The 56140-nt window shown below is 70.4% G+C and carries 57 protein-coding genes (1 of these 57 cut by a window edge); 15 read left to right on the forward strand and 42 right to left on the reverse strand.

The window, feature by feature from the left end; genetic code table 11:
- From FXF51_RS48640 to FXF51_RS48685, 10 genes are all read right to left on the reverse strand, one after another.
- Positions 1–357, reverse strand: a 357-nt coding sequence (locus FXF51_RS48640) for an NADH-quinone oxidoreductase subunit H (protein ID WP_187414991.1), incomplete at its 3' end; no start/stop codon positions are given.
- Positions 354–2732, reverse strand: a complete 2379-nt coding sequence (locus FXF51_RS48645; RefSeq protein ID WP_148441640.1) for an NADH-quinone oxidoreductase subunit G — start codon at positions 2730–2732, stop codon at positions 354–356. The genes FXF51_RS48645 and FXF51_RS48640, both read right to left, overlap by 4 nt.
- A complete protein-coding gene (gene nuoF, locus FXF51_RS48650) occupies positions 2729–4018 on the reverse strand; it encodes an NADH-quinone oxidoreductase subunit NuoF (protein WP_148441641.1) in 1290 nt (429 codons plus the stop codon). Before nuoF ends, FXF51_RS48645 begins: the two co-directional genes overlap by 4 nt.
- Positions 4015–4749, reverse strand: coding sequence for an NADH-quinone oxidoreductase subunit NuoE (gene nuoE / locus FXF51_RS48655; protein WP_262380353.1), 735 nt, complete (start codon positions 4747–4749; stop codon positions 4015–4017). The genes nuoF and nuoE overlap by 4 nt, the downstream gene beginning before the upstream one ends.
- Positions 4736–6061, reverse strand: coding sequence for an NADH-quinone oxidoreductase subunit D (locus tag FXF51_RS48660; protein WP_148441643.1), 1326 nt, complete (start codon positions 6059–6061; stop codon positions 4736–4738). Before FXF51_RS48660 ends, nuoE begins: the two co-directional genes overlap by 14 nt.
- Positions 6058–6753, reverse strand: coding sequence for an NADH-quinone oxidoreductase subunit C (locus FXF51_RS48665; protein WP_148441644.1), 696 nt, complete (start codon positions 6751–6753; stop codon positions 6058–6060). The genes FXF51_RS48660 and FXF51_RS48665 overlap by 4 nt, the downstream gene beginning before the upstream one ends.
- Positions 6750–7301 (reverse strand): NuoB/complex I 20 kDa subunit family protein, encoded by a 552-nt coding sequence (locus FXF51_RS48670; RefSeq protein WP_148441645.1) that lies wholly within the window; start codon positions 7299–7301, stop codon positions 6750–6752. The genes FXF51_RS48665 and FXF51_RS48670 overlap by 4 nt, the downstream gene beginning before the upstream one ends.
- 2 nt (positions 7302–7303) lie before the next feature.
- Entirely contained in the window at positions 7304–7699 is a 396-nt protein-coding gene (locus FXF51_RS48675) for an NADH-quinone oxidoreductase subunit A (protein ID WP_080043646.1), read from the reverse strand.
- Positions 7700–7763: 64 nt separating this feature from the next.
- Positions 7764–9017 carry a geranylgeranyl reductase family protein gene (locus tag FXF51_RS48680; protein ID WP_148441646.1) on the reverse strand — a complete coding sequence of 418 codons (1254 nt, stop codon included), beginning with the start codon at positions 9015–9017 and terminating at the stop codon, positions 7764–7766.
- A gap of 210 nt (positions 9018–9227) precedes the next feature.
- Positions 9228–10100: a helix-turn-helix domain-containing protein gene (locus FXF51_RS48685; protein ID WP_148441647.1), complete on the reverse strand. Its 873-nt coding sequence runs from the start codon at positions 10098–10100 to the stop codon at positions 9228–9230.
- 283 nt (positions 10101–10383) lie between these two features.
- On the opposite strand from FXF51_RS48685, the gene FXF51_RS48690 reads away from it, so the two are divergent.
- Positions 10384–11118 (forward strand): hypothetical protein, encoded by a 735-nt coding sequence (locus tag FXF51_RS48690; protein ID WP_148441648.1) that lies wholly within the window; start codon positions 10384–10386, stop codon positions 11116–11118.
- Here the strand turns inward: FXF51_RS48690 and FXF51_RS48695 are convergent.
- The gene (locus FXF51_RS48695; protein WP_148441649.1) at positions 11105–11821 is read right to left on the reverse strand and encodes a demethylmenaquinone methyltransferase; all 717 of its coding nucleotides are present in this window, start codon (positions 11819–11821) and stop codon (positions 11105–11107) included. The genes FXF51_RS48690 and FXF51_RS48695 overlap by 14 nt on opposite strands.
- A gap of 106 nt (positions 11822–11927) precedes the next feature.
- On the opposite strand from FXF51_RS48695, the gene FXF51_RS48700 reads away from it, so the two are divergent.
- Positions 11928–13133 carry a hypothetical protein gene (locus tag FXF51_RS48700; RefSeq protein ID WP_148441650.1) on the forward strand — a complete coding sequence of 402 codons (1206 nt, stop codon included), beginning with the start codon at positions 11928–11930 and terminating at the stop codon, positions 13131–13133.
- Here FXF51_RS48700 and FXF51_RS48705 read toward each other — a convergent pair.
- Entirely contained in the window at positions 13130–13348 is a 219-nt protein-coding gene (locus FXF51_RS48705) for a DUF4229 domain-containing protein (RefSeq protein WP_148441651.1), read from the reverse strand. The two genes, FXF51_RS48700 and FXF51_RS48705, sit on opposite strands and share 4 nt — an antisense overlap.
- Before the next feature lie 257 nt (positions 13349–13605).
- Between FXF51_RS48705 and FXF51_RS48710 the strand changes: the two genes are divergently transcribed.
- Entirely contained in the window at positions 13606–13827 is a 222-nt protein-coding gene (locus FXF51_RS48710) for a BldC family transcriptional regulator (protein WP_026214226.1), read from the forward strand.
- Between the two features lie 373 nt (positions 13828–14200).
- Here FXF51_RS48710 and FXF51_RS48715 read toward each other — a convergent pair whose 3' ends face one another.
- Positions 14201–14443, reverse strand: coding sequence for a hypothetical protein (locus FXF51_RS48715; RefSeq protein ID WP_148441652.1), 243 nt, complete (start codon positions 14441–14443; stop codon positions 14201–14203).
- Between the two features lie 10 nt (positions 14444–14453).
- Positions 14454–15401, reverse strand: coding sequence for a hypothetical protein (locus FXF51_RS48720; RefSeq protein WP_262380354.1), 948 nt, complete (start codon positions 15399–15401; stop codon positions 14454–14456).
- Positions 15402–15789: 388 nt separating this feature from the next.
- On the opposite strand from FXF51_RS48720, the gene FXF51_RS48725 reads away from it, so the two are divergent.
- Positions 15790–16083: a PLDc N-terminal domain-containing protein gene (locus tag FXF51_RS48725; protein WP_148441653.1), complete on the forward strand. Its 294-nt coding sequence runs from the start codon at positions 15790–15792 to the stop codon at positions 16081–16083.
- A gap of 6 nt (positions 16084–16089) precedes the next feature.
- Here FXF51_RS48725 and ccsA read toward each other — a convergent pair whose 3' ends face one another.
- From ccsA to FXF51_RS48790, 13 genes are all read right to left on the reverse strand, one after another.
- Positions 16090–17082 (reverse strand): cytochrome c biogenesis protein CcsA, encoded by a 993-nt coding sequence (gene ccsA / locus FXF51_RS48730; protein WP_148441654.1) that lies wholly within the window; start codon positions 17080–17082, stop codon positions 16090–16092.
- Positions 17072–18631: a cytochrome c biogenesis protein ResB gene (locus FXF51_RS48735; RefSeq protein WP_148441655.1), complete on the reverse strand. Its 1560-nt coding sequence runs from the start codon at positions 18629–18631 to the stop codon at positions 17072–17074. The genes ccsA and FXF51_RS48735 overlap by 11 nt, the downstream gene beginning before the upstream one ends.
- The gene (locus FXF51_RS48740; RefSeq protein WP_148441656.1) at positions 18631–19353 is read right to left on the reverse strand and encodes a cytochrome c biogenesis CcdA family protein; all 723 of its coding nucleotides are present in this window, start codon (positions 19351–19353) and stop codon (positions 18631–18633) included. The genes FXF51_RS48735 and FXF51_RS48740 overlap by 1 nt, the downstream gene beginning before the upstream one ends.
- Positions 19346–19915 (reverse strand): TlpA family protein disulfide reductase, encoded by a 570-nt coding sequence (locus tag FXF51_RS48745; RefSeq protein WP_148441657.1) that lies wholly within the window; start codon positions 19913–19915, stop codon positions 19346–19348. The genes FXF51_RS48740 and FXF51_RS48745 overlap by 8 nt, the downstream gene beginning before the upstream one ends.
- 71 nt (positions 19916–19986) lie before the next feature.
- The gene (locus FXF51_RS48750; protein ID WP_148441658.1) at positions 19987–20625 is read right to left on the reverse strand and encodes a histidine phosphatase family protein; all 639 of its coding nucleotides are present in this window, start codon (positions 20623–20625) and stop codon (positions 19987–19989) included.
- A 55-nt stretch (positions 20626–20680) separates the two neighbouring features.
- Positions 20681–21601, reverse strand: coding sequence for a LysR family transcriptional regulator (locus tag FXF51_RS48755; protein ID WP_148441659.1), 921 nt, complete (start codon positions 21599–21601; stop codon positions 20681–20683).
- Positions 21602–21807: 206 nt separating this feature from the next.
- Positions 21808–23097 carry a glutamate-1-semialdehyde 2,1-aminomutase gene (gene hemL, locus FXF51_RS48760; protein WP_148441660.1) on the reverse strand — a complete coding sequence of 430 codons (1290 nt, stop codon included), beginning with the start codon at positions 23095–23097 and terminating at the stop codon, positions 21808–21810.
- A gap of 63 nt (positions 23098–23160) precedes the next feature.
- On the reverse strand, positions 23161–23802 hold the full coding sequence (locus tag FXF51_RS48765; RefSeq protein WP_148441661.1) for a bifunctional DNA primase/polymerase: 642 nt from the start codon (positions 23800–23802) through the stop codon (positions 23161–23163).
- A gap of 165 nt (positions 23803–23967) precedes the next feature.
- Entirely contained in the window at positions 23968–24951 is a 984-nt protein-coding gene (hemB, locus tag FXF51_RS48770) for a porphobilinogen synthase (protein ID WP_148441662.1), read from the reverse strand.
- Positions 24948–26453 (reverse strand): uroporphyrinogen-III synthase, encoded by a 1506-nt coding sequence (locus FXF51_RS48775; protein ID WP_148441663.1) that lies wholly within the window; start codon positions 26451–26453, stop codon positions 24948–24950. The genes hemB and FXF51_RS48775 overlap by 4 nt, the downstream gene beginning before the upstream one ends.
- Positions 26454–26488: 35 nt before the next feature.
- Positions 26489–27409, reverse strand: a complete 921-nt coding sequence (hemC, locus tag FXF51_RS48780; RefSeq protein WP_148441664.1) for a hydroxymethylbilane synthase — start codon at positions 27407–27409, stop codon at positions 26489–26491.
- Positions 27406–28662 carry a glutamyl-tRNA reductase gene (locus FXF51_RS48785; RefSeq protein WP_148441665.1) on the reverse strand — a complete coding sequence of 419 codons (1257 nt, stop codon included), beginning with the start codon at positions 28660–28662 and terminating at the stop codon, positions 27406–27408. Before FXF51_RS48785 ends, hemC begins: the two co-directional genes overlap by 4 nt.
- Positions 28659–29336, reverse strand: coding sequence for a redox-sensing transcriptional repressor Rex (locus FXF51_RS48790; protein WP_148441666.1), 678 nt, complete (start codon positions 29334–29336; stop codon positions 28659–28661). The genes FXF51_RS48785 and FXF51_RS48790 overlap by 4 nt, the downstream gene beginning before the upstream one ends.
- A 115-nt stretch (positions 29337–29451) precedes the next feature.
- On the opposite strand from FXF51_RS48790, the gene FXF51_RS48795 reads away from it, so the two are divergent.
- Positions 29452–29688: a glutaredoxin family protein gene (locus tag FXF51_RS48795; protein WP_148441667.1), complete on the forward strand. Its 237-nt coding sequence runs from the start codon at positions 29452–29454 to the stop codon at positions 29686–29688.
- Here FXF51_RS48795 and FXF51_RS48800 read toward each other — a convergent pair.
- Positions 29678–31204: a putative quinol monooxygenase gene (locus tag FXF51_RS48800; RefSeq protein WP_148441668.1), complete on the reverse strand. Its 1527-nt coding sequence runs from the start codon at positions 31202–31204 to the stop codon at positions 29678–29680. The genes FXF51_RS48795 and FXF51_RS48800 overlap by 11 nt on opposite strands.
- A 179-nt stretch (positions 31205–31383) precedes the next feature.
- Between FXF51_RS48800 and FXF51_RS48805 the strand changes: the two genes are divergently transcribed.
- Genes FXF51_RS48805 through FXF51_RS48815 form a run of 3 tightly spaced genes read left to right on the forward strand, consistent with a single transcriptional unit; the run spans position 31384 to position 33629 of the window.
- Positions 31384–32046: a sigma-70 family RNA polymerase sigma factor gene (locus FXF51_RS48805; protein ID WP_148441669.1), complete on the forward strand. Its 663-nt coding sequence runs from the start codon at positions 31384–31386 to the stop codon at positions 32044–32046.
- 59 nt (positions 32047–32105) lie between these two features.
- Positions 32106–32741 (forward strand): DUF5667 domain-containing protein, encoded by a 636-nt coding sequence (locus tag FXF51_RS48810; protein WP_148441670.1) that lies wholly within the window; start codon positions 32106–32108, stop codon positions 32739–32741.
- A gap of 18 nt (positions 32742–32759) precedes the next feature.
- On the forward strand, positions 32760–33629 hold the full coding sequence (locus FXF51_RS48815) for an HAD family hydrolase (protein ID WP_148441671.1): 870 nt from the start codon (positions 32760–32762) through the stop codon (positions 33627–33629).
- Between the two features lie 7 nt (positions 33630–33636).
- Here FXF51_RS48815 and FXF51_RS48820 read toward each other — a convergent pair whose 3' ends face one another.
- The 9 genes from FXF51_RS48820 to FXF51_RS48860 form a co-directional block, all read right to left on the reverse strand.
- Positions 33637–34650, reverse strand: a complete 1014-nt coding sequence (locus FXF51_RS48820) for an LCP family protein (RefSeq protein WP_148441672.1) — start codon at positions 34648–34650, stop codon at positions 33637–33639.
- A gap of 2 nt (positions 34651–34652) precedes the next feature.
- Positions 34653–35231 (reverse strand): RNA polymerase sigma factor, encoded by a 579-nt coding sequence (locus FXF51_RS48825; protein WP_148441673.1) that lies wholly within the window; start codon positions 35229–35231, stop codon positions 34653–34655.
- 58 nt (positions 35232–35289) lie between these two features.
- Complete coding sequence (locus tag FXF51_RS48830; RefSeq protein WP_148441674.1) at positions 35290–36075, reverse strand: SDR family NAD(P)-dependent oxidoreductase; 786 nt, start codon at positions 36073–36075, stop codon at positions 35290–35292.
- Between the two features lie 67 nt (positions 36076–36142).
- Positions 36143–37063 carry a lysophospholipid acyltransferase family protein gene (locus tag FXF51_RS48835; protein WP_262380358.1) on the reverse strand — a complete coding sequence of 307 codons (921 nt, stop codon included), beginning with the start codon at positions 37061–37063 and terminating at the stop codon, positions 36143–36145.
- The gene (locus FXF51_RS48840) at positions 37060–38055 is read right to left on the reverse strand and encodes an NAD-dependent epimerase/dehydratase family protein (protein WP_148441675.1); all 996 of its coding nucleotides are present in this window, start codon (positions 38053–38055) and stop codon (positions 37060–37062) included. Before FXF51_RS48840 ends, FXF51_RS48835 begins: the two co-directional genes overlap by 4 nt.
- A gap of 22 nt (positions 38056–38077) precedes the next feature.
- Positions 38078–38176, reverse strand: a complete 99-nt coding sequence (locus tag FXF51_RS48845) for a 30S ribosomal protein bS22 (RefSeq protein ID WP_018654693.1) — start codon at positions 38174–38176, stop codon at positions 38078–38080.
- Positions 38177–38350: 174 nt separating this feature from the next.
- Positions 38351–38554 carry a helix-turn-helix domain-containing protein gene (locus FXF51_RS48850; RefSeq protein WP_026214222.1) on the reverse strand — a complete coding sequence of 68 codons (204 nt, stop codon included), beginning with the start codon at positions 38552–38554 and terminating at the stop codon, positions 38351–38353.
- A 312-nt stretch (positions 38555–38866) separates the two neighbouring features.
- Positions 38867–39649, reverse strand: coding sequence for a phosphatase (locus tag FXF51_RS48855; RefSeq protein ID WP_148441676.1), 783 nt, complete (start codon positions 39647–39649; stop codon positions 38867–38869).
- Between the two features lie 46 nt (positions 39650–39695).
- The gene (locus tag FXF51_RS48860) at positions 39696–40859 is read right to left on the reverse strand and encodes an acetoin utilization protein AcuC (RefSeq protein WP_187414992.1); all 1164 of its coding nucleotides are present in this window, start codon (positions 40857–40859) and stop codon (positions 39696–39698) included.
- A gap of 137 nt (positions 40860–40996) precedes the next feature.
- Between FXF51_RS48860 and FXF51_RS48865 the strand changes: the two genes are divergently transcribed.
- The 4 genes from FXF51_RS48865 to FXF51_RS48880 all read left to right on the forward strand — a co-directional run bounded on the left by FXF51_RS48865 (position 40997) and on the right by FXF51_RS48880 (position 44461).
- Complete coding sequence (locus FXF51_RS48865; protein ID WP_148441677.1) at positions 40997–42103, forward strand: sensor histidine kinase; 1107 nt, start codon at positions 40997–40999, stop codon at positions 42101–42103.
- Positions 42100–42753, forward strand: coding sequence for a response regulator (locus tag FXF51_RS48870; protein WP_148441678.1), 654 nt, complete (start codon positions 42100–42102; stop codon positions 42751–42753). Before FXF51_RS48865 ends, FXF51_RS48870 begins: the two co-directional genes overlap by 4 nt.
- A gap of 80 nt (positions 42754–42833) precedes the next feature.
- Entirely contained in the window at positions 42834–43724 is an 891-nt protein-coding gene (locus FXF51_RS48875; RefSeq protein WP_148441679.1) for an ABC transporter ATP-binding protein, read from the forward strand.
- A complete protein-coding gene (locus tag FXF51_RS48880; protein ID WP_148441680.1) occupies positions 43721–44461 on the forward strand; it encodes an ABC transporter permease in 741 nt (246 codons plus the stop codon). The genes FXF51_RS48875 and FXF51_RS48880 overlap by 4 nt, the downstream gene beginning before the upstream one ends.
- A 57-nt stretch (positions 44462–44518) precedes the next feature.
- On the opposite strand, the gene FXF51_RS48885 is transcribed toward FXF51_RS48880, so the two are convergent.
- From FXF51_RS48885 to FXF51_RS48905, 5 genes are all read right to left on the reverse strand, one after another.
- Positions 44519–45703, reverse strand: coding sequence for an ABC transporter permease (locus FXF51_RS48885; RefSeq protein WP_148441681.1), 1185 nt, complete (start codon positions 45701–45703; stop codon positions 44519–44521).
- Entirely contained in the window at positions 45700–46497 is a 798-nt protein-coding gene (locus FXF51_RS48890) for an ABC transporter ATP-binding protein (RefSeq protein ID WP_148441682.1), read from the reverse strand. Before FXF51_RS48890 ends, FXF51_RS48885 begins: the two co-directional genes overlap by 4 nt.
- The gene (locus FXF51_RS48895) at positions 46494–47846 is read right to left on the reverse strand and encodes an efflux RND transporter periplasmic adaptor subunit (RefSeq protein WP_187414993.1); all 1353 of its coding nucleotides are present in this window, start codon (positions 47844–47846) and stop codon (positions 46494–46496) included. The genes FXF51_RS48890 and FXF51_RS48895 overlap by 4 nt, the downstream gene beginning before the upstream one ends.
- Positions 47847–48042: 196 nt before the next feature.
- Positions 48043–48837, reverse strand: coding sequence for a pyrroline-5-carboxylate reductase (gene proC, locus FXF51_RS48900; RefSeq protein WP_148441684.1), 795 nt, complete (start codon positions 48835–48837; stop codon positions 48043–48045).
- A gap of 66 nt (positions 48838–48903) precedes the next feature.
- Entirely contained in the window at positions 48904–49785 is an 882-nt protein-coding gene (locus FXF51_RS48905) for a proline dehydrogenase family protein (protein ID WP_187414994.1), read from the reverse strand.
- Positions 49786–49847: 62 nt separating this feature from the next.
- On the opposite strand from FXF51_RS48905, the gene FXF51_RS48910 reads away from it, so the two are divergent.
- The 3 genes from FXF51_RS48910 to dnaK form a co-directional block, all read left to right on the forward strand.
- Positions 49848–50309: a hypothetical protein gene (locus FXF51_RS48910; protein ID WP_262380360.1), complete on the forward strand. Its 462-nt coding sequence runs from the start codon at positions 49848–49850 to the stop codon at positions 50307–50309.
- A 116-nt stretch (positions 50310–50425) separates the two neighbouring features.
- The gene (locus FXF51_RS48915) at positions 50426–54208 is read left to right on the forward strand and encodes a LamG-like jellyroll fold domain-containing protein (protein ID WP_187414995.1); all 3783 of its coding nucleotides are present in this window, start codon (positions 50426–50428) and stop codon (positions 54206–54208) included.
- Between the two features lie 254 nt (positions 54209–54462).
- Positions 54463–56140, forward strand: partial view of a molecular chaperone DnaK gene (gene dnaK / locus FXF51_RS48920; RefSeq protein ID WP_148441686.1) — the 5' portion only. The gene runs 197 nt beyond the window's last position; the window shows 1678 of its 1875 coding nt (coding positions 1–1678); the start codon lies at positions 54463–54465; its stop codon lies off the right edge, out of view.

Below are 56140 nucleotides of genomic sequence, written 5' to 3' on the forward strand. Positions count from 1 at the left end.
TTGCAGCGGCGTCTCGACGCCGAACAGGTTGACCACCGGCCCGAACGGCACGATGGAGAAGGCCAGGAACGCCGGCACCACCATGATCACGGGCGCGAGCAGGTAGAGCACCTTGTCCACGGTCCGCGGGAAGAGGTCCTCCTTCAGCCCCATCTTCAGCCCGTCGGCCACGGACTGCAGCAGGCCGAACTTTCCGGCCCGGTTGGGGCCGTAGCGGTGCTGCATCCGCGAGATCAGCTTGCGCTCGAACCAGACACCGAACAGGACGCCCAGCATCAGGAAGACGAACAGCATCACGGCCTTGATGATGGTGATCCACAGCGGATCGTGGCCGAAGTTCTCCAGGGTGGGACTCATGAGGCGCTCCCGATGGTGACGATGTCGCCGGCCACCGCGCGCAGGTCACGCGTGACCGAGCAGCCGCCGGAGTTCGCCGGCACCCAGACCACGCGGTCGGGCAGGTCGGCGACGCGCACCGGCAGGGTGACGTTCGCACCGACGACGAGCTTGTCGCCGTCCGTGACGCCCAGCTCGGCGGCGGTGCTCTCGGAGACCAGGGCTTCGGCGGGGCGGGCGGTGCCCGCCAGGTACGGCTCGCCGTCCTGCAGCCTGCCCTCGTCGAGCAGCAGGTGCCAGGTGGCCAGCAGCGCCTGGCCCTGCTCCGGCATGTCCAGGGCGCGGGCCAGGGCGACCGGCGCGCTGATGCGGCTGCCGCGCCAGGAGCCGAGGCTGGACAGCTCGCGCCGGGCGGACTTGGCGTCCGGCAGACCCAGGTGCACGTCCATGCGGTCGGCCAGGTTGCCGATCACGGCGAGGTCGGACTGCAGGCCGGGCACCTTGAGCGGCGCCTCGAACGAGCGGCCCCTGCCCTCCCAGTTGACGAACGTGCCGCCCTTCTCCTGCACCGCCGCGACGGGCAGGACCACGTCGGCGCGGTCGGTGACGGCGCTGGCGCGGATCTCCAGGCTGACGATGAACGGCGTGTGCTCCAGAGCGTCGAGCGCCGCCGCCGGGTCGGGCAGGTCGTAGGGGTCGACGCCCGCGACGACCAGCGCTTCCAGCTCGCCGTCGCGGGCGGCGGCGAGGATGCCTGAGGTGTCGCGGCCGGGCGTGGCGGGCAGCGAGGCCACGTTCCACGCCCTGGCGACCTCGGCCCTGGCGCTCTCGTCGTCCACGGGGCGGCCGATCGGCAGCAGGTTGGGCAGCGCGCCCGCCTCGACGGCGCCGCGCTCACCGGCCCTGCGCGGGATCCAGGCGATCCGGACGCCGGAGGAAGCGGCGGCGAGCCTGACCAGGGCGGACAGCGCGCCCGGCACGGTGGCCAGGCGCTCGCCGGCCAGCACTATCGTGCCCTCGGCCAGCGTGCCGACCAGGTCGCCGATCGCGTCGGCCTCCCCGCCGGGGGCGGTGCGGATGAGCGTGCCGCCCATCTTCGTCAGGCCCAGGGACGCGAACGGCGCGATGGCGGAGACCTTCAGGCCCTTCTTCCGCCACGCCTTGCGCAGGCGCAGGAAGACGCTCGGCGACTCGTCCTCGGGCTCGAACCCGACGAGCAGCACGTGCGGGGCGTTCTCGAGGTCGGTGTAGCTGATCTCGATGCCCTTGCCGGCCACCGCGTGGGCCAGGAACTGCGCCTCCTCGGCGGAGTGCGGCCTGGAGCGGAAGTCGACGTCGTTGGTGCCGAGCGCGAGCCTGGCGAACTTGGCGTAGGCGTAGGAGTCCTCGACCGTGACCCGGCCGCCGACCAGCACGCCGGCCTTGCCGCGCGCCCTGGCCAGGCCCTCGGCGGCCACCGTCAGAGCCTCCGGCCACGAGGCCGGCACGAGCACGCCCTCCTCGTTGCGGACCAGCGGCTGCTTGAGGCGGTCGGGCTGCTGCGCGTAGGTGAACGCCCAGCGGCCCTTGTCGCAGTTCCACTCCTCGTTCACCTGCGGGTCGTTGCCCGCCAGGCGGCGGGTGACCCGGCCGCGCCGGTGATCGGTGCGCAGGGCGCAGCCGCCGGCGCAGTGCTCGCACGAGCTGGGCGTGGAGACCAGGTCGAACGGGCGGGCGCGGAAGCGGTAGGCGGCGCCGGTGAGCGCGCCGACCGGGCAGATCTGCACCGTGTTGCCGGAGAAGTAGGAGTTGAACGGCTTGCCTTCGGCCGTCCGCACCTGCTCCTTGGCGCCGCGCTCGAAGAACTCGATGAGCGGGTCACCGGCGATCTGGTCGGAGAAGCGGATGCAGCGGGCGCACTGGACGCAGCGCTCGCGGTCGAGCAGCACCTGCGTCGACAGCGGCAGCGGCTTGGGGAAGGTGCGCTTCTGCTCCTGGAAGCGGGACTCGCCCTGGCCGTTGGACATGGCCTGGTTCTGCAGGGGGCACTCGCCGCCCTTGTCGCAGACCGGGCAGTCCAGCGGGTGGTTCATGAGCAGCAGCTCCATGGCCCCGCGCTGCGCCTTCTCGGCGACCGGCGAGGTGAGCTGGGTCTGCACCACCATGCCCTCGGCGACCTCGATCGCGCACGACGGCTGCGGCTTGGGGAAGCCGCGGCCGTTGCCCGCGTCGGGGATGTCGACCAGGCACTGCCGGCAGTTGGCGGCCGGGTCGAGCAGCGGGTGGTCGCAGAACCTGGGGATCTGGATGCCCAGCAGCTCGGCGGCCCTGATGATCAACGTGCCCTTGGGGACACTGACCTGGAACCCGTCGATGGTCAGGGTCACCAGGTTCACTTCTGTCTCTACGACGGTCACTGCTCACCCCAGAGAGTGGACTTCTTCGGGTCGAACGGACAACCGCCGATCTCGAAGTGCTTGAGGTACTCCTCGCGGAAGTACTTCACCGAGGAGTGGATCGGGCTCGTCGCGCCGTCACCCAGCGCGCAGAACGAGCGGCCCAGGATGTTGTCCGCGATGTCGGTGATCGTGGCCAGGTCCTCCTCGGTGCCCTGGCCCTTGTCCAGGCGCTTGAGCACCTGCTTGAGCCAGTACGTGCCCTCGCGGCAGGGCGTGCACTTGCCGCAGGACTCGTGGGCGTAGAACTCGGTCCAGCGCAGCACCGTGCGGACCACGCAGGTGGTCTCGTCGAAGATCTGCAGCGCGCGGGTGCCGAGCATGGAGCCCTTGGCGCCGACCGCCTCGAAGTCGAGCGGCACGTCGAGGTGCTCGTCGGTGAAGATCGGCGTGGAGGAGCCGCCCGGGGTCCAGAACTTGAGCTGGTGCCCCTCGCGGATGCCGCCGGCCATGTCGAGCAACTCGCGCAGCGTGATGCCGAGCGGGGCCTCGTACTGGCCGGGCCTGGTGACGTGGCCGCTGAGGGAGAAGATGCCGAAGCCCTTGGACTTCTCGGTGCCCATCCCGGCGAACCACTCGGCGCCGTTGGCGATGATCGAGGGAACAGACGCGATCGACTCGACGTTGTTCACGACAGTAGGCGAGGCGTACAGGCCCGCCACGGCCGGGAACGGGGGCTTGAGCCGCGGTTGACCTCTGAAGCCTTCGAGCGAGTCGAGCAGTGCCGTCTCCTCGCCGCAGATGTAGGCGCCCGCGCCGCTGTGCACGACGAGCTCCAGGTCGTACCCGGAGCCGAAGACGTCGGTGCCCAGGTAACCCTTCTCGTACGCCTCGCGCACGGCCGCGTGCAGCCGCCGGATGACGTGCAGCACCTCACCGCGCACGTAGATGAAGGCGTGGTTGGCCCGGATCGCGTACGAGGTGATGATGATGCCCTCGACCAGCGCGTGCGGGTTGGCCATCATGAGCGGGATGTCCTTGCAGGTGCCCGGCTCCGACTCGTCGGCGTTGACGACGAGGTAGTGCGGCTTGCCGTCGCCCTGGGGGATGAAGCCCCACTTCATGCCGGTGGGGAAGCCCGCGCCGCCGCGGCCGCGCAGACCGGAGTCCTTGACGGCCTGGATGACCGCGTCGGGGTCCATGCCCAGCGCCTTCTTGGCCGCCTCGTACTCGCCGTAGGAGTCGAGGGTGAAGGAGTTGGGCTGGTCCCAGTTGGCGGTCAGGACCGGTGTCAAAGTGGTGCTCATGCCTCCGGCGCCTTCCATCCCTTGGCCTTGGCGACCTTCAGGCCCTCCAGCGAGGCGCCGGCGGCCGACGGGCCCTCGCCCGCGAGCTCGTCGGGCAGGCCGGAGAGCACGCGCGAGGCCTGCTTGAACGTGCACAGCTTCTTCGGGCCGCGCGTGGGGGCCACGTCCTTGCCGTCACGCAGGTCGTCCACGAGCTGCTTGGCCGACGCGGGCGTCTGGTTGTCGAAGAACTCCCAGTTGACCATCATGACGGGGGCGAAGTCGCAGGCCGCGTTGCACTCCAGGCGCTCCAGCGAGATCTTGCCGTCGGCGGTCGCCTCTTCGTGACCGACGCCGACGTGCTCGGAGAGCTCCTCCCAGATCTGGTCGCCGCCCATGACCGCGCACAGCGCGTTGATGCACACGCCGACGTGGTACTCGCCGGCGGGCTTGCGCTTGTACATGGTGTAGAAGGTCGCGACGCCCGTGACCTCGGCCTTGCTGACGCCGAGCATCTCCGCGCAGAACTCCTGGCCGTCGTCCGAGACGTAGCCGTCCTCGGACTGCACGAGGTGGAGCAGCGGCAGGAGAGCCGAGCGGGTCTTCGGGTAACGCCCGATGATCTCCTTGGCGTCCCGCTCAAGACGCTCACGGATCTCCGGTGAATAAGTCATGACTGCGCCTCCGGCGCACTCATGACTTGCGTGCTGTGTCCAATTGTGCGCTCGACAAGCTCGCTCACCTGTCCACACCTCCCATGACGGGGTCGATAGAAGCCACCGCGGCGATCACGTCGGCGATCTGGCCGCCCTCCGCCATCGCGGGGAAGCTCTGCAGGTTGCAGAAGGACGGCTCGCGGAAGTGCACGCGGTACGGCCTCGTGCCGCCGTCGCTGACCACGTGCGCGCCGAGCTCGCCCTTGGGCGACTCGATGCTGGCGTACGCCTGGCCGGCCGGCACCCTGAAGCCCTCGGTCACCAGCTTGAAGTGGTGGATGAGGGCCTCCATGGAGGTGCCCATGATGTGGGCGATGTGGTCGGGCGAGTTGCCGAACCCGTCGGGGCCGAGCGCGAGCTGCGCGGGCCAGCCGATCTTCTTGTCCTCGATCATGACAGGGTCGCCCTTGAGCGGACCGGCGATGCGGTCCAGCGCCTGCTCGATGATCTTGAGGGACTCCTCCATCTCCCTCATGCGGACGAGGTAGCGCGAGAACACGTCGCAGCCGCGCTCGGTGGCGACGTCGAACTCGTAGGTCTCGTAACCGCAGTAGGGCTGCGACTTGCGCAGGTCCCACGGGAGGCCGGCGGCGCGCAGGATCGGCCCGGTGACGCCGAGCGCCATGCAGCCGGTCAGGTCGAGGTAGGCCACGTCCTTGGTGCGGCGGGTGTAGACGGGGTTCTCGTCGAGAAGCTTGCGGATGTCCTTGATCCGCTTGGGCATCTCCTTGAGGAACTCGCCGACCTTGTCCACCGCGCCGGCGGGCAGGTCCACGCTGACGCCGCCGGGGCGGATGTAGGCGTGGTTCATGCGCAGGCCGGTGATGTACTCGAACAGGTCCATGATCATTTCACGATCGCGGTACCCGAACAGGAACGGCGTGGTCGCGCCCAGCTCCATGCCGAACGTGCCCATCGCCACCAGGTGCGAGGCGATGCGGTTGAGCTCCATCATCATCACGCGGATGGCCTGCGCCCGCTCGGGCACGCGGTCGGTGATGCCGAGCAGCTTCTCCACGCCGAGGCAGTACGCGGTCTCGTTGAAGATCGGCGAGAGGTAGTCCATGCGGGTCACGAACGTGGTCCCCTGGGTCCACGTCCGGTACTCCATGTTCTTCTCGATGCCGGTGTGCAGGTAGCCGATGACGCCGCGCGCCTCGGTCACCGTCTCGCCGTCGAGCGTCAGCACCAGCCGGAGCACGCCGTGCGTGGACGGGTGCTGCGGGCCCATGTTGACGACGAGGCGCTCCTCCTCGGAGTCGCGCACGCCGGTGACGACCTGGTCCCAGTCAGCGCCGTTGACCGAATAGACCTTGCCCTCGGTCGCCTCGTCATAAGCGGTGCTCATGAGTAGCTCCTTCTCTGGTCAGGCGCGGGGATGGTGGCGCCGCGGTACTCGACCGGGATGCCGCCGAGCGGGTAGTCCTTCCGCTGCGGGTGGCCGTCCCAGTCGTCCGGCATCATGATCCGGGTGAGCGCGGGGTGACCGTCGAAGATGATCCCGAAGAAGTCGTACGTCTCGCGCTCGTGCCAGTCGTGACCAGGGTAAACGCTGACCGTCGAGGGAATGTGCGGGTCGGAGTCGGGCGCGCTCACCTCGACGCGCACGCGCCGGTTGTAGGTGAGCGAGACCAGGTGCATGACCACGTGCAGTTCCTCGCCCGCCAGGTGCGGGTAGTGCACGCCCGACACGCCGGTCGACAGCTCGAAGCGCAGGGCGGGGTCGTCGCGCAGCTTCTGGGCGACCTCGACCAGGCGTTCCCGCTTGACGTGCAGGGTCAGCTCGCCGCGGTCCACAACCACGCGCTCGATCGCGTCGTCCAGCGCGAGGGCGTCGACGATCTCGTCGAAGTAGCTCCCGTACGGGCGCGGCGTCGAGATCTGCGGCGCCCGGCGCACGACGAGGCCGCCGTAGCCGGAGGTGTCGCCGCTGTCGTGAGCGCCGAACATGCCCAGGCGGGCGACCGGCGGCTCCTGGGCCGCGGGCGTCTCGGGGACCTGCGCGTCGGGGACCTCGGGCAGGTTGTCGGGCGAGGTCACTTTCCGGCCCCCTGGTCGATCAGCGGCAGCGTGCGCAGCGCCTGCAGCTCGAGCTCCTCGATCTGCTTGGCGCGGTGCGCGCCGAACTTCATGTTCTGGATCTTGTCGTGCAGCTTCACGATCGCGTCGATCAGCATCTCGGGCCGCGGCGGGCAGCCCGGCAGGTAGATGTCCACCGGAACGACGTGGTCGACGCCCTGCACGATGGCGTAGTTGTTGAACATGCCGCCGCTGGAGGCGCACACGCCCATGGAGATGACCCACTTCGGCTCGGCCATCTGGTCGTAGATCTGGCGCAGGACGGGCGCCATCTTCTGCGACACGCGCCCGGCCACGATCATCAGGTCGGCCTGGCGGGGAGACGCCGAAGCGCGCTCCATACCGAAGCGCGCCAGGTCGTAGTGGGGGCCACCGGTGGCCATCAGCTCGATGGCGCAACACGCGAGGCCGAACGTGGCCGGCCACACGGAGTTCTTCCGCGCCCATCCCGCGGCCGCTTCGACCGTGCTGAGGATGAACCCGCTGGGGAGTTTCTCTTCAAGTCCCATTTTCAGTCCCAGTCCAGACCCTTGCGGCGCCACACGTACGCGTAGGCGACGAGCACGGTGACGATGAACAGCAGCATCTCGACGAGCGCGAACAGGCCAAGGCCCGAGGAGAGCACGCGGCCGAGGTCGTCCGTCTGCGGAGCGAACGAGACGGCCCACGGGTATAGGAAGATGATCTCGATGTCGAAGACGATGAAGAGCATCGCCGTGATCATGTATTTGAGCGGGAACCGTCCACCACCGACAGGCTGGGGCGTGGGCTCGATGCCGCATTCATAGGCGTCGAGCTTGGCGCGGTTCCAGCGCTTGGGACCGGTGAAGGGAGCGATGGCGACCGAGAAGATCGCGAAGCCCCCCGCGAGAACGGCGAGCACCAGGATGGGCACGTAAAGGTCCATCGCTACGCCTCCTCTGGAGTCGCCGCGCGCGCGGGCGCGCAGCCGGATCTGTTGATTGCGAGATTCATGCTGATGGCGCGACCTTTGAGAGTGCGTTAATGATCATGTCTGACGCATCGCCTCGCCGGTCGGTGAGATTACCAAGGAGTTTGAGCGCGAAGCGCATCAGCCTCGGGTGCGGGAGCCCGTGCCTGGTGCCGAAGCTCATCACACCCGGCTTCCCGATCGCCTCGACGAACAACCTCCCGAGCGTGAAATAACCGCCGTAGGCGTCCTTCAGCACCTGAGGATAGGTCCGCAGGATCCGCTCGCGTTGCGCGGGGGTGGTGCCCCTTGAGGCCTTGGCGATGATCTCGGCGGCGATCTCCCCGGTCTCCATGGCGTACGCGATGCCCTCGCCGTTGAACGGGTTGATCGACCCGCCGGAGTCTCCCACGAGCAGCAGGCCGCGGGTGTAGTGGGGCTGCCTGTTGAAGGCCATCGGGAGCGCGGCGCCGCGGATCGGGGCCGTCATGTTCTCCTCGGTGAAGCCCCACTCCCGCGGCATCGACCGACACCAGCGGCGCAGGAGGTCGCGGTAGTCGATGTTGCCGAACTGTGAGCTGGTGTTGAGCAGGCCGAGCCCCACGTTGGAGGTGCCGTCGCCGACGCCGAACACCCAGCCGTAGCCGGGCAGCAGCGTGTCCTCGTCCCACAGCTCCAGCCAGGTCTCGAGGTAGTCGTCGTCGTGGCGCGGGCTCTGGAAGTAGGTCCGCACGGCCACGCCCATCGGGCGGTCCTCCCGCTTGTGCAGGCCCATGCCCAGGGCCAGGCGGGTGCTGTTGCCGTCGGCCGCCACGACCAGGCGGCTGCGGAACTCCCGGCCGTCCTTGGTGGTCACGCCGACGATGTGGCCGCTGCGGTCGTCGAGGATGGGGCCGGTGACGTTGACGCCCTCCATGAGGCGTACGCCGTTCTTGACCGCGTTGGCGGCGACGATCTGGTCGAAGTCCTGGCGGGTGCGGACGAGCCCGAAGTCGGGGAAACGCTCCAACTGCGGCCAGTCGAGCTCGAAGCGCAGGCCGCCGCCGACGACGCGCAGGCCCTTGTTCCTGATCCAGCCGGGCGCGTCGATGTCGACGCCCATGTTCTGCAACTGCTTGACCGCTCGCGGGGTCAGGCCGTCGCCGCAGACCTTCTCGCGGGGGAACCTGGTCTTCTCCAGGAGCAACACGTCGAGGCCGGCCTGAGCGAGATAAAAGGCGGTTGCGGAACCGGCGGGACCGGCGCCGACCACAATGATGTCGGCGTCAGCCTGATTGGCTGTTGGCACGGTCACTGGACTGATCCTGTCCCTACACGCTCGAAGGCCGTGGGGTGTCGCGCCTTCGTTCCTTTGTGAACCCCTTCACAAACTTACCGGCCCGCAGTCTACTGCTTTTCCTGTACATAGTGGCAGTCGGGGTGCGGTTCTGTGATCCATGAGGACGGCGTGTCGCCTGGGGCCGCGCAGTCATGATCGTCACGCTAGCAGCAGGCCCCCGGGCGGTCAGAGCCCGGCCAGAGAGGCGATGCAGTCTCGAGACGCCTGCTCGTCGAGCGCCGCCTCCCGCAGCACGTCGAACAGCAGCGAATACCGGTAGACCCGCTCCTCCGCCTCGATCAGCTCCAGCCCCGGATAGTCCTCGGTGTAGACCACGTCGCCGGAGATCGGGCCGAGCAGCCGCATCGAGGGAAATCTCAGATGCACGAAACTCGATAAGTCGATCGGATGCTGCTGCTCCAGCAACATCACCTGAATCGTGATATTCGGCAGGTCGGAAAGCTCCAGGAGATGGCGTAACTGCTCGCGCATCATCGCCTCGTCGGCCTCGCCGAAGCGACGGCGCAAAGTGGCCTCCTCCACCACCGCCGTGTAGGTCACCCGTTCGTCGGTGAGCAGTTGCTGGCGGCGCATCCGCACGCGGGTCCTGCGCTCGATCTGGGTCGGCGTGGCCAGCTCCACCGCGCGGTAGAGCCGCGCCAGCTCCTGGGCGTACGCGCGCGTCTGCAGCAGGCCGGGCACCACGTTGTTGTGCCACGCGCTGATCACCCGGGCGCCGTCCTCCAGGCCGATGTACTCCAGCGCCACCTCGGCCAGAAGGTCGGAGTAGGACTCCCACCAGCCCTTGGGCACATGGTTGCCGGCCAGCTCCAGCAGCAGGTCGGCCTCCTCGCCCAGCGCGTCGTAGTGCTTGAGCAACCTGGCCACGTCCTTGGCCGACGGAGCGACCTGCCCGGTCTCCAGCCGGGAGAGCTTGGAGGTCGACCAGTGCAGCGCCTGCGACACCTGGACCCCGTTGAGCCCCGCCTCTTCGCGGAGCCGCCGCAGCTCAGAGGCGAGTTTTCGGCGGCGGAGTGTCGGATTGATCTCCCCGATCACTCAGCCTCCTCTCGGGACATTCTTCTGAATATGCCCGCCCCGCTTCCGCGCAATCGTCGCCGGGAAGAATGAGTCACGTTCCGCGAGGAATCCCTTGACTCATCCCAGCGGGAATTGCACGGGGCCGCCCGATGGCACACCCTCAGGGTAGCCCGCAGAGGAGAAAGCGGGCCAGCTGGAAATGAGGTTTTCGCCAGACGCGAGCGGGCGGATGGTGGGACCCATCCGCCCGGAACCGCGCAGCACCCGACTCTGACCGAAGAGCGGAAATGGGAGCCGCGGCATGAACGACGCTACACGTGGCGCCGGAGATCGCAAGGGCGGATGGCGGCGATTAGCCGTCGCCGTCAACAGGTGGCTCTGGCGCCGGCCCAACGGTTTCGCGAAGGAGCACGGCTGGGAGATCGACAGGTCGGCCTGGGGCGGGCGGACGTACCGCGACCCCCGGTTCGAGCAGCGTAAGAAGGAGATCCTGGAGTCGCCGCCCCAGGACGAGGCGGTCGCCGAGCCGCCGCCGCGCAAGTTCAGCCCTGGGGACGGGTTCCCCAGGAAACATCCGAAGATCGCCAGAGCGCACGGGCCCGTCGCCGCCATGGGGCTGGCCTGGCGGTGGCGCAGCGAGGCCGCGCTGGCCGGCGCGGTCACACTGCTGATCTGGCAAGGGGTCACCTGGCAAGGGCCGGTGGCGGCACTGCTGCTCGCGGGGGCGGTGCTCGCCGGCGGCGCGATCCCGGCCGTACGCAGGGCCGCGGGGCGGCTCGTCACCCGCCACCGTTTCCAGGGGCTCTGCCTGCGCACCTCGATGCGCACCCCGGAGGGGCGCCTGCCCCTCGTCATCCGCACCCGGTCGATCCCGAACGGGACCGCGATCGTGATCTGGTGCAGGTCGGGCATGAGCCCCGAGCTGTTCGAGGACTACATCCCCGAGATCAGGGTCGCCTGCTTCGTCAAGGAGGTCACGCTGCACCGCCATCCCCACTGGGCCCACCTGCTGACCATCGAGCTCAGGCGGGCTTGAACCCCCTGTGCATGGCGACGATCCCCATCGTGAGATTGCGCCAGGCCACCCGTTCCCAGCCGGCGTCCTGGATCGTCCGGGCCAGCGTCGGCTGGTCGGGCCAGTCCCTGATCGACTCGGCGAGGTACTCGTAGGAGTCGTCGTTCGAGCCGAACACCTTGGCCACCTTCGGCAGCATCCGCATCAGGTACTCGCGGTAGACCATGTCGAACGCGCCGACCGTCACGTGCGAGAACTCCAGGATCACCAGACGCCCGCCTGGCCTGGTCACGCGCAGCATCTCCCGCAGCGCCTGCGAGGTGTCGTGCACGTTGCGCAACGCCACCGAGATCGTCACCGCGTCGAAGGCGTCGTCGGCGAACGGCAGCCGCAGCGCGTCACCCGCGATGAACGGCACCCCCGGCCCCGACAACGCGTTGCCACCGTGCCGCCGCACCCCTGTGCTCAGCATGCCGAACGAGAAGTCGGAGGCGATCGCCCGCGCGCCCAGCGTGGTGAACGCGTCGGTGGACGTGCCCGTGCCCGCCCCCAGGTCGAGCACCAGCTCCCCCGGCCCGGCGTCCACGGCGGCGGCCACCGCCTTGCGCCAGAGCCGCACCTGCCCCAAGGAGATCACGTCATTGACCAGGTCGTAGCGCCGGGCGGTGCGATCGAACATCGCGGCGACCTCGTCCGGCTGTTTGTCCAACTGAGCGCGCGTCATGCTCACACCTTATTGGGCCCGGCCTGCGGGTACGCGGTCATGCCCATCCAGGACAATCAACGGAAAGTAGCCACAGTGCTACCCACAGTCTGCTAGATATTGGCGAATGCTTGCCCGTGTCGCCCTTGCGGCGATCATCGCCTCGTCCCCCGTCGCGCAGCAGCGCGTCGTGGCGGCCGACCCGGTCGACAACACCCCGCACGTGCTCGACGGCATCGTCAACGCCATCACCGTCGTCGGCCGCACGGTCGTCGTCGGCGGTTCGTTCAGCGAAGTCAGCGACGCGTCCAGGTCCACGGTCCACGCGCGCGACAACCTGTTCGCCTACGACCTGGTGACCGGACGCATCCTGCCGGGCTTCGCGCCCAGCGTGGCCGGCCCCGTCTACGGCCTGACGGCCGGCGACCACGGCACCGTCTACGTCGGCGGCGAGTTCCACGGCGTGGACAACCGCAGAGCGCGCGGCCTGGCCAGGCTCAGCCTGGCCGACGGCGCCCTGGTGCCCGGCTTCCAGCCGCGCATCGGCGGCGGCATGGTGACCTCGCTGGCCAGGCAGGGCTCCCACCTCTACGTCGGCGGCGACTTCAGCAGCCCGCGCACGGCGCTGGCCCGCCTGGACGCCACCACCGGCGCGCCCGACGCGGGCTTCGCCATCGAGCCAGGCTCGCCGCTGACGTCGCGGGTGAAGGTGTACTCGCTGGCCGTCTCCGGCCGCAGGCTCGCCGTGGACGGCTCGTTCACCACGCTCGACGGCCACTCCCGGCCGCAGCTCGGGCTGATCGACGTCGGCGGGGCGAGCGCCAGAGTGGCCCCGTGGCGGACGGACGCGTACGCGCGCCGGTGCAGCAGCGCCTTCCCCTCCTACGTACGGGGCCTCGACTTCTCCCCCGACGGCCGCTACTTCGTTGTCGTGACCACGGGCGGCGCCAAGGGCGGCATCTGCGACACGGCGGCCAGGTTCGAGACCTGGGCCAGAGGCTCCGCCATCGCTCCGACCTGGGTGAACAGCACCGGAGGCGACTCACTCTACGCAGTCGCGGTGACCGGCGCGGCGGTGTACGTGGGCGGGCACCAGCGCTGGCTGGACAATCCGCGCGGCCGCGACTCGGCGGGCCCCGGCGCGGTGTCACGGCCGGGGATCGGCGCCATTCATCCGAGCACCGGAAAGGCCCTCAGTTGGAATCCCACGCGGGAGCGCGGGATCGGGGTGAAGGCGTTTTACGCGCACGCCAGTGGACTACTTGTCGGTAGCGACACAACGAGACTCGGACGGGAGTACCATGCCCGGATTGGCATGTTCCCCCTGCCCTAGTCGTTGTGCGGCTTCGGCCGGTCGATCCTGTCGCTGAGACGCGCACTCACGGCGTCACGCTGCTTGGACAGCAAGACGTAGCTCGCTATGCCGCTGATCAAGAAAGCAGCGGCGATGAGGATCAGTGGGTTTTGGAGTCCGAGCAGGTACAGGACACCCAGGGTCACGAGAAACAAGCCGATCCGCGACGCGGTGTAAACGAGAACGGGACGCACAGGTTCGAGGTTACTCGGACCTGCACAGCGGTCGCTCTTCGCATCGGGCGCGAGCACTGCTACTGTTCCCAGTTAGGGAGTTTCGTAAAGAAACACCCACGAGAGCCCCAAAGAGGCTCTATCATATAACAATCGGGCAGTCAGCTGATAACAACCCGTGATCTTCTTAGAAAACCACGGATAAATCAGGCTTCGCTCGACACACTGGTTACCTGTCCGCCCGCTGGCAGGAAGCGGGATGCGAGGGGGAGAGATTGGTGGAGAGTAGCAGCGAGCGTCTGCTGACCCCAGGAGAGGTTGCCGCCCTCTTCCGGGTAGACCCAAAGACGGTTACGCGCTGGGCAGCGGCAGGCCGCATCAGCAGTATCCGCACCCCCGGAGGGCACCGGCGCTTCCGCGAGTCGGAAGTCCACGCCCTTCTCCGAGGCGAGGACGTTCTCACGGCCGACAGGCCAGCAGGTGAGTCCCCGCGCGTCTGACGTTCCGTCTAGTCGGTGATCCTGCACGGCGGGCCGCCTGAACAGCGGTCCTTCCCGCCAGGATCACCGCTGGCGGAACCCACTGTTTCGCGTGCCCTCCCGGCCACACTTCCGTACGGGGAAGGCACGGGGCGGCGCCAACCGCCGACCGTGGCTGGCGCCTGTCCGTTCGCCCGGACCTGGCCACGTCCCGCCCGCTCGAAGGCCCGCGCTTCTTCCCGTATCGGGAGGCCCGCGTCTCGCCCGCCCAAAGGCCCGCGCCTCGCCCGCCCAAAGGCCCGCGCTTCTTCTCGCATCGGGAGGCCCGCGTCTCGCCCGCTCGAAGGCCCGCGTTTCCCTGCCGTATCGGGAGGCGCACCCCCCTGCCGCCCGATCAGGCGTCTTCCTGCCGCGCCTTGAAGGCCAGGAACTCCCGCTCAAGCTCGTCGTTCTCCTCTTCCCAGCGCCGGCGGCGCGACTCCGCCTCCTCCTCGGTCAGCGACTCCGTCAGCCACTGCTCGTAGTCGGGGTCACCAGGCTGGACCTCCACGTAGGCGTTGCCCAGCAGCCGCCCGTCCTGGCTGGTCAGGCTCTGCGGTACGCGCAAGGTCCCGTCCGCGAGCCGGATCACGTACATGGCCGATCACCTAGATTCCGTAGCGCCGGTTGAAGAACAGCATGATGTCGAGCGCCATTCGCGTATCGCCCCCGAGCATGTCCACCAGGGCCGGGCGCTGACGCGAGGCGATGGCGGCGAAGGCGTCGGCGAAGAACTCCTTACGGCCCAGCCCGCCGTCCTGACGGTGGAAGGTGGAGGCCAGGAGCGGCACGGCGCAGTCGTACAGGCGCACGAACTCCGGCGAGTCCGACACCCAGTCGCCGTACGGCGAGTCGATGTCGTCGATGGCGTGGCCGACCTCGTGCATCATCACGTCGGGAGTGGGTGAGGGCCGGTCGCCCACCACGATCTTCCTGTCGCCGTACGCGCCGGCGCAGATGTCCCACGTCGCCCGGCTCGACGGGAGCGGCGCGCCGCGCAGGTAACCCATGTCGTCGAGGTCGGGCACGCCGCCCGGGCCGACGTAGATGCCCTCCAGGCCCGACACGAGCAGTTCCTTCAGCCGCTCGGGCAGCCTGGCCAGGCTCTCCACCGCCCTGATGACGTCCGCCGGCGGCGGGCCCAGCCTGGCGTCCCACTGGCGGTGCAGGATCGTCTCCAGCCTGCCGCAGTGCCGCAGGCCGTCGCCCAGCGAGGGGGCGTCGGGGCGGTGGGGGCGGGCTCTGAGGGGGTCGTCGACGAGCTCGAAGTCGTCCCAGGTGTAGCGGGGGCGGTCCACCACCACGGCGGCGGGCAGGCGTTCGCCGCGCTCGCGCACCGCGAAGGCGTCCCAGCCCGCAACCCGGCCGCCGCGCCCCTCCACACGCCCGCCCGGCCCGTCCACATGTGTGCCCGGCCCGTCCGTGCGCGTGCCCGGCCGCCCGTCGAACGATCCGTTCGCGCGCCCGCCCGGCCTGTTGTCGAACGCCCCATCCGAACGCCTGCCGTCGAGAGGCCCGTCCGCGTGGGTGACCGGGCGGCCGTCGAGCGGCCACATCGGGCGCTCCAGCCCGTCACCTCCGGGCCACATCATCCTGTCCTGCGCCCCGGGCGACCGCCCCGTCTCACCGCGCCGTCCCGCCTTGCGCGGCTCACCGCCGCCGGTGCGCGTGTCGGACCAGAAGGAACGATCAGCGTCGGCGTGCGCCTCACCACGGCGCGAGAAGAGGTACGAGCCGCGCCGCCACCAACGGCCACGCCGATGCCGTCCTCTGTCGTTGGGTCCCCTGTCGGAAGAAAAGGCCATCGCACCCCTCAACGCCACGTGGAGCCCCGTGGACACCGACACATCGGGTTCCACCGTACGACGCCGATCTTCCGCTAGTCACCCGAAATGGGACATCAGGCAGCACGATCACGCCGAAACATGGCTTACAGTTCGGGACATGGCAGGTGTTCTGATCGGCCTGGCGCTGCTGGCCTTCTGGCTCTTCTCACTGTTCGACGTGGTCACCACACCCGAAGACGAGGTACGGAACGTACCAAAGCCTCTTTGGATCATCATCGTCGTGCTCATCCCGCTGCTCGGCGGCGTGGTGTGGATGGCGCGCGGCCGTCCGCGCGCGCCGAGGGCGGCCTGGCCCGTCCCCCCGGGCCCGGGCACGCCGAAGGGGCCGGACGACGACCCCGACTTCCTGCGTGACCTCGACCGGCGGATGCGCGGCGACGACGTCGCCTGATCTCCTCTAGTCCACGTCGGCGTAGCTGTGCAGGCCGTCGATGAAGATGTTGACCCCGATCAGGTTGAACAGGAGGCAGCCGAACGCCACGAGCTGCACGATGGTCGCGGCCTTCCCCCGCCAGCCCGCCGTCACCCTCGCGTGCAGGTAGGCCGCGTAGGCCACCCACGTGATGAACGACCACACCTCCTTGGGGTCCCAGCCCCAGTAGCGGCCCCACGCCCGGTCCGCCCACAGCGCGCCCGCGATCACGGCGAACGTCCAGAGCGGGAAGGCGAACACGATCGCCCGGTGCGCCACCTTCTCCAGGTCGGCGCGCGACGGCAGGCGCGAGACCCCGTCGCCACGAATCAGGTAGAGCACGCCGGCGACGCCGGCCATGGTCAGCAGGCCGCTGGCGATGATCGCCGCGGTGACGTGGATGGCGATCCAGTACGAGTCCAGCGCCGGGACCACAGGCCCCGCGCTCGTGTAGAAGACCTTGACGGCCAGCCCCAGCCCGAGCGCGGCCGTCACCATGACGAAGCCACCCAGGAAGCGCACGTTGTGGCGGAGCTGGGTGCCGAGGAACGCGGTGACGGCGGCGAAGCAGATCGCGACCACGAACTCGTACATGTTGCCCCACGGCCACCGGTCGACGGCCAGGCCGCGGGTGGCGATGGCGCCGAGGTTGGCGGCCCAGCCGAGCCAGGCGAGCACCAGCGCCACCGTGCCGGCCTTGGCGCTCCCGCTGCCCGCCGGCTCGCTCGCGGGCTTGACGGAACCCGACGGCTTGACGGGGTCGGCCGGCTTGACAGGGCTGGACGGCGTGGCCGCCGCGTCAGCGGCCCCGACCGTGACCGGCTGCTTGGCCTCCACCGGCTTGACGGCCTCCGCCTTGCCGGGCCTGGCCCGGCCGAAGGCCAGCTCTATCGCGAAGCCCACCATGGCCACCACGTAGAGCAGTACGGCTGCGACGACGAAAAGGTCGCTCAGCTCGGCGAGTTGCTCAGCGGACATCTCTCTCTCCTGCTGATAGAACCTTGACGATGTCGGAGAACTCCTCGGCGAAGCCCGCCGCGGAGCCCTCGGTACGGGTCAGGCCGCCCACCTCGACCCTGCCCTCGGAGATCCGTACGAAGACCCGCCGGCGGCGGATCATGAGCGAGAGCGCGATGGCGACGACGGCGGTGCCGGCGGCCAGCAGCGCGGGGAAGCGCCCCGGGTCGTAGGACGTCTGGAGCGTGATCCACTCCTTGACCCCGGTGAACTCGATCTTGCCCAGCCCGTCGGGCAGCTCCACCGACTGCCCCACGGCCAGCGGCTTGGGCGCGGCGGACCCCATGACGAGGGGCTTGAGCTTCTTCAGCACCTCGGGCTCGGCCAGCTCGTAGACCGACTGCGGCTTGCCGGAGCGCACGCCCAGGTCGCCGGAGAAGGCGCCGAGGATCTTCACCTCGGGGTTGAGCTCGCCGGGGAAGGCGGAGGCGTAGTCGCCGTCGGTCAGCGGCACGCTGGTCGGCAGGAACCGCAGCAGGAACCCGAGCTGCGACGGCTGCGCGTCGGGCACCTTGACGACGCACCCCGAGGTCATCGTGGTCTTCTGCTCGATCAGGCAGGGCACGGGCCCTTCGAAGGCCACCTGCCCCTTGCCGTCGGTGACCTTGAACACGGGCGCGTAGCCGTTGCCGATCAGGTAGAGCTGCGTGCCGTCGACCTCCAGCGGCTCGTTGACCTTGAGCTCGTAGTCGCGGGGCGCGGAGGCAGGGGTGTCGCTCACCTTGAGGTGCGCCGAGTAGTCGAGCGCCTGCCCACGCTTGTCGCCGGCGACCTGGTAGGCCACCTTGAACTCCGACAGCGTGAAGGAGAACGGCTCCAGCGACTCGGCCGACACCTGGTTGCCCGGCATGAACCGGTCGTAGGCGGCCACGGTGTTGGCGAACCCGTCGCCCTCGACGACCAGCACGTTGCCGCGGTAGCCGAACAGGGAGCCCGCGCCGATGGCGAGCAGGATGCCGAGCAGGGCGACGTGGAAGAACAGGTTGCCGGTCTCGCGCAGGAAGCCCTTCTCCGCCGACACCCAGCCGTCGCCGGTCACGACGCGGAAGCGCAGCTTGCGCAGCTTCGCGGCGGCCTCGTCCACAGCCAGGTCGCTCTCGAAGGAGGCGGAGTGGGGCAGGCGGGACAGGTTCTTGGGCGCGGCGGGCGGCTTGCGGCGCAGCTCGCGCAGGTAGGTGGCGGTGCGCGGGATGATGCAGCCGATCAGCGAGGTGAACAGCAGCAGGTAGACGGCCGCGAACCAGGTCGAGCTGAACACCTCGAAGAGCTGGAAGCGGTCGTACCACTCGGCCAGCGCCGGGCTCTGCTCGTACAGCTGGGCGACCTTGTCGGGCTCGACGCTGCGCTGCGGCACCAGCGAGCCGGGCACCGAGCCCAGCGCCAGCAGGAACAGCAGGATGAGCGCCGTCTTCATCGAGGTGAGCGTGCGCCACGCCCAGCGCAGCCAGGCCACCAGGCCGAATCGGCCCTGCTTGGGCGCCTGCTCCTTCTCCAGTTCCTGGACGCTCATCAGATCACCGGCTCGAAGGCGCCGATCAAACCCTGCATGGCGGCGATCATCTCTCCCCAGAGCCCGGTCACCAGCAGCACACCGACGGCCACCAGCATGCCGCCGCCGATCCTGGTGATCAGGCGTGAGTGCTTGCGGATGGCGCGGAACGTGCGCAGCGCCCTGCTGTAGGCCAGCGCCGCGCCCACGAAGGGCAGGCCGAGCCCCAGCGCGTACGCGACGGCCAGAAGGGCGCCACGGCCCGCGCTGCCCTCGTTGGCCCCGAGCATCAGCACCACGGCCAGCGTGGGGCCGATGCACGGCGTCCAGCCCAGCCCGAACACCACCCCGAGCAGCGGCGCGCCCGCCAGCCCCGCGGCCGGCAGGCGGTGGATGCGCACGTCGCGCATCAGCCCGGGCAGCACGCCGAGGAAGGCGAGCCCGAGCACGATGGTGAGCACGCCCAGCACGCGCGTGATGACCTCGGCGTTGCCCAGCAGGACGTAGCCGATGCTGCCGAACAGCGCCCCGCTGAGCAGGAACACCAGCCCGAACCCGGCCACGAACAGCGAGGTCCCGAGCACCAGCCGCCCCCGTCTGGGGTCGGCGCTCATGCCCGTGACGTACGACAGGTAGCCCGGCACGAGCGGCAGCACGCACGGCGACAGGAACGACACCACCCCGGCCAGCACCGCGATCGGCACGGCCAGCAGCAGCGAGCCAGAGGCGACGACGTCACTCATCGCGCACCTTGGTCACGGTGTTCATCAGGTCGGTGTACTTGACGGCGCCCAGCGCCCTGGCCGCGATCCTGCCCTGCTTGTCGATGATCAGCGTGGACGGGATGGCCGCGGGCGGCACCGTGCCCTGGAAGGCCAGCGCGACCTTGCCGGGCTGGTCGAACAGGTGCGGGTAACCGGTCTGCTCGGTGCGCTCGAACGCCAGCGCGTCGGCCTGCCGGTCCTTGAAGTCGACGCCGAGGAACTCCACGCCGCTGCCCTTGGTCTTGGCCGCGACCTCCTTGAGCACGGGCGCCTCGGCCCGGCAGGGGCCGCACCAGGAGGCCCAGAAGTTCAGCACGACGACCTTGCCCTTGTGCGCGGCCAGCGAGGCGGTCGCGCCGTCGAGGGTCGGCCCTTCGACGGCGGGCGCTGGCTTTCGCTCGGCGGCCTCGAAGACCTGCATCTTCCCGTCGCCCGCGACGAATCGGGTGTCGCCTGCCTGGGGCTGACCGCCCTGGTTGCCGGCGCAGCCCGCGACCAGTACCGCCAGCGGGAGAAGGAGGGAGATGGACTTGGCGCGCACGGAGGAAGATCTCCTTGTACTACAACCGGTAGAGCTTGCAACTCTACCGGGGCGACCCCACGCTCCGGACATCAGGCCCCGGGGAGCGAAGGCCCCGTCTCCAGTGATCCGGCGGGCTCGCTGTAGCCGATGCTGATCAGCCGGTCGCCGTCGAAGGTGAGCGTGGTCAGGCTGGCCAGCGCGCACTGCCTGCGCCGCGGGTCGTGCCAGAGCCTGCGGCCCTCGGCGGCGCACCTGATCGCCCAGATGGGGAGCTGGTGGCTGACGAGCACGGTCTCGTGCCCGCGCGCCGCCGCCCTGGCCTCGTCGATCATCGACTTCATGCGCCTGACGATGATCGGGTACGCCTCGCCCCACGACGGGCGCAGCGGGTTCCAGAAGTAGCGGTAGTTGCGCCAGTCGCGCAGCACGCCCAGGCCCTGGCCCACGGTGCGGCCCTGCAGCAGGTTGCCGGCCTCGATCAGGCGGGTGTCCTGGACGATCTCCAGGCCGAGCTTGTCGGCGAGCGGCGCCGCCGTCTCAAGGGCGCGTTCGAGCGGCGAGCTGAACAGCTTGACGATGTCGCGACCGCCGACGGCCTTGGCGACCGTCTCGGCCATGAGCTGACCTGTCTCGGACAGGTGGAAATCGGGCAGCCTGCCGTACAGGATGCCTCCGGGATTGTGCACCTCACCGTGGCGCAGCAGGTGGACGACGGTGGTTTCAGCCATGGTGGGCACAGCCTATCCGCTCGCCCGAGCCGTGCGGCGTGACGCCCCCGGTCGCTCAGTTGACCGCCCAGGCGTTCTCCTGTTTCCTGCTCGACTCCGCCAGCGCCTCCACCATGGCCCTGATGGCGGGGCGGCGGGCCGCGTCGGTGCGCCACACGGCGTAGATGCGCCGCGACTGGCGCGGGAGCAGCGGGACGAGCCGCGCGCCGCCGGGCACGCAGTCGCGGCCGAGCCGCGGCACGATGGCGCAGCCGAGACCAGCCGCGACCAGCGCGAGCTGGGTCGGGTACTCGTCGGCCATGCAGGCGATCACCGGCTCCAGCGAGGCGTTGCGGAGCGTGAAGACCAGCCAATCGTGGCAGACGGTGCCGGGCGAGCCGCTGATCCACTGCTCGCCGCGCAGGGCGGACAGCTCGATCTCCCGCTCGCCCGCCAGCGGGTGGTCCGCGGGCACGGCGACGTCGGCCACGTCGTCGAGCAGAGTGGCCTTGGACAGGCCCTCGGGAATGGCCATGGGGCGGTTCATCCAGTCCTGGATCACGCCCAGGTCCAGTTCGCCCCTGGCGACCTCGCGCACGACCCGCTCCGGCTCGCGCTCGTTGAGCTGCACCCACAGGTCGGGATGGCGCTGCTTGAGCGAGACCAGGGCGCCGGGCATGAGGCCGCGCGTGGCGGTCGGGAAGGCGCCGACGTTGAGCCGGCCGACGACCTCGCCGCGCAGCGCCTCGAAGTCGGCCTCGGCGGTCTCGACCAGGGCGAGGATGCGCTCGGCGTGCTCGGCCAGCAGGCCCGCCGCGTCCGTCAGGCGCACGCCGCGCCCGTTGCGCTCCATCAGCCGGGCCCCGGTCTCGCGCTCCAGCTTGGCGATCTGCTGCGAGACGGCCGAGGGCGTGACCATGAGCGCGTCGGCCGCCGCGCCCACCGACCCGTAGACGTGGACTGCGTGAAGAGCCTTGAGCCGGTTCAGGTCCAACATGTAAGCCAGCCTAAACGGTTTAGCGTAGAAAGTCTCGCTTGTCGTTCAATGTGTAGCAGACGAAAATAGTTGCATGAGAATCCTCAAGACGAAGAAGCAGCAGACCAGCTCCGTGTCGTACCTCAAGACCCTGGCCGAGCAGGCCCGCGAGCAGCGCATTCGTTACCAGAAGCCCGCTCGCTGAGACGACACCCGCGCCTCGTCGTTCACAGGGTGGCGGCGGCCGCCTCCGCGGCGGCCGGCAGCGCCTCCGCCACCCGGCCCAGCGCCTCGTCATCGTGCGAGGCCGACAGGAACCACGCCTCGTACGCCGACGGCGGCAGGTAGACGCCCTGGTCGAGCATGGCGTGGAAGAACGCGGTGAAGGCCGCGGTGTTCTGCGTCTTGGCCTCGGCGAAGGTCGTCACCTCGGCGTCGGTGAAGAAGATCGAGAACAGGCTGCCCGCCCGCTGCAGCCGGTGCGGCACCCCCGCCTTGGCCAGCGCCTCGGCGGCCAGGTCGCCCACCTTGAGCGCCGCCGCGTCCACGCGGGCGTACGCCTCGGCGTCCATCGCCCGCAGCGTGGCCAGCCCGGCCGCGCAGGCCAGCGGGTTGCCCGACAGCGTGCCCGCCTGGTAGACGGGGCCCTCGGGCGCGAGGTTGGCCATCACGTCCGCCCGGCCGCCGAACGCGGCCGCCGGCAGGCCGCCGCCCATGACCTTGCCGAACGTCATCAGGTCGGCGTCCACGGGGTCGAGGCCGTACCAGCCCGCCGGGGAGACCCGGAAGCCGGTCAGCACCTCGTCCACGATGAGCAGCGCGCCGTTGGCGGTGCACAGCTCGCGCAGGCGCGCGTTGAAGCCGTCACGTGGCGGCACCACGCCCATGTTGGCGGGGCACGCCTCGGTGATCACACAGGCGATCTCCGCGGCGGCGAACGCCTCCTCGACGGCCACGAGGTCGTTGTACGGCAGCACGATCGTGTCGGCCGCCGACGCCCCGGTCACCCCTGGCGTGTCGGGCAGCCCGAACGTCGCCACCCCCGACCCCGCCGAGGCCAGCAGGGCGTCCACGTGCCCGTGGTAGCAGCCCGCGAACTTGATCACCTTGGACCTGCCGGTGAACCCCCTGGCCAGCCGCACCGCGCTCATCGTCGCCTCGGTGCCCGAGCTGACCAGCCGCACCTTCTCCACAGGGGCCACCCGCGAGACGATCTCCTCGGCCAGCTCCACCTCACCCCGCGTGGCGGTGCCGTAGGAGAACCCGCTCGCGACGGCGCGCTCGACGGCCTCCACGACGGCGGGATGGCGGTGCCCGAGGATCATCGGGCCCCAGGAGCACACGAGATCGACGTAGCGGTTGCCGTCGACGTCGGTGATGTACGGCCCCTGCCCCGAGGCCATGAAACGCGGCGTGCCGCCCACCGAGTTGAACGCGCGCACCGGCGAGTTGACGCCTCCGGGCACGATCTGGCGGGCGCGGGCGAACAGGGCCTCAGAAGTCTGCGTACGGCTCACCGGAACAGGTTATCCGCCCGGGTTCGCGCTCAGTCGGCCAGCCACTCCAGGACGCCTCCCCACTCAGTCGGCCAGCCACTCCAGAATGCGCAGCGGGTCGGGCAGCGGGCGGCCGTCCGGCGGGCGCAGCCAGGAGACGTGCTGCCCGCTCGGCAGGGTCGAGGGCGGGGCCAGGACGTAGCTGTCGCGGCAGTGCCAGCGCAGGCCCGGCGTGTCGTCGATGGTGGCGGGGTCGCAGTCGAGCTGGCACGACCACCACTCGTCCTCGTCCTCCGGGTTGCCGCGGGTGGCCACGTAGAACAAGACCCGGTCGCCGTTGGCGGCGACCGGGCCTGAGTGGGCGTCGGCGGCGTCGATCCGGGTGAGGGCCGACAGGCCGGAGGTGAGGGGTACGTCGAAGACGTCGAACACGCGCCCCGTGGGCAGGATCACATTGGCTTCCGGCTCGGCCTGCCACCAGCGCGTGAGCAGCGTGGTGTCGGTGGTGGCCTGCATGTGCCAGGCGGGCGAGAGCGGATGGGCGCCGGGGTCGGGACAGCCGACGCGGTCACAGGAACACGCGCGCGGCCCGTGGCTCAGCGGATGGGCTCCCGGCACGACGGGCCACCCCAGGGCGGCGTACTCCAGCACGGCCGTGATGCGTGTCGGCCGTGCCTGCTTCTGGGCCCGCTTTTTGGTACGCCGAGCCAGTGGTACCCCCACCATGGTGTCTCCCGTTCGACTCACAGCGCCTGAGGAGGCCCCGACACCGCACGGACGGCAGCCGAGTTCGACGGCCTGCCGCAAGCACCTACGCACACGCGGGACACACCAGCACTTGTCATGCAACTCTAACCCACGGGCCCCATGAGTTGACGGGAAACCCCTTGGTTAGAGCCTTCGTGCCACTTCCGTAGCCCAATATGTCAAGATCATGTCGGCGCCCGCCCGCTTGATCGCGACCAGCGACTCCATGATCATTCGTTCCCGGTCCACCCAGCCGTTGGCCGCGGCGGCCTCGACCATCGCGTACTCGCCGCTGACCTGGTAGGCGGCCACCGGCACGTCCACCTCGGCGCGGAACTGGGCGATGACGTCCAGGTAGGCCAGCGCCGGCTTGACCATCACCATGTCGGCGCCCTCCGCCAGGTCGAGGCGGACCTCGCGCAGCGCCTCCCGCAGCGGCCCCGCCGGGTCCTGCTGGTGGGTGCTGCGGTCGCCGAACTGCGGCGCGCACTCGGCGGCGTCACGGAACGGGCCGTAGAAGGCGGAGGCGTACTTGGCGGAGTAGGCCAGGATCGGCACGCCGCCGTGACCGGCGGCGTCGAGCGCCGACCTGATCGCGCCCACCTGGCCGTCCATCATCCCGCTCGGCGCCACCACCTGCGACCCGGCCTCCACCTGGGCCACCGCGATCGAGGCGTAGCGCTCCAGCGTCAGGTCGTTGTCCACGTCGCCGGACGGGGTGAGGATCCCGCAGTGCCCGTTGTCGGTGAACTCGTCGAGGCATGTGTCGGCCATCACCACGATCGAGTCGCCCACCTCGGCGGCCACGTCGCGCAGCGCCACCTGCAGCACCCCGTCGGGGTCGTCGGCGGCCGAGCCGCGGGCGTCCTTCACCGCCGGGATGCCGAACAGGATGACGCCGCCCACGCCCGCCTCGGCGGCGTCGTGGGCGGCCTTGCGCAGCGAGTCGCGGGTGTGCTGGTAGACCCCCGGCATGGACGCCACGGGCTGCGGCTCGGTGATGCCTTCCTTGGCGAACATCGGCAGGATCAGGTCGGCGGCGTGCAGCCTGGTGCCCGCCACCATCCGGCGCAGCGCGGGATCACGGCGCAGCCGCCTGGGACGGGCGACCGGGAATTGCGCGCTCATTTGGCTCTCCTTCTGGCGCCACGGCGGTTCTGGGAGGGCCTGCGGGGGGTGTCTCCCGCGGCCAGGGCCGCCTGGCGCTGCTTGGCTCCGAACTCGGCCACCGCGGCGGCCAGGGCGGAGGCTGAGGGCTTGTCGGCCATGACGTCCACCCGGAGCCCGAACTCCTCGGCCGTCTTGGCCGTCTGCGGTCCGATGACCGCGATCACGGTGACGTTGTGCGGCTTGCCCGCGATGCCCACGAGGTTGCGCACCGTGGAGGAGGACGTGAAGAGCACGGCGTCGAAGCCGCCGCCCTTGATGGCCTCGCGGATGGGCGCGGGCGGCGGGGCGGCCCGCACGGTGCGGTACGCGGTGACGTCGTCGCACTCCCAGCCCAGCTCGGTGAGCCCGGCCACGAGCGTGTCGGTGGAGATGTCGGCCCGGGGCAGCAGCACCCGGTTGATCGGGTCGAGCATCGAGTCGTAGGGCGGCCACTCGGCCACCAGCCCCTCGGACGACTGCTCGCCGGAGGGCAGCAGGTCCGGCTTGACGCCGAACTCGACCAGGGCGCGCGCGGTGGCGTCGCCCACGGCGGCCACCTTCAGCCCGGCGAAGGCGCGGGCGTCGAGGCCGTACTCCTCGAACTTCTCGCGCACCGCTTTGACGGCGTTCGCGCTGGTGAAGGCCACCCACTCGTAGCGGCCCGTGACCAGGCCCTTGATCGCGCGGTCCATCTGCTGCGGCGTGCGGGGCGGCTCGACCGAGATGGTCGGCACCTCCTCGGGCACCGCGCCGTACGCGACGAGCTGCTCGGACATGGCGCGCGACTGCTCCTTGGTGCGGGGCACCAGCACCCGCCAGCCGAACAGCGGCTTGGTCTCGAACCACGACAGCTTGTCGCGCTGCCCCACGGCGTCGCCGACCACGATCAGCGCGGGCTCGGTGAAGCCGGCGTGCTTGAGGTCGGCCTGGAGCCGGCCGAGCGAGGACACGACGGTGTACTGCTCGGTGGTGGTGCCGCCGCTGCTGACGGCGACGGGCGTGGTGTCGGGCTTGCCGCCGGCGATCAGCGCCTTGCCGATGGCCACGGCGTCGCCGATGCCGTTGTAGACGACCAGCGTGCCGCGGCAGGCGGCGTGGGCGGCCCAGTCCTGCTCCTGGGCGGCGTCCACGACGCGGAACTCGGGCACCGACGTCGCCGGCGGGATGCCCGCGTAGGCGAGCACGGCGGTCGCGGGCGGCACGCCGGGCACGATCTCGAAGTCCACCTCCGCCGCGGTGCAGGCCGCGGCCTCCTCGGTGATCGAGGAGAACAGCATCGGGTCGCCCTCTATCAAGCGGACCACGAGCTGCCCCCGTGCGGCGCGCTGCACGAAGTCGCCCTCGACGACCTCGACGCCTTCACGGCAGTGGCGCAGCAGCGGGGTTTGCGTCTCGACGTCGAGCACCACCGCGTCGGCCTTGGCGAGCAGCTCGGCGGCGCGGAGCGTCAGCAGGTTGGGGTCGCCGGGACCCGCGCCCACGAACGCGACGAAACCGGAGGTTGGACTATCGGAGCTCAATGGGAATGCTCCCCCATCAATCTGTCGGCCCCTTCGGCGATCATCTCGGCCGCTAGGAGGCGGCCCAGGTTCGCAGCCTCCGAAGGAGAGCCGGCGGCGGACTTGCGGACCGATTCGCGGCCGTCGATGGAGACGACCACGGCGGTCAGGTTCAGAGTTTGCCCGTCATCGACCGCGAACGCACCCACCGGAGCGGCGCACCCGGCCTCCAGGGCGGCCAGCAGGGCCCGTTCCGCGGTCACCGCGGAGCGGGTCCGCGGGTCGTCGAGCACCCGCAGGAACTCGACGACGTCGGCGCGGTCGGCGCGGCACTCCACGGCCAGCGCGCCCTGGCCTGGCGCGGGCAGCAGCTCGTCGACCTCGAAGATCTGCGAGATCTCCGCGTCGCGGCCGAGCCGGTCGAGCCCGGCGGTGGCCAGCACGACCGCGTCGAGCTCGCCGGAATTGACTTTGCCGATGCGCGTGTCGGCGTTGCCGCGGATCGGGACGTACTCGAGGTCGGGACGGAGCGCGCTGAGCATGGCGACGCGGCGCGGCGAGCCGGTGCCGACCTTGGCCCCGGGGGCCAGGTCGGCGAACTTGTGCGTGCCCACCAGCGCGTCGCGGTGGTCGTGGCGGGCCGGGAGCGCGGCCAGCGTGAAGCGCGGGTCCTGCTTGGTCGGCAGGTCCTTCAGCGAGTGGACGGCGAAGTCGACCTCGTCCTCCAGCAGCTTGTCGCGCAGTGCGCTGACGAACACGCCCGTGCCGCCGAGCTGCGCCAGGTGCGCCTTCGTGACGTCGCCGAACGTCGTGACGCCGACGAGCTCGACGGCCCGGCCGGTGCGCGCGACATAGGCGTCGGCCACCATCCCGGACTGCGTGGTCGCCAGGAGGCTGCGGCGGGTTCCGAGCCGCAGCGCGCCGGACCGCGACGTCACAGCTCCACCTCCCTCACGGCCTCGGGCACCTTCGGATCCAGATCGAACAGCTCACGCAGGGCTTCCGCATAATGATCGCCCCCTGGGCAGGCGGCGAGCTGCTTGACACGCACAGTGGGCTCGTGAAGCAGCTTGTCGACCACCCGCTGGACGGTCATCGCGACCTCGTCCCTGGCCCGCTCGTCGAGGTCGGGCACGCGCATCAGCAGGCGGCCCAGCTCCGACTCGACCACCCCGGCCGCCTTGCTGCGCAGCGCCACCACGGTCGGGGTGACCTTGGCGGCCCGCTCGGCGTCGAGGTAGGCGCGCAGCTCCCCGGCGACGAGGGCGCGTACGGACTGCACGGCGTCGCCCTCGCGCGAGCCGATGCCGGACTCCTGGATCGTCTCCAGGTCGACCAGAGTGACGCCGGGCACGGCGCGCACCGCGGGGTCGACGTCGTGCGGCAGCGCCAGGTCGAGCAGGAACGCGGGCCTGCTGAGCATGCCGGGCGTGATGATGTGCCGCCCGGCGCCGGTGCAGGTGATGACGAGGTCGGCGCCGGCCAGCTCGTCGGCCACGGCGGCGAACTCGACCGCCCGCCCGCCGACGGACTCGGCCAGCCGGGCGCCCCGCTCGTACGTGCGGTTGGCCACGACGATGTCGCTCACCCCGGCGCGCGCCAGCGTGGCGGCGGCCAGCGAGCTCATCGAGCCCGCGCCGATCACCAGGGCGCGCCGCCCGGCCAGCTCGCCCGCCAGCGCCAGGCCGGCGGTGACGAGGGAGGCGCCGTGCTTGTCGATGCCGGTGTCGGTCTGGGCCCGCTTGCCGACCCGCAGCGCCTGCTGGACCAGCTCGTTGAGGGTGGCGCCGACGGTGCCCTGGCGCTGCGCCAGCTTGAGCGCCTGGCGGACCTGGCCGAGGATCTGGCCCTCGCCGACCACCATCGAGTCGAGCCCGCACACCACGGAGAACAGGTGCTCGACCGCCCGCTCCTCGTAGTGCACGTAGAAGTGCGGCGTCAGCTCCTCGACCGGGACGCCGGAGTGCACGCCCAGGAGGTTGCTGATGGCCGTGACGGCGGCGTGGAAGCGGTCGACCGTGACGTAGACCTCGACCCGGTTGCAGGTCGAGACCACCATGGCCTCCGCGACGCAGGGATCCTGCTGCACGTCGTGCAGGAGCTTGACGAGAGCGTCGCCCGTCACCGAGACGCGCTCCAGCAGCGCCACCGGCGCGGTGCGGTGGCTCAGTCCGATAGCCAGAACACTCATTGACTGTCCACCGCCATGAGTGGCCCCCCAGCTTTGCGTTGCTCGTGGAACGCGAGAATCTGCAGTTCTATGGATAGATCGACCTTACGGACATCGACGCTGTCGGGCACGGTGAGCACCACGGGAGCGAAGTTCAGGATGCTGGTGACGCCCACGGCGATCACGCGATCGCACACTTCCTGCGCCGCTGCCGCCGGTGTCGCCAGAACCACGATCGATACTCCACGCCGTTTGATCACGGCTTCCAGGTCGTCGATGTGCTCCACATTCAATCCCGCTATGGTGTCGCCCACCACTTCGGGGTCGGCGTCCACGAGCGCCGCGACCCGGAAGCCCCGGGAGACGAAGCCGCCGTAGTTGGCCAGCGCACGGCCGAGGTTACCGACTCCGACGATCGCGACCGCCCAGTCTTGCGTCAGACCGAGCTCACGGGAGATCTGATAGACGAGGTACTCGACGTCATAGCCTACGCCGCGCGTGCCGTACGAGCCGAGATGTGACAGGTCCTTGCGCAACTTCGCGGAATTGACCCCGGCGGCGACGGCCAGGTCCTCGGAGCTGACGGTGGCGATGCCCCGCTCGGCCATCCCGTGCAGCGCCCTGAGGTACAGCGGAAGCCTGGCGACCGTCGCCTCGGGGATACCGCGGTCACGGGGCTGGGACGGGCTCTTCACGTGCCGGTGCTCCAGGGTAGGGGCGGCTTGGGGACCGCGTATACGGAATCGAACCGTCTTTCAGGTTAATCCCTTTGTGAACCGATGCACAAAGTCGGCGGGGTACGGTTGCGGTATGCATCGCATCACGTTGCTCGGCAAACCCGGCTGTCACTTGTGTGACGACGCGCGCGAGGTCATCGCCAGGGTCGCGGGCGAGCTCGGCGTGCCGTGGGAGGAGGTCAGCATCGAGTCCTCCGACGAGTTGCGGGACAAGTACTGGGAGATGATCCCCGTCACGCTGATCGACGGGGTGCAGCACGACTACTGGCGAGTGGACGAGACCCGGCTGAGGGCGGCGCTCAGTACGTGACGGTGGGCAGCGGCACCACCTTCGCGGCGTTGACGTTGAGCTCGATGACGTTCGTGGCCAGCACCATCGCCTGACGCTCGTTGACGAACCGCTCCACGTGCGGCTGGCGCTGGTGGTCGCGGTAGGCGACCTCGTCGCGGTAGAGCTCGTAGACGATGCGCTGCAGCGGCGCCGACTTCACCGCGTGGCAGGCGTAGACGAGCGTGTCGGGCTCGCCGCGGCGCACCGCCTCGACGGTGGCCTCGGCCAGCCGGTCGAACGCGTCGCCCGCGCCGTCGACGATCGTGAAGACGGTGAGCAGGCCGTAGATGGTCGGCGAGGGCCGGCCGGAGCCCGGCTGCTGCTGGGCGGGTGAGAACAGGTCGGCTCCGGGGAAGATCGCGCCCGTCGCGGGGGCGGGCGGCGTCATCGGGGGGGCGCCGTTCATGATGTAGCCGGTGGAGGGGCCGTCGTCGAGCTGCCCCGCCATGCGGGCCGCGTAGTCGACCTCCCGCTGCCGGTAGCCCTCGTCGCCCGCCCGGTACTCGGCCACCAGGTCGCCGAGGCCCGAGGCGCGGCGCGGCGGCGCGGGCGGCAGGTCGGCGGCGGGCACGGGCTCGCCTCTGCGACCGCCCTGCTGCGGCAGCTCGTCGCGGAACATCGGCCGCTCGGCCGGCGCCATCTGACGCCCGTCCGGCCCCATATGACCCATGCTGTGACCCCCGCCCGGCCCCATGTGAGCTCCGCCCGGCGTCATCTGGCGCTCGTCCAGCGCCGCGGGACGCTCCTCGCGGCGCTGAGAGCGCTCCTCCCGGCGCGAGGGACGCTCGTCGCGGTCGTCATCGAAGTCGTCATCGTCGTCGTCCTCGTACGGCGCCAGCGGCCGCAGCACGGTGTACCAGACAGCGGCGGCGGCCACGGCCAGCAGCGCCGTGGTGAACAGCGGCGGCACGGAGAACCTCATCGCGCCCACGAGCGCCAGCCCCGACGGGACGATGACCACGGTCGCGTGCAGGTTGTCGGTGTCGTACTCGTCGCCGTTGCGCCACTTGATCCCGGCCACCACCAGCATCGCCAGCATGACGATCAGCGCGACCACGTGCGCGCCGGTCAGCAGGTAGCCGGGGAAGACGTTCCAGTGGGTCGAGGCGGAGGGCAGGGACTTGCCCATGTCGTCGGTCTTCAGCGGGTCCCAGACCATGATGACGACGGAGACGAAGGTCAGCGCGATGCCGAGCAGCCACGCCAGGAACCTGGGCGGCACCTTCTCCGACAGCAACTGCACCAGGCCGATCGCCAGCCAGAGCGGCGCCACCAGCGCTCCCGTGATCTGGTAGATCCGGAACGTGACGCCGCCGAACCCGAGCAGGTAACCGATGGCGATCACAGTCAGTGACAGGCACAGGCCGGCGACTGCAACGGTCCAGGCGATCAACCACCCCTCAGGCTCGTCACGCAGTCGTTGAATCAGGGCGACGGTCGTGACGGCGGCCAGGAGCGCACCGGCGAGAGCTATGACAGCAACGAGGATCTCCATGGTGACTCCAATGCTGCCGGACGATGCCTCCCAGCCGGTAGCCGAAGAGGGAACGGGTCGGTCCACCACGGTATCTGCCGATTACGCCTAGTCATGCATGACTTCCGTGGATTGTGGATTTTCCGGTTGATTTCTAGAGTGTTCGAGCACGCCGCACCCCTTACCCCTAGGGATACCGGATGCCTGACTCGTCGCCGTTCGCCGGGCTGCTGGCGCCAGCGGTAGCTGGACCTGCCCGGACGGGCGAGTTCGCCGTGCGCGAAGACGCGCGCGACGCCGGGCATGAAGACGCCCAGGACGACCTCCGCACGCTCGTCATGCACGCCAAGAACGGCTGCACGCAGTCCTTTGGCACGCTCTACGACCGCTACGTGGACCTCGTCTACCGCTACATCTACTTCCGCGTCGGCTCGCACCCGCTGGCCGAGGACCTCACCAGCGAGACGTTCCTGCGGGCACTGCGCAGGATCGGCGACTTCACCTGGCAGGGCCGCGACTTCGGCGCCTGGCTGGTGACCATCGCCAGAAACCTGGTGACCGACCACTTCAAGTCGGGGCGCTACCGGCTGGAGATCCCGACGGGGGAGGTCATCGACGTTCCGCTCGACGGCTCGCACATCCCCGAGAACGCCGTGGTCACGGCCATCATCAACGACCGGGTCCTGCGTGCCGTACGCGACCTCAATCCCGAACAACAGGAATGCGTCGTCCTGCGCTTCCTGCACGGCCTCTCGCTCGCGGAAACCGCGCTGATCATGGGGAAGAAGAGTGGAGCGATCAAAGCGCTGCAGTTCCGTGCCGTACGAGCGCTGGCCAGGGCTCTCAAGCACGACCTGGCGTAACCTCCACCATCCGCCCCTCGTTAAGCAGGTGTCATGGCCGTGTCGGTCAGGGAGCCGTCATGAGTAGGGCGCGCAGGCGGCGCGAACGCGTGCTGGAGCAGCTCACCGAGCTGCGGGAGCTGCCTCTCGGCGGCGCTCCCGGCACCGCGTTCAAGGAGCGGCTGCGCGCCGAGCTGCTGGCCGGCGCGCTGGAGGCCGAGCCGGAGCCCGCCCCCGCGCGCGGTCGCCGGCGGCGGCCGCGGCACCGGCCGGTGCTGTCCCAGCTCGCCGCCGTGGGGCTGGCCGCGGCTTTGATGATCTCCTCCTTCGCGACCTACCAGGCCGTGCCCGGCGACTCGCTGTACCCGCTCAAGCGCGCCGCCGAGACCACGCTCGTGCACCTCAGCTCCGACGACGCGGAACGCGGCGAGCGCGAGCTGGACTCGGCCAAGACCCGGGCCAGGGAGGTCGCCAGCCTGCTGGGCTCCTCCGCCGACGGCCCGCTGGTCGACAAGACGCTCAAGGACATGGAGGAGTCCACTCGCGCGGGCATCGACAGGCTCGAACGGGCCGAGCCCCGATCCCCGAAGATCAAGAAGTTCGCCCGGGAGCAGGAGGAGGCCGTCACGCCCATGCTCCAGGAGCTCGACGACGACCAGCTCGCCCAGGCCGAGGGCTATCTCGACTACATCGAGGGGCTGGTCGCCCCTGAGTAGGAAAGTAAGCTGAAGCCCATGTGGCGGCTTATGCGACGACGACAGGACCAACGGCCGGAGGTCGCCGGCGAGGTCGCGGCGCAGGCCGCGGTCACCGTCGCCCCCGTCGAGCCGGATCTTGACGCGGCGGCCTTCTTCGACGTCGACAACACGATGATGCGCGGCGCCTCGATCTACCACTTCGCCAGGGGGCTGGCCACGCGCGGGCTGTTCACCACCTCCGACCTGTTCAAGTTCGCGGTGGGGCAGGCGGTGTTCCGGCTGCGCGGCAACGAGAACCCGGAGCACATCGCGGTGGCCAGGGAGACGGCGCTGGCGTTCGTGGCCGGCGCCAAGGTCGACGACGTCGTGCGCCTCGGCGAGGAGATCTACGACGAGGTCATGGCCGACCGCATCTGGGGCGGCACCCGCGCACTCGCCCAGCACCACCTCGACGCCGGCCAGCGGGTCTGGCTGGTCACCGCCACCCCGATCGAGCTGGCCAGGGTGATCGCGCAGCGGCTCGGCCTCACCGGCGCGCTCGGCACCGTCGCCGAGACCAGCAACGGCGTCTACACCGGGCGGCTGGTCGGCGACCTGCTCCACGGGCCCGCCAAGGCCGAGGCGGTGCGCGCGCTGGCCCGCAGGGAGGGCCTCGACCTCACCCGCTGCACCGCCTACAGCGACTCCGCCAACGACCTGCCCATGCTGTCGCTGGTCGGCACCGCCGTGGCGATCAACCCCGACAGCGAGCTGCGCGAGCACGCCAGGAAGCACGACTGGCAGATCAGAGACTTCCGCACCGGCCGCAAGGCCACGATGACGGCCCTGCCCATCGCGGCCGGCGTGGGTGCGGTGGCGGGCGGCGTGGCGGCGGGCATCGCCCTGCGCCGCCACTACCGCCGCTGAGCTCCCGCTACCGCAGCGAGGCGAACAGCTCGCCCGCCTCCGGCTGCTTCCACCGGACGCGGCTGGGGTCGCCCGGGTAGGGCTCCCACGGCACCGCCACGACGGTCATCCTGACCTCCTGGAGCTGCTTGCCCAGCTCGTACATCTCCTCCGGGCTCAGATCCGTCCGCACGCCCTGGCGCAGCTCGTCGAGGAAGGCGCCGAGCCTCCCCGGGTCGGCGGTCACCTGCTGCTGCGCCTTGCGCAGCATGGCCAGCACCACCTCCTGCTGCCGCTTGATCCGCGCGATGTCGGAGCCGTCGCCGTAGCGGCGCATGCGTACGTAGCCCAGCGCCTGCTCCCCGTTGAGCAGCCTCTCGCCCGCGGGCAGCTTCAGCTTCGCGGCCGGGTCGTCCACAGGCTGTGGAAGCTTGACGGTCACGCCGCCGATGGCGTCCACCATCTTCTTGAACCCGGCGAAGTCCACGTCGACCGTGTGGTGCAGCCGCAGCCCCGTCAGCTTCTCCAGCGTCGCCCTGAGGCAGGACGCGCCGCCCTTGGCGTAGGCCGAATTGATCATGTCGGTCCTGGCGGGCTCCGAGCCGCAGCGGGGGATCCTGGCGATGGTGTCGCGCGAGACGCTGATCGCGGTGGCCCTGCCCCGGTCCGCGGGGACGTGCACGATCATGATGGTGTCGGACCGCTGGCCCACGTTCTGCCTGGCCGACTCGGGGCCGTACTGCTCGTTGCCCGCTCCCTCACGCGTGTCGGAGCCGATCACCAGCACGTTCCTGGTGCCGCTCATGTCCACCGTGTCCGTCCCGGCGGGCGGGGCGGCCGTGTACTGGGCGGCGACGAACGCCACGGGCATCCCTACGGCGGCGGCCGTGGCGGCGGCCACCAGACCGGCCGTCCACCACGCGGACCACCTGCGCCGGGGGCGGGCGCCGCTCAGCAGGCGCTCCCGCTGCCTGACCAAGGTGGACGGCGGCTGGCGCTCCAGTTGCGCCCCGAGGTCGCGGAGCAGCTTCAGGTCGTCCATCGTCACTCCTCCTCCATCGGGTTGGCGTCGCCGAGCGCGGCACGTACCTTCCGCCTGCCCCTGTTGAGGCGGGAGCGCACGGTTCCCACGGGGATGCCGAGCGCCCGCGCGGCCTCCTCGTACGTCAGATCGCCCCAGGCGATCAGCAGCAGCACGTCGCGGTCCTTGGCGGGCAGCGCCGCCAGGGCGCCTGCCAGCTCGCCGCGCACGGCCTGGGCGGTCACCCCGGCCGCGACCCGGTCGGCGGGCGACTCCACCTCCGACTCCACAGGGGCGCGCAGCAGGGCCCGGTAGCGGGCCGCCTCGGTGCGGTGGTGGCGGGAGACGAGCTTGGTGAGAATGCCGAAGAGCCACGGCCTGGCGTCCGTGTACGCCAGGTCGTAGCTCTTCCTGCGGGAGAAGGCCACCAGGAACGTCTCGCCGACGAGGTCCTCGGCGGGCTCGGGGCCGAGGCGGCGGGAGACGTATCGGTAGAGCATGGCGGAGTAGCGGTCGAAGAGCTCGGCGAAGGCCTCGGGTTCCGTCCACGAGGCCCTGACGAGGTCGGCGTCCGCACCCCTGACGGCGGGTTGCGTGATCATCTCCGCCCTTCTGTGGGGGATCGGTCACGGATGTCTCGCCACAACCCGCCGATCGGGTTCAGATCTCCTTGAGCTGCCCCCCGTCGATCACGAACTCGGCGCCCGTCGTGCTGCCGGAGCGGGGCGAGGCGAGCAGCGCGACCGCGTCGGCGATCTCCTGCGGGTGCACAAGCCGGCCGGTGGCCAGCCCCATCATCGTAGGAGCGACCTCGGTGAGCACGCTGTCCCTGTCGGCGCCGACCATGCTGCCGAAGACCTCGGCCGCGCCGCCCTCCCTGGTCCACCAGTCCGTCAGCACCGCACCGGGCGTGACGGTGTTGACCCTGATGCCCTGGGGGGCGTACTCGGCGGACAGCGACTTGCTCAGCGCCCGCACCGCGGCCTTGGCGGCGCTGTAGTCGACGTTCACGGCGCCGGCCTGCCTGCCCATGGTGGAGGAGACGTTGACGATCGAGCCGCCACCACGCTCCAGCATGGACGGCACCGCGGCGCGGATCATCCGCACCGCCGAGAACAGGTTGAACTCGAACATCGCCGCCCAGTCCGCGTCATCCGGCGTCATGAACCCGGCCCGCGGCAGCGTCGCCCCGGGCGGCGGCCCGCCGGCGTTGTTGACCAGGATGTCCACCCCGCCGAACTCCTCCACGGCCCGCGCCACCACCCGGGCGGGCGCGTCGGGGTCCATGAGGTCCACCGCCACGTGCACCGCCTTGGCGTCGGCGGGCGTGCGCGACGCGGCGACCACGTGGGCGCCCTCCTCGGCCAGGGTGCGCGCGACGGCCAGGCCGATGCCCTTGGACGCGCCGGTGACGACGGCGACTCGGCCGGAAAGCTGCAGATCCATGAGTTTCCCTTCGGTGTTGTTCCGAGCGGAGAACACCGGCGGGCCCGGGGTGGTTGCACCCCGATCGTCACAGGAACGGCGGGAAGGCGTGCCCCCTGCGCAGCCGCAGCTCGTTGAGCAACTGCTGGATGACCTCGCGCACGTGGTCGGTGAGGTTGAAGACCAGCATGGGGTCGTCGGCGGCGGACGGCTCGTACTCGTCCGTGCGGATCGGCTCGCCGAACTCGATCATCCACTTGGACGGCAGCGGCACCAGCCCGAGCGGCCCCAGCAGCGGGAAGAACGGGGTGATCGGCAGGTAGGGCAGCCCCAGCATCCTGGCCACGGTCTTCAGGTCGCCGATCTTGGGGTAGATCTCCTCGGCCCCGACGATCGCGGTGGGCACGATGGGCACCCCCGCGCGGATGGCCGAGGCCACGAAGCCGCCGCGGCCGAAGCGCTGCAGCTTGTAACGTTCGGAGAACGGCTTGCCGACGCCCTTGAAGCCCTCGGGGAACACCCCGACCAGCTCGCCCTTGCGCAGCAGCCGGTCGGCGTCCTCGCGGCAGGCCAGCGTGTGGCCGGTCTTGCGGGCCAGGTGGCTGAGCAGCGGAAGCTGGTAGACCAGGTCGGCGCCGAGCAGCCGCAGCGGCCTGCGTGCCTCGTCGTGCAGCGCCACCTGCAGCATCAGCGCGTCGAGCGGCAGCGTGCCGGAGTGGTTGGCGACGACCAGCGCGCCGCTGTCGTCGGGGATGTTCTTCAGCGCGACCGTCTCGACCCTGAACCAGTGGTGGTAGAGCGGCCTGATGAGCTCCAGCACCACCTTGTCGGTCAGCTCGGCGTCGTAGCCGAACTCGTCGACCTCGTAGTCGCCGGCGATCCGCCTGCGCAGGAAGGACAGCAGCCTGGCGAGGTGGTCGGCCAGTTCGTCCGCCGACGGGGGCTGTTCGAAGGACGGAGCCGCGCTGATCGGGATCACGCGGGCCTCTTCCTCATGGGGGACGCTCACGCGCGCACACCTCCGAGCGGCCGCAGGCCGCGAGAGCGCAGGAAGTCGTCGAAGGCCGCGCCGGTGGTGAACTTGGGCTTCCAGCCCAGCTCCGCCTCCAGCATGGCGATGTCCACCGCGCGCCCGTGGCACATCAGGCGGACCTGCTCGGGGGAGTACTCCACGAGCCCGATCCGGCGCACGGCGCCGCCCAGCACCTTGAACGCGGGCGAGAAGAGCGGCAGCGTCGGCCGCCCGGCCCTCCTGGCACACTGCGACAGGAGCAGCACGCCTGACCCGGCCACGTTGTACGTGCCGGGGTGGTTCTCGGTCGCCATCCGGCGCAGCACCTCGACCGCGTCGTCCTCGTGGACGAACTGCAGCCGCGGGTCGAAGCCGAACACGGTCGGCAGCACCGGCTGGGTGAAGTATCGGGTCAGCGGCGAGTCGACCCCTGGGCCCATGAAGTTGGCGAAGCGCAGCAGCGAGACGACCACGTCGGGGCGGCGCCGGGCGAAGCCCCGCACGTAGCCCTCGACCTCGGCCGCGTCCTTGGCGTAGCCGTGGATGGGGCCGTCGTGCGGCTCCAGGCCTTCGGTGAACACCGCGGGATCGCGGGGCGACGAGCCGTAGACGGCGGTGGTGGAGCGCACCACCACGCGCCGCACGGTCGCCGACCGCTGGCAGGCACCGAGCAGTTGCATGGTGCCGATGACGTTGTGCTCCTTCATGGCCGCCCTGCCACCGCTCCTCGTCGGAGCGCTGACCAGGCTCATGTGCACAACGGTGTCGATGTCCGCGGCCGCGATCACCTGAGCGATGTCGGGGCTGCGCAGATCGACCCGGACGAACTCCGTCCGGCCGAGAGAGATGCCGCCGTCTCGCGTCAGCGAGGGGGGCGGCACGGTGTCCACTCCTATGACACGGCTGATGTCCGGGTCTGCCGCCAGGGCACTCGCCACCCGGGCGCCTATGTGGCGCGAGACCCCGGTGACAAGCACGGTGTGGGTCATCAGCGCCTCGCAGCTGCGTCGATTACTTCTTGTTGCGCCGCTGGATGCGCGTCTTCTTGAGCAGCTTGCGGTGCTTCTTCTTAGCCATCCGCTTGCGGCGCTTCTTGATCACAGAGCCCACGGGACCCCCAGGTACTGATAGCAAGTATGAACCGGAGTGCGAGCGCACACCGGCTCACAGACTACCGGCGATCCACGGTAGATCGCCCCTCGGGGGGTGAGAGCCCGGTCGCACCTGCGGCGACCGGGCCTCTCCCGCGAGAGCACTCACGACACGACTGGGCGTGTCGCTACGTCAACCTGCCTCGATGTAGGCCTCCCGCAGATAGTCGTGTACCGCCTGCTCAGGCACCCTGAACGATCGGCCGACTCTGATGGCCGGCAGCTCACCCGAGTGGACGAGCCGGTACACCGTCATCTTGGACACCCTCATGACCGTCGCCACTTCTGCGACGGTCAGGAACTTCACCTCGCTGAGAGGTCTTTCGCCTGCACCCATCGGACGCCTCTTCCGCACGTGTTTCCGGGTTATCCCCACTGGTGCCATTGCTCACGCACGTGTACTGCCGTCAGCGTAAGTCGGGACTCCGAGTGCGCAAACCCCCTAGTTTCTCAATCGACGGAGCCACCTGTCAGCCGAACCAGCGAAATCGCTGGCCAGCAGCCTGGCCGAGCACCGCACCTGGACGTTGGAACTGTCCAAGTTGCCACACATAAGAGTCGCCGGAGCCCCATCAAAAGTTGGCAAAGGGACAGCGAGCCTCTTGGAATGCAGGCGCGAAAAGACGGTATGCGGATGACCGAATTAGACTCAAAGGGCTTGTGAGACTCCTGTGACCAATCTGTCGGTCAACGGAGCGTAGTAGCGAGGTAGCACGTTGTCGTCGAGTGGCACGACCACGTCAAGCTTGCCTTCCGCCTCCCCGACGAAGAGCCCGGGGTCGTTGCAGTCGGCGAACGCCACCGTCGGCACACCAGCCTCACCCGCCGCTCCCGCCCAGCCGTGGTCGGCGATCACGAGGTCGGGAAGCTCGTCGTACAGCTCGTGCAGCATGTGCCGCATCGGCGCGGCGTCGTGCGTGTGCACCAGCGCGCCCCTGTCGTCGAGCATGGCGACGTCCTGGAGATAACGGATCCTTCTGGCCCGTCCGAAACCCGACCCCGCGTACGTCCAGCCCTCGGCGGGCGAGAGCAACTGGGCGCCCCGCGCCGCGCAGAAGGCGGCCAGCGGCAGATGGATGGCCAGGATGCCGGTGGGGTGCCCGGTGGCGAAGAGAATGCGCGGCTGCGGCCGCGACAGCACCGCGGCGATGCGCTCGGCCATCGCGTCGATCGCGTCGATCGTCAGGTCGGGGTCGATGGTGTCCTGGCCCCAGCGGTGGCCGGGGTCGGCGACCACGCCCGCGGACTTGGCCATCAGGGCCAGGATGTCGCGGTACGGCCACGGCTGGTCGAAGGTCAGGCCCAGCGCGTAGTACGGATCGCCGTTGGCCAGCGAGCTGTAGTGGTCCAGGTTGTTCTCGCGGGGGGTCGCGACATCGCCGGCGATGCGGCTGTATACAAGATGATCTCGGAGTTCGTCGCGGCTCAGCACTGGTTCTTCCTCGTCAGGCTTCAGGAGCGAGGCCGTGCGGCCTCAGTCAGGGCATCGGATCGAGGCCGTGCAGGGGGAACACCGCGTTTCGGGTCGCCATGACCGCACGGTCAATGGGGTCCGCTGGATCATAACCACCGGACAGGTCGCGAAATTCCGGGTTTCGGCCATCTGTCATGGTCAGCGGGGGCGTCTCGCCCGTCCGCTCCCGTACGAACTGCCGCCAGTTCTGCCCGGTCGGCGTGGCCGGATCGACCGGGTGCCCCGACACCTCGGCGATGAGGTGCGTCCACGCCCGCGGCACCACCTGCACCAGCTCGTAACCGCCGCCGCCGGTGGCGATCCACCGGCCGCCCGCCGTCTCGTGGGCCAGCCGGTGCAGCGCCGCGTACGCGGCCCGCTGGCCGTCCACGCTGAGCATGAGGTTGGCCAGCGGGTCGAGCGCGTGGCTGTCGCAGCCGTGCTGCGTCACCAGGATCTCGGGCCCGAACTCGTGCAGCAGCGGCGGCACCACCGCGTGGAAGGCCCGCAGCCAGCCGGAGTCGCCCGTGCCGGCCGGCAGCGCCACGTTGACGGCCGTGCCGTCGGCCCCGGTCTCCTCGGGGAAGCCGGTGCCGGGGAACAGCGTGCGCGGGCTCTCGTGCAGGCTGATCGTCAGCACTCTGGGGTCGTCGTAGAAGACCGTCTGGACGCCGTCGCCGTGGTGCACGTCCACGTCCACGTACGCGACGCGGCTCACGCCCTGCTCCAGCAGCCACGCGATGGCCAGCGCCGGGTCGTTGTAGACGCAGAACCCGCTGGCGGAGGCGGGCATCGCGTGGTGCAGCCCGCCCGCGACGTTGATCGCGTGCTCGGCCGCGCCCTCCCACACCGCGCGGGCGGCGGCCAGCGAGGCCCCGGCGATCAGCGAGGACGCCTCGTGCACGCCGGCGAACGCGGGATTGTCGCTGGTGCCGAGCCCGGCGGACAGGTCGGGCCGGCCGCTGGCCGACACCCGCTTGACGGCCTCGATGTAGCCGCGGTCGTGCACCAGGGCCAGCTCGTCGTCGCCCGCCGGGTCGCAGCCGCTCATCTCGACCTTGTCGAGCACGCCGAGGTCGCGGGCCAGCGCCATGGTGAGCTCCACCCGCACGGGGTGCAGTGGATGGCTCGGGCCGAAGTTATAGGAGGTGAGAGCGTCGTCCCAGATCACCCGTGCCGACCGGCTCATGCCAACCCCTCCGCGTGTCCCTCGCCTTGCGCCGACGTTACCGCAGGGCAGACGCCTCCTTGTAGCCCGGGCTCAACGCCGTAAACACCGACATTTCCTGGAATAGGGTTTGGATCGTGCGCGTGGCACGGACCTTCATGAAGATCGTTCGCTTCTTCCAGCGTCCCGAGGTCTCCGACCGGACGCTGGTGATCGTGCTCATCATCCCGTCGATCCTGGGCGCCATCGGCGTGATGATCCTGGGCGACATGCGGCTCGCCCTCGGCAACGTGCACTACGTGCTGACCGTGCTGCCGCTGCTCATGCGCCGCAACCGGCCGATCACCACCATGGCCGTGGTGGCCGCCGTGGACGCGGTGTGCATCGTGACCGGCCTCGTCGACGGCCTCAACGTCGCCACGCCCGTCGCCCTCTACAGCCTGAGCCGCTTCACGCCCGGCCGCGCCACCGCCATCGCCTCGGCGGCGGCCTGGCTCTTCTACACCCTCCTGCTGGAGCTCGCCACCCCCATGCAGGCGGCCTGGCTGGCCGCCCTGTTCACGGTCGTCCTGCCCGTCGGCCTCGGCCAGCTCGTCCGGCTCAGGGCCGAGCTGGCCGAGCGCGGCAGGCGTGAGGCCGCCGACGCCGCCGTGCGCGACGAGCGGCGGCGCATCGCCAGGGAGCTGCACGACGTGGTCGCGCACCACATCACGGTCATCAACGCCCTGGTCGGCGGTGCCCGCGCCACCCTCCCACCGGAACAGCAGGTCACCAGGGACGCCCTGGAGAGCGCCGAGCAGACCGCCCGCCAGGCCATGTCGGAGATGCGCCGCCTGCTGGACGTGCTCAGGGCCGACGGCAACGACGGCCCTGACGCCTCCACCGGCGTGGGCGCAGACCGCCTGCCCGCGCTGATCAAGGAGGCCAGGTCAGCGGGCCTGCCCGCCGACCTGACCGTGACGGGGGAGGCCGTCGAGCTGCCCGCCGCCGTGGACCACGCCGTCTACCGGATCGTCCAGGAGGCGCTCACCAACACCCGCAAGCACGCGGTCGGCGCCAGGGCCAGCGTGCGCCTGGCCTACGCGGGCTCCGCCGTGGAGGTGGAGGTGCTCGACGACGGCCTGCCCAAGGACGGCGGCACGCCGGGCTTCGGCCTCGGCGGCATGGCCGAGCGGGTGGCGCTGTGCGGCGGCCAGCTCTCCACCGGCCCCCGCGCCGAGGGCGGATTCCGCGTGCACGCCCGGCTACCCCTGGAGAAGGCATGATCGCAGTCCTGCTGGCCGACGACCACGCGCTCGTGCGCACGGGCTTCAAGCTGATGCTCGACGCGCAGCCCGACATCGCCGTCGTCGGCGAGGCCGCGGACGGCGAGCAGGCGGTCGAGCTGAGCAGGCGGCTGCGCCCCGACGTGGTGCTGATGGACCTGCACATGCCCGGCATGGACGGGGTCCGCGCGACCGAGCTGATCACCACGGAGCTGCCCGGCGTGCGGGTGCTCGCATTGAGCACGTTCGACCTGGACGAGAACGTGGTGGCGGCGCTGCGGGCGGGCGCCGACGGGTTCCTGCCCAAGGACGTCTCCCCCGAGGAGCTGATCGAGGGCGTCCGCGTCGTGCACCGGGGCGAGTCGGCCGTCGCCCCGCGCCTGCTCACCCGGCTCATCGGCACGTTCGTCCGCACCACGCCGCCGCGTACGGCGCCCGCCGAGCTGTCCGGGCTGACGGAGCGCGAGCGGGAGATCCTCCTGCTGATCGCCCGCGGCCGGTCCAACGCGGAGATCGCCGCCGGCCTGGCCGTCTCCCCCTCCACCGTGAAGAACCACGTGACGAGCCTGTTCGCCAAGCTCGGCGTCAGGGACCGCGCGCAGGCCGTGATCATCGCATACGAGGCGGCGCTGATCCACCCAGGAGAGTAGGACCACGGTCCTACCCCGCCGCCCGGCGAACGGTTCCCTGGCAGGAAGAAAACCGGCGGGGGCGGCGGCACGCTTGGATCATGACCGCGATTCGAGCAACGAACCTGAGCAAGCGCTACGGCGGCACCACGGCCGTCGCGGACCTGTCGTTCGACGTCGAGCCCGGTCAGGTGACCGGCTTCCTCGGCCCCAACGGCGCGGGCAAGTCGACCACCATGCGCATGATCCTCGGCCTCGACCGCCCCTCCGGCGGGTCCGTGCTGGTGGACGGGCGCCCGTACGCGGAGCTGCGGCACCCCCTGCGCAAGGTGGGCGCGCTGCTGGACGCCAAGGCCGTGCACGGCGGGCGCAGCGCGCGCAACCACCTGCTCGCCATCGCGCAGAGCAACGGCATCCCGGCCCCCCGCGTGGAGGAGGTGCTGGAGATCGTCGGGTTGCGCGAGGTGGCCAAGCGGCGGGTCGGCGGCTTCTCGCTGGGCATGTCGCAGCGGCTCGGCATCGCCGCCGCGCTGCTCGGCGACCCGGAGATCCTGCTGTTCGACGAGCCCGTCAACGGGCTCGACCCCGACGGCATCCTGTGGATCCGCACGTTCATGCGCAAGCTGGCGGCCGAGGGGCGGACGGTGTTCGTCTCCAGCCACCTGATGAGCGAGATGGCGCAGACCGCCGACCACCTGATCGTCATCGGCAAGGGCCGGCTGATCGCCGACACGAGCGTGCGCGAGTTCATCGGCCGCAGCTCCCAGGGGTACGTGCGGGTCCGCTCGCCCCGGCTGGCCGAGGTGGCCGAGCTGGTCAAGGTCGGCGAGCCGCACCCCGACCACCTGCGGGTGACCGCGATGAGCACGCTGGAGATCGGCACCCTGACGGCCAGGGCCGGCATCCCGCTGGAGGAGCTGACGTTCGTGCAGCCCTCGCTGGAGGCGGCCTACATGGAGCTGACCAAGGACAGTCTGGAGTTCTCGGCATGATCGACATCCTCAGGTCCGAATGGACCAAGATCCGCTCGGTGCGCTCCACGGTGTGGACGCTGGCGGCCACCGTCGCGCTGATGGTGGGCCTGTCCGCACTGCTCAGCGCCTCCGTCAAGGGCACCGCCGACGGGCCCGTCCCGGCCGGGCAGGCGCTCGCCGCGAGCCTGCTCGGGGTCATGTTCGCGCAGCTCGCCATCGCCACGCTGGGCGTGCTGGTGATCTCCAGCGAGTACCGCACCGGCGGCATCCGCACCTCGCTGATGAGCGTGCCCCGGCGGATGAGCCTGCTGACCGGCAAGCTCCTCGTGTTCGGCGCGACGTCGCTGGTCGTCTCCGCGCTCGCCTCCGCCGCCGCGATCGGCGTCGGGCTGGCCTTCACCCAGCCTCCGGACCTCGCGGCGGGCGAGGTCGTCAGGGCGCTGATCGGCTCCTCCCTGTACCTGACCGCCTGCGGCCTCTTCGGGCTGGGGCTCGGGACACTCGTACGGCACACGCCCGGCGCGATCGTGGCGGCCATCGCGCTCATGCTGGTGCTGCCGCAGGTGGCCAACCAGCTTCCCGGACAGTGGGGCAGCGTCGTCGCGGAGTACTTCACCACGAACGCCGGGCAGTTGCTCGTCGCCGGGGAGGGGCGCGGGTCGCTGACGCCGTGGAGCGGGTTCGGCGTGTACGTGGCCTGGGTCGCCGTCGCCACGATCGCGGGCGCGATCCTCATGCAACGCCGCGACGCCTGACGCCCACGCGGCGGGCGGCGTTCACGGCGCCGCGACGCCCGACGGCGGGTTCTGGGCTCATTCGGCGCGCAGGGCGATCACCGGGTCCAACCGGCCCGCCCTGCGCGCCGGCGCCACGCCGAAGAACACCCCGACCGCCGCCGACACCCCGAACGCCAGCGCGATCGACCACCACGTGATCGACGCGGGCACCTCCGTCAGCGCCGCGATCGTCAGCGAGCCGCCCACCCCGAGCACGATCCCGATGAGCCCGCCGATCGTCGTCAGCAGCACCGCCTCGATGAGGAACTGCGCCAGGATGTCGCGCTGCCTGGCCCCCAGCGCCTTGCGCAGCCCGATCTCCCTGGTCCGCTCGCGCACGCTGACCAGCATGATGTTCGACACACCGACCCCGCCGACCAGCAGCGAGATGCCCGCGATCGCCGCCAGCACGCCGGTGAGCATGCCCAGCACGCTGCCGACGGTCCCGAGCAGCGCGGTCTGCGTGACCGCCGAGAACTGCTCGCCCGGATACCGGTCCCGCAGCGCCGCCGTCACCCGGTCCGACAGCGGGTCGATCTCCTCCGGCCCTGACGCGCCCACCGCCATGCCGTTGATCCGCTCGATCCCCAGCAGCCGCTGCGCGGTCGTCACCGGGATGTGGATCTCCTGGTCGCGGGAGAGCCCGAACGTCTGCCCCACCGTCGCGTACACGCCGACCACCCGGAACCGCGCCCCCGCCACCGTCACCTGCCGCCCGATCGGGTCCAGCTCGCCGAACAGCCGGTCGGCCACCTCCGAGCCGAGCACCGCCACCCTGCGCCGGGTGTCCACGTCGGTCTCGCTCAGCGGGCGGCCCTTGGCGACCGGCCGCTCGAAGATGTTGACCAGGTTCTGATCGGTGCCGATCACGGTGACGAACGCCTCGGTCCTGCCCACCCGTACGGTCTCGCCCGACTGCAGCGACACCGTCACCTTGGACGGGTCGCCCACCACCCGCCGCACGTACGCCACGTCGGCCAGGCCCAGCTTGCTCTGCGTGGGGGCGGCGCCGAGGCTGATGCGGCCGGGGACGACGAGGATGATGTTGGTGCCCAGGCCGGAGATCTGCCGCTCGATCTCGTCCTTCGCGCCGGTGCCGATGGCGACCAGGATGACGACGGCCAGCACGCCGATGATCACGCCCAGCATGGTCAGCACGCTGCGCAGCCGATTCACGCGCAGCGCCTCCAGCGCCATGGCCAGCGCCTCACCGCCCCTCATGAGCCGCCGCCTTGCCCGCTCGGGCCGCCGTCCCGTTCGCTCGGGCCGCCGTCCCGTTCGCTCGGGCCGCCGTCCTGCTCGCTCGGGCCGCCGTCCCGTTGGCTCGGGCCGTCGTCCCGTTCGATCACGCCGTCCCGGACGTGGATCTGCCGCCTGGCGTGGGCGGCCACCTCGGCCTCGTGCGTGACCAGCACCACCGCCATGCCGCCCGCCTCGTTCAGCCGGTCGAGTATGGCCATCACCTCGGCCCCGTTGCTGGTGTCGAGGTTCCCGGTGGGCTCGTCGGCCAGCAGCACCTTGGGCTCCCCGACCAGCGCCCTGGCGATGGCCACCCGCTGCTGCTCCCCGCCGGACATCTGCGACGGCCGGTGGTGCAGGCGGTGCCCGAGCCCCACGGACTCCAGCGCCGCGCGCGCCCTGGCCCGCCGCTCGGCCCTGCCCAGCCCCCGGTAGACCAGCGGTAGCGCCACGTTGTCCAGCGCGGTCGTCCTGGCCAGCAGGTGGAAGGACTGGAAGACGAACCCGATCGTCCGGTTGCGCAGCTCGGCCAGCTCCCCGTCCGACAGCCGCGAGATGTCCACCCCGTTCACCTTCAGCACGCCGGACGAGGGACGGTCGAGGCAGCCGAGCAGGTGCATGAGCGTGGACTTGCCGGACCCCGACGGCCCGACGACGGCCGCGAACTCGCCCCGCCCGATCCGCAGCGACACCCCGCGCAACGCCTCGACGGCCACGCCGTCGAGCTGGTAGCGGCGGGTCAGCTCGACCGCCTCGATGGCCGCGGGGCCCGTCATGGCAGCCGCTGCCCTTCCCGTACGGAGTCCGCGCCCCGCACCACGATCCGCTCCCCCACGGACAGCCCGCTCAGCACCTCCACCACGGCGTCCCCCTGGGCGCCGAGCTTGACCACGCGCCGCTGGGCCACGCCGTTCCTGACCGCCCACACGACGCTCTCGCGCCCGCTGGAGACGACGGCGGAGGCGGGCGCGGCGATGGCGGACGGCGACTCGCGCACGGTCAGCCGCGCGACCGCGCTCATGCCGGGCTTGGGCGTCGGCGCCGCGGAGCCGTCGTCGAACGTCCCGTCGCCGAGCCTGAGCCGTACGGGATAGCTGACGCCGCCGGTAGTGCCCTCCATGGGCGTGACGCCGATGCCGGTCACCTCGGCCGCGTACGTGGCGCCGGGCACAGCGTCCAGCTCGACCTCCGCCTCGACGCCCTCCTCCACGAGCAGCACGTCCGTCTCGTCCACGTCGGCATCGAGCGTCAGCTCGGACACGTCGGTCACGGTGACGATCGTGTCTCCGGCGGAGACCGGCACCCCCGCCGCCACGGGTGTGCCCTGCGCGGACCCGCCCCCGGGCACGGAGGGAAGCTGCTGCCCGCCGCCGGGGAGCTGGCCGAGCAGGCTCTCGACGCCGCCGGGCACGCCGCCGCCGCCCGACACCCTGCCGAGCGTCACGACTCCGGCGAACGGCGCCTTGACGGTCAGCGAGGTCACCGTCCGCTCGGCCGCCTTGACCGCGGCCTTGGCCTGCGACGCCGAGGCGGCCTGCAACGAGGCCATGGAGTTGGACAGGCCGCTGGTGACCCCCGTCACGAGGCCGCTGACAGAGCGGTTGAGCTGGGCGGTGATGGAGGCCAGTGCCCTGGTCTGGGCCCTGTACTGGGATCTGGCCAGGTCGATGGCGTTCAGCAGCTGCCTGCGGGTGCGCTTGTCCTCGACCTTGCGGGCCTCCGCGCGGGCCTTGGCGAAGTGCCGCGCGACCTTGCGGTCGAAGGCGCCGGTGTCGAGCGACGGGAGCCGCACGCTGGGGGCGCTGATGCGGGCGGGGGTGGCCATCTCGGACGCCTGGCGAGCCTGGCGGAGCTGGTCCTCGGCCTGGGGCGAGCGGATCCTGGCGACGATCTGCCCCTTGCGGACGCGGTCGCCGTCGCGGACGTACAGCTTGGCGATGGTGCCCTGGGCGGGCGAGCGCAGGGTCGCGGAGGCCCGCGCGCCGATGGTGGCGGGCGCCTCGACGACCTCGGTGACCGGGCCCCGCTGGACGCCGGCGACCTGGACGGTCGGCGGCTCCTGCGAGGTGCAGCCGGTCAGGGCCAGAAGGACGAGCAACGGGGCGGCCCCGTAACGAATCGTCACCCGACCCATCGTGGAGCCAGGCCGCTCACCCGCACAAGCGCCCGCTCGGGCCGTTCACCCGAGGGCGGGGATCACGCGAAGGCGGGCCGACGCCCTCAGGCGAGAGTCATCCGGGAGCGAGCGGGCGGGCCAGCCGGGGGCACCCCGCGGGCCAGCCTGGGGCACCTGGAGGCGAGCAGCCGACCCGGGGCGGGAGTCACCCGGAGGCGAGCTGACGGCCCCGGTCGCGGGCGGCCTCGATGGCTGCCAGGAAGGCGGCGCGCACGCTGTGCCGCTCCAGCTCCGCGATGGCCGCGATCGTCGTGCCGCCCGGCGAGGTGACGGCCTCGCGCAGGATCACGGGGTGCTCCCCGGAGTCGCGCAGCATCACCGCCGCCCCCACGATCGACTGGGTGACCATGTCGAGCGCGGCGGCCCGCGGCATGCCGAGCAGGATCCCTGCGTCCACCATGGCCTCGACCAGGTAGAAGAAGTAGGCGGGCCCGCTGCCGGACAGCGCGGTGGCCGCGTCCTGCTGCGACTCGGGGATGCGCAGCACCTTGCCGACGGGCTTGAGCAGCCCTTCGGTGAGCTTCAGGTGCTCCTCGCCCGCGTACGCGCCCGCCGAGATCACGCTCATCGCCTCGTCGAACCGGATCGGCGTGTTCGACATGACCCGCACCACCGGCACCTCCACCCCCAGCCGCTGCTCCACGAACGCCGTGGTGATGCCGGCCGCGGCGGAGATCACCAGCCGCTCGGCGGGCACGTAGGGGGCGATCTCGGCCAGCAGTGTCCCCATGTCCTGCGGCTTGACCGCCAGGATGAGCGTGTCGGCGGCCTTGGCCGCCTCGGCGTTGGAGACGGTGCGCACGCCGTACGTCTCGCGCAGCGCCTCGGCCCGCTCGGACCTGCGGGTGGTCGCCATGATGTCGCCCGGCTTGAACCCGGCGCGCAGCAGCCCGGACAGCAGAGCCTCGCCCATCTTGCCCGTGCCCAGAATCGCGATCATTTCGGCCCCTCGGAGGAAGTCAACGCTGGCCTGGCAGCCTATCGGCTGGCCGGGACGAGCCGCCGATCAGCGGCGCGACATCAGCGAGCGCAGGAAGAAGGCCAGGTTGCGGGGGCGTTCGGCCAGGCGGCGCATCAGATAGGCGTACCAGTCGGAGCCGAAGGGCACGTAGACGCGCACGCGGGCGCCGAGCCCCGCCAGGCGTGCCTGCTCTTCGGGGCGCACACCGTACAACATCTGGTACTCGAAGCCGGTCATGTCGCGGCCGTCGAGCACGGCGAGCGCGGAGGCGATGCGCAGCAGGCGCGGGTCGTGGGTGGCGACCATCGGGTAGCCGGTGCCGGCCATGAGGACCCTCAGGCAGCGGACGAACGAGCGGTCGATGTCGGCGGGCCTGCCGTAGGCGCCGGGCGCGGTGTAGGCGCCCTTGCACAGCCGCACGCGCGCGCCGCCGAGCTTCTCGCAGCGGTCGAGCGAGTCGGGCAGGTACGCCTGCACGACCACCCCCACCTCGGGATGGTCCTTGCGCAGGGCGGCGTGCACGGCGTGCAGCCCGGGGATCGTGTCGTGCTCCTCGGCGTCGAGCGTGACCGTGACGCCCTTGCCCTCGGCGGCCGCGCAGATGGTGGCGGCGTGGGTGAGCGCGAGCCGCTGCGACTGCCGCAGCCCCAGCGCGGTGAGCTTGACCGACACGTCGGAGCCCGCGGGCAGCAGGTCGAGCAGCGAGACGTAAGTGGCGACGGCCGTCTCGGCCTGGGCCGGGTCGCTCACCTCCTCGCCGAGGTGATCGGCGCTGACCAGCAGCCCGTCACGGGTCAGCTCGCCGACCACGGCCCCGATGTCGTCGGCGACGTAGCGCCTGACCACGTCCGCGGTCAACGGCGAGGTGGTGACGAGCCGCTCGGCGCGCCGGCTCTTCGAAAGGGCGAGCATGGCCTGTCGGAGCACGCGCACCACACTAGTCACCTGAACCGCCGGGCGCTGTGATCCGTCGTATGGGTATGCGGACAATGACAGCGACTCTCCTGGCCGGATGTCTGGCGCTCGCCACGGGCTGCGGCACGAACGCCCCACCGGCCGAGCGGGCCTCCACCTCGGTCCCGCAGAAGCCCCCGGCTGCGAACCCGGTGGTCTCGGCCCCGGTCACCACCACTCCCGGCAGCGATCCGAAGCCGGTCAAGCCGACGGGCGACGCCATCAACGTCCACAAGATCCGCTGGACCAAGGCCAAGGGGGTTTCGAAGGGCAAGAAGGTCCAGCTCACCTGGTGGTCGGGGGTGGAGCCGTGCACGGTGCTGGACCGCGTCAAGGTCAAGGAGACCAGCAAGAAGGTCACGATCACCCTGTACGAGGGCGCCTCGCCCAAGGCCAAAAACGTGTCGTGCATCATGATCGCGGTCGAGAAGACGACGACCGTCAAGCTTAAGAAATCGCTGGGCAAGCGCAAGATCGTGGACGGCGCGAAGTCCTGATCTGTCCACTAGCGGACAACCCCAGTGACAAATGATCGATAGCTTGCGATACATCGATCTAAGCACCAAATGGCGTGGGGGCGCCCGGGTGATGTCACGCTCCAATGGGGGAACCCGTGAGACGGCTCTTACGCTGCCTAGTTTCCGCTGCCCTGATCCTGACCGGTCTCGTCGCGCTGGCCCCCCAAGCGGTGGCCCTGCCCCAGCGCTTCCAGAAGCAGACCGTCTTCAGCGGGCTCACCAGCCCGACCAACGTGGAGTTCGCCGCCGACGGCCGCGTGTTCGTGGCCGAGAAGGGCGGCTACATCAAGGTGTTCGACTCGCTGACGGACACCACCCCCGCCGTCTACGCCGACCTGCGCACCCGGGTGCACGACTTCTGGGACCGCGGCCTGCTGGGCCTGGCGCTGCACCCGAATTTCCCCGCCGACCCGCGCGTCTACGTGCTCTACTCCTACGACGCCGAGCCGGGCGGATCCGCTCCCCGCTGGGGCCTGGCCAACGACGACTTCGACGAGTGCCCCTCGCCGCCAGGGCCGACCGCGGACGGCTGCCGCGTCACCGGCCGCCTGTCCGTCATCTCCACCTCGGGCGCGGAGACGCCGCTGATCACCGACTGGTGCCAGCAGTATCCGAGCCACTCGGTGGGCGACCTGCAGTTCGGCCGCGACGGCGCGCTCTACGCCTCGGCCGGTGACGGCGCCAGCTTCCAGTTCGCCGACTACGGCCAGGACAACCTGACCAGCTCGGACGTGGTGCCGGACAACCCGTGCGGCGACCCGCCGAACGCGGTGGGCACCGCGCTGACCCCGCCCGCCGCCGAGGGCGGCGCGCTGCGCTCCCAGGACGTGCGGACGAACGGCGACCCGGCCGGGCTCGCCGGCTCCATCATCCGGATAAATCCGGACACGGGGGCTGCTGCCGCCGGGAACCCGAACGCCGGCAGCGCCGACCCCAACTTCGCCAGGATCGTCGCCCACGGCCTGCGCAACCCGTTCCGCATCACCCACCGCCCCGGCACCGACGAGATCTGGTCCGGCGAGGTCGGCTGGGGCACCTACGAGGAGCTCAACCGGATCGCGAACCCCACCGGCGGCGTGGCCAACTTCGGCTGGCCCTGCTACGAGGGCCCCACCAGGGAGGACGGCTACGACGCCCTCAACCTGACCCTCTGCGAGAACCTCTACACGGCCGGCACCGCCGCGCACGCGCAGCCGTTCTTCGCCTGGAACCACGGCCAGCGCCTCTACCCCGGCGACACCTGCACGCCCGGCGGCCAGTCCTCCTCCAGCGGCGTCGCCTTCTACGAGGGCGGCACGTACCCGGAGTCGTACGACGGCGCCCTGTTCTTCTCCGACTACAGCCGCAAGTGCGTCTGGGTGATGACCGAGGGCGCGAACGGCCAGCCCGACCCGGCGACGGTGACCACGTTCGACACGGGCATCGGCACGGTCGAGCTGGAGACCGGCCCGAACGGCGACCTGTTCGCGGTCGACTACGACAACGGCACGATCGTCCGCTACCTCTTCAACAACGCGCCGCCCACGGCCGTCATCAGCGCCACGCCCACCTCGGGCGCCGCCCCGCTGGCGGTGAGCTTCTCCGCCGCCGGCTCGACGGACGCCGACGGCGACCCCCTCACCTACGCCTGGGACCTCGACGGCGACGGCGAGCTCGACGACTCCACCTCGGCCACCCCGTCGCGCACGTACACACAGATCGGCTCGTACGTGGTCGCGCTACGCGTCAAGGACGACAAGGGCGGCCAGGGAGACGCCACGGTCACCGTCAACGTCGGCAACACCGCGCCGGCGGCGGCCATCACCACCCCCACGTCCGCCACCACCTGGGCGGTCGGCGACACGATCGGCTTCTCCGGCGCGGGCACCGACCCCGAGGAAGGCGCGATCCCGGGCTCCCGCATGACCTGGACGCTGATCATGCACCACTGCCCCGGCGCCTGCCACGAGCACGAGATCACCAGGTACACCGGCGCGTCCGGCTCCTTCCAGGCCCCCGACCACGAGTACCCGTCGCACCTGGAGCTCCGCCTGACGGTGACGGACGAGCACGGCCTGACCGACAGCGAGAGCGTGCTGCTGCAGCCGAGGACCGTGAACCTCACCTTCCAGACCGACCCTCCCGGCCTCCAGCTCGGCTTCAACCAGGAGCAGACGGTGGCGCCGTTCACCAGGACGGTGATCGCGGGCTCCAGCAACTCGGTGACGGCGCCGTCGCCGCAGGGTGAGCACGCGTTCGAGGCCTGGTCGGACGGTGGCGCGGCCACGCACAACCTGGTCGCGCCGGCCACGGCGACGACGTACACGGCCACGTACGAGGCCGTGCAGGCGCCGCCGGGCCTGGTGGCCGCCTACGCCATGAACGAGAACGCGGGCTCCACGGCCGGCGACGTCCTGGGCAACACGGGCACGCTCACCAACACCACCTGGACGGCCTCCGGCAAGTACGGACCGGCCCTGTCCTTCAACGGCACATCGAGCTGGGTCACCGTCAACGACGCTCCCAGCCTGCGCCTCACCACCGGCATGACGCTGGAAGCGTGGGTCAACCCGGCCAACGTCACGAGCTGGCGCACCGTGATCATGAAGCAGTACACCGGTGACCTCGCCTACGTCCTGTCGGCGGGAAGCGACAGCAACCGCCCCCACACCGTCATCCACACCACCGGCGAAGTCGGCACCGGCGGCACCGCCTCGCTCCCCCTCAACACCTGGTCTCACCTCGCCGCCACCTACGACGGCACCACCCTGCGCCTCTACGTCAACGGCACCCTGACCAGCCAGCGCGCCGCGGGCGGCCCCATCCGCACCGACAACGGCGTCCTGCGCATCGGCGGCAACAGCCTCTGGGGCGAGTACTTCAACGGCCTCATCGACGAAGTCCGCATCTACGACCGCGCACTCAACGCCGTCCAGATCCAGACCGACATGATCACCCCGATCGGCGCGGCGCCGGAGCCCGACACGCAGGCCCCGACCGCGCCAGGCTCGCCCGCCGCGACCGGCGGCGCCGGCAGCGCGCAGCTCACCTGGACCGCCGCCACGGACAACGTCGGCGTCGAGGGGTACACGGTGCACCGGTCGGCCACGCCGGGGTTCACGCCCTCGGGGGCGAACCAGGTGGGCTCGGCGCAGGCCATCTCGTTCACCGACGCGGGCCTGGCCGCGGGGACGTACTACTACCGGATCCGCGCGTTCGACGCGGCCAGTAACCAGAGCCCGTCCTCGGCCGAGGTCTCGGCCACCGTCACCGCGCCCCCGTCGAACCCGGGGCTGGTGGCGGCGTACGGGATGAACGAGAACGCGGGCTCCACGGTCGCCGACGTCCTGGGCAACACCGGCACGCTCACCAACACCACCTGGACGGCGACCGGCAAGTACGGACCGGCCCTGTCCTTCAACGGCACATCAAGCTGGGTCACCGTGGCCGACGCCCCCAGCCTCCGCCTCACCACCGGCATGACTCTCGAAGCCTGGGTCAACCCGGCCAACGTCACGAGCTGGCGCACCGTGATCATGAAGCAGTACACCGGCGACCTCGCCTACGTCCTGTCGGCGGGAAGCGACAGCAACCGCCCCCACACCGTCATCCACACCACCGGCGAAGTCGGCACCGGCGGCACCGCCTCGCTCCCCCTCAACACCTGGTCTCACCTCGCCGCCACCTACGACGGCACCACCCTGCGCCTCTACGTCAACGGCACCCTGACCAGCCAGCGCGCCGCGGGCGGCCCCATCCGCACCGACAACGGCGTCCTGCGCATCGGCGGCAACAGCCTCTGGGGCGAGTACTTCAACGGCCTCATCGACGAAGTCCGCATCTACGACCGCGCACTCAACGCCGTCCAGATCCAGACCGACATGATCACTCCCCTCTGAGCCACCCCCAGAAAGGCGGACCCCCGGCGACGTGCCCACCGTTCCGGGGGTCCGCGCATGTCCGGGGCAGGAACCCCGTGCCCTTCGAGTCCGTTACGCGTGGTGTGCGATATCTCGCTCGTTCTTGCCCGTTCGGTGGGAATGCTTTCACGCTCATTGAGGTTGAGTCGGGTAGGCTCAAGTCGTTTGACAAAGACGACACGCATCCGTAGCTTGAGTCCACCAGACTCAACTTTGACTACAAGGACGTACTCATGGCACGTGCGGTAGGTATCGACCTTGGGACGACCAACTCCGTCGTCTCGATCCTCGAGGGCGGTGAGCCCACCGTCATCGCCAACGCGCAGGGCTCGCGGACCACGCCGTCCGTGGTCGCCTTCGCGAAGAACGGCGAGGTCCTCGTCGGTGAGGTCGCCAAGCGGCAGGCCGTCACCAACGTGGACAGGACGATCCGCTCCGTCAAGCGCGAGATGGGCACCAACTGGTCGCAGGAGATCGACGGGAAGAAGTTCTCGCCGCAGCAGATCAGCGCCTTCGTGCTGCAGAAGCTCAAGCAGGACGCCGAGGCCTACCTGGGCGAGAAGATCACCGACGCGGTGGTCACCGTCCCGGCCTACTTCAACGACGCCCAGCGCCAGGCCACCAAGGAGGCCGGCACGGTCGCCGGCCTGAACGTGCTGCGCATCATCAACGAGCCGACCGCGGCGGCCCTCGCCTACGGCCTCGACAAGGAGCAGGACCAGACGATCCTGGTCTTCGACCTCGGTGGCGGCACCTTCGACGTGTCGCTGCTCGACGTCGGCCAGGAGGACGGCCACGGCTTCGTCGAGGTCAAGGCCACCTCCGGTGACAACCACCTCGGCGGCGACGACTGGGACCAGCGCGTCGTGGACGAGCTCGTCAAGCGCTTCCAGAACGCGCACGGCGTCGACCTGGCCAAGGACAAGATGGCGCTCCAGCGTCTGCGCGAGGCGGCCGAGAAGGCCAAGATCGAGCTGTCCAGCCAGTCCGAGACCAACATCAACCTCCCCTACATCACGGCTTCCTCCGAGGGCCCGCTGCACCTCGACGAGAAGCTGACGCGCTCGGAGTTCCAGCGCCTGACGGCCGACCTGCTCGAGCGGACCAAGGGCCCGTTCCACCAGGTCATCAAGGACGCCGGCATCAAGGTCTCCGACATCGCGCACGTGGTGCTCGTCGGCGGCTCGACCCGCATGCCCGCCGTCTCCGAGCTCGTCAAGGAGCTGACCGGCGGCAAGGAGCCCAACAAGGGCGTCAACCCGGACGAGGTCGTGGCCATCGGCGCCGCGCTCCAGGCCGGTGTGCTCAAGGGTGAGGTCAAGGACGTCCTGCTGCTCGACGTGACCCCGCTGTCGCTGGGCATCGAGACCAAGGGCGGCATCTTCACCAAGATCATCGAGCGCAACACGACGATCCCGACCAAGCGCTCCGAGGTCTTCACCACGGCCGAGGACAACCAGCCGTCGGTGCAGATCCAGGTCTACCAGGGCGAGCGCGAGATCGCCTCGTACAACAAGAAGCTGGCGACCTTCGAGCTGACCGGCATCGCGCCGGCCCCGCGCGGCATCCCGCAGATCGAGGTCACCTTCGACATCGACGCCAACGGCATCGTCAACGTCTCCGCCAAGGACCTGGGCACGGGCAAGGAGCAGACGATGACGATCACCGGCGGCTCCGCGCTGCCGAAGGACGACATCGAGCGCATGATGCGCGAGGCGGAGTCGTACGCCGAGGAGGACAAGAAGCGCCGCGAGGAGGCCGAGGTCCGCAACAACGCGGACGGTCTGGCCTACCAGACGGAGAAGTTCCTCCGCGAGAACGACGACAAGGTCCCCGGCGAGATCAAGACCGAGGTCAACGACGCCCTGACCGAGCTGAAGAAGGCTCTGGAGGGCACCGACACCGACGTCA

It is taken from the genome of Nonomuraea sp. PA05 (genome assembly GCF_008086045.1).
Lineage (GTDB): Bacteria > Actinomycetota > Actinomycetes > Streptosporangiales > Streptosporangiaceae > Nonomuraea > Nonomuraea monospora.

Excerpts from the sequence above, each read along its gene's own strand:
- FXF51_RS48870 (WP_148441678.1), top strand. The coding sequence starts at position 42,100 with ATGATCGCAGTCCTGCTGGCCGACGACCACGCGCTCGTGCGCACGGGC.
- FXF51_RS48860 (WP_187414992.1), bottom strand. The coding sequence starts at position 40,859 with ATGAGCCGGTCGGCACGGGTGATCTGGGACGACGCTCTCACCTCCTAT.
- proC (WP_148441684.1), bottom strand. The coding sequence starts at position 48,837 with ATGATCGCGATTCTGGGCACGGGCAAGATGGGCGAGGCTCTGCTGTCC.
- FXF51_RS48755 (WP_148441659.1), bottom strand. The coding sequence starts at position 21,601 with ATGTTGGACCTGAACCGGCTCAAGGCTCTTCACGCAGTCCACGTCTAC.
- FXF51_RS48890 (WP_148441682.1), bottom strand. The coding sequence starts at position 46,497 with ATGACGGGCCCCGCGGCCATCGAGGCGGTCGAGCTGACCCGCCGCTAC.
- FXF51_RS48880 (WP_148441680.1), top strand. The coding sequence starts at position 43,721 with ATGATCGACATCCTCAGGTCCGAATGGACCAAGATCCGCTCGGTGCGC.
- FXF51_RS48885 (WP_148441681.1), bottom strand. The coding sequence starts at position 45,703 with ATGAGGGGCGGTGAGGCGCTGGCCATGGCGCTGGAGGCGCTGCGCGTG.
- FXF51_RS48840 (WP_148441675.1), bottom strand. The coding sequence starts at position 38,055 with ATGACCCACACCGTGCTTGTCACCGGGGTCTCGCGCCACATAGGCGCC.
- FXF51_RS48820 (WP_148441672.1), bottom strand. The coding sequence starts at position 34,650 with ATGGACGACCTGAAGCTGCTCCGCGACCTCGGGGCGCAACTGGAGCGC.
- ccsA (WP_148441654.1), bottom strand. The coding sequence starts at position 17,082 with ATGTCCGCTGAGCAACTCGCCGAGCTGAGCGACCTTTTCGTCGTCGCA.
- FXF51_RS48735 (WP_148441655.1), bottom strand. The coding sequence starts at position 18,631 with ATGAGCGTCCAGGAACTGGAGAAGGAGCAGGCGCCCAAGCAGGGCCGA.
- FXF51_RS48810 (WP_148441670.1), top strand. The coding sequence starts at position 32,106 with ATGAGTAGGGCGCGCAGGCGGCGCGAACGCGTGCTGGAGCAGCTCACC.
- FXF51_RS48875 (WP_148441679.1), top strand. The coding sequence starts at position 42,834 with ATGACCGCGATTCGAGCAACGAACCTGAGCAAGCGCTACGGCGGCACC.
- hemB (WP_148441662.1), bottom strand. The coding sequence starts at position 24,951 with ATGAGCGCGCAATTCCCGGTCGCCCGTCCCAGGCGGCTGCGCCGTGAT.
- FXF51_RS48825 (WP_148441673.1), bottom strand. The coding sequence starts at position 35,231 with ATGATCACGCAACCCGCCGTCAGGGGTGCGGACGCCGACCTCGTCAGG.
- FXF51_RS48850 (WP_026214222.1), bottom strand. The coding sequence starts at position 38,554 with ATGGGTGCAGGCGAAAGACCTCTCAGCGAGGTGAAGTTCCTGACCGTC.
- FXF51_RS48690 (WP_148441648.1), top strand. The coding sequence starts at position 10,384 with ATGAACGACGCTACACGTGGCGCCGGAGATCGCAAGGGCGGATGGCGG.
- FXF51_RS48765 (WP_148441661.1), bottom strand. The coding sequence starts at position 23,802 with ATGGTGGGGGTACCACTGGCTCGGCGTACCAAAAAGCGGGCCCAGAAG.
- FXF51_RS48675 (WP_080043646.1), bottom strand. The coding sequence starts at position 7,699 with ATGGACCTTTACGTGCCCATCCTGGTGCTCGCCGTTCTCGCGGGGGGC.
- nuoF (WP_148441641.1), bottom strand. The coding sequence starts at position 4,018 with ATGAGCACCACTTTGACACCGGTCCTGACCGCCAACTGGGACCAGCCC.
- FXF51_RS48800 (WP_148441668.1), bottom strand. The coding sequence starts at position 31,204 with ATGGAGATCCTCGTTGCTGTCATAGCTCTCGCCGGTGCGCTCCTGGCC.
- FXF51_RS48700 (WP_148441650.1), top strand. The coding sequence starts at position 11,928 with ATGCTTGCCCGTGTCGCCCTTGCGGCGATCATCGCCTCGTCCCCCGTC.
- FXF51_RS48785 (WP_148441665.1), bottom strand. The coding sequence starts at position 28,662 with ATGAGTGTTCTGGCTATCGGACTGAGCCACCGCACCGCGCCGGTGGCG.
- FXF51_RS48805 (WP_148441669.1), top strand. The coding sequence starts at position 31,384 with ATGCCTGACTCGTCGCCGTTCGCCGGGCTGCTGGCGCCAGCGGTAGCT.
- FXF51_RS48660 (WP_148441643.1), bottom strand. The coding sequence starts at position 6,061 with ATGAGCACCGCTTATGACGAGGCGACCGAGGGCAAGGTCTATTCGGTC.
- FXF51_RS48720 (WP_262380354.1), bottom strand. The coding sequence starts at position 15,401 with ATGTGGCCGCTCGACGGCCGCCCGGTCACCCACGCGGACGGGCCTCTC.
- FXF51_RS48795 (WP_148441667.1), top strand. The coding sequence starts at position 29,452 with ATGCATCGCATCACGTTGCTCGGCAAACCCGGCTGTCACTTGTGTGAC.
- FXF51_RS48725 (WP_148441653.1), top strand. The coding sequence starts at position 15,790 with ATGGCAGGTGTTCTGATCGGCCTGGCGCTGCTGGCCTTCTGGCTCTTC.
- FXF51_RS48670 (WP_148441645.1), bottom strand. The coding sequence starts at position 7,301 with ATGGGACTTGAAGAGAAACTCCCCAGCGGGTTCATCCTCAGCACGGTC.
- FXF51_RS48695 (WP_148441649.1), bottom strand. The coding sequence starts at position 11,821 with ATGACGCGCGCTCAGTTGGACAAACAGCCGGACGAGGTCGCCGCGATG.
- FXF51_RS48750 (WP_148441658.1), bottom strand. The coding sequence starts at position 20,625 with ATGGCTGAAACCACCGTCGTCCACCTGCTGCGCCACGGTGAGGTGCAC.
- FXF51_RS48830 (WP_148441674.1), bottom strand. The coding sequence starts at position 36,075 with ATGGATCTGCAGCTTTCCGGCCGAGTCGCCGTCGTCACCGGCGCGTCC.
- FXF51_RS48865 (WP_148441677.1), top strand. The coding sequence starts at position 40,997 with ATGAAGATCGTTCGCTTCTTCCAGCGTCCCGAGGTCTCCGACCGGACG.
- FXF51_RS48910 (WP_262380360.1), top strand. The coding sequence starts at position 49,848 with ATGACAGCGACTCTCCTGGCCGGATGTCTGGCGCTCGCCACGGGCTGC.
- FXF51_RS48740 (WP_148441656.1), bottom strand. The coding sequence starts at position 19,353 with ATGAGTGACGTCGTCGCCTCTGGCTCGCTGCTGCTGGCCGTGCCGATC.
- FXF51_RS48715 (WP_148441652.1), bottom strand. The coding sequence starts at position 14,443 with ATGTACGTGATCCGGCTCGCGGACGGGACCTTGCGCGTACCGCAGAGC.
- FXF51_RS48815 (WP_148441671.1), top strand. The coding sequence starts at position 32,760 with ATGTGGCGGCTTATGCGACGACGACAGGACCAACGGCCGGAGGTCGCC.